Source organism: Amycolatopsis sp. NPDC050768 (genome assembly GCF_040654155.1).
Lineage (GTDB): Bacteria > Actinomycetota > Actinomycetes > Mycobacteriales > Pseudonocardiaceae > Amycolatopsis.
Window position 1 is genome coordinate 337868 of sequence record NZ_JBFAHL010000004.1, and the last position, 57538, is coordinate 395405.

Annotated in this window: 51 protein-coding genes (2 of these 51 cut by a window edge); 14 read left to right on the forward strand and 37 right to left on the reverse strand. The window is 72.2% G+C overall.

The window, feature by feature from the left end:
* The 14 genes from AB0H62_RS14730 to AB0H62_RS14795 form a co-directional block, all read right to left on the reverse strand.
* A protein-coding gene (locus tag AB0H62_RS14730) for an FtsQ-type POTRA domain-containing protein (protein ID WP_360586403.1) crosses the window boundary here: on the reverse strand, positions 1-297 show its start. Its footprint begins 573 nt before the window's first position; the window shows 297 of its 870 coding nt (coding positions 1-297); its start codon is at positions 295-297; its stop codon lies beyond the left edge, outside the window.
* The gene (gene murC, locus AB0H62_RS14735; RefSeq protein WP_360586405.1) at positions 294-1703 is read right to left on the reverse strand and encodes a UDP-N-acetylmuramate--L-alanine ligase; all 1410 of its coding nucleotides are present in this window, start codon (positions 1701-1703) and stop codon (positions 294-296) included. Before murC ends, AB0H62_RS14730 begins: the two co-directional genes overlap by 4 nt.
* The gene (murG, locus tag AB0H62_RS14740; RefSeq protein ID WP_360586407.1) at positions 1696-2820 is read right to left on the reverse strand and encodes an undecaprenyldiphospho-muramoylpentapeptide beta-N-acetylglucosaminyltransferase; all 1125 of its coding nucleotides are present in this window, start codon (positions 2818-2820) and stop codon (positions 1696-1698) included. Before murG ends, murC begins: the two co-directional genes overlap by 8 nt.
* Complete coding sequence (gene ftsW / locus AB0H62_RS14745) at positions 2817-4322, reverse strand: putative lipid II flippase FtsW (protein WP_220242232.1); 1506 nt, start codon at positions 4320-4322, stop codon at positions 2817-2819. The genes murG and ftsW overlap by 4 nt, the downstream gene beginning before the upstream one ends.
* On the reverse strand, positions 4309-5730 hold the full coding sequence (murD, locus tag AB0H62_RS14750; RefSeq protein WP_360586409.1) for a UDP-N-acetylmuramoyl-L-alanine--D-glutamate ligase: 1422 nt from the start codon (positions 5728-5730) through the stop codon (positions 4309-4311). Before murD ends, ftsW begins: the two co-directional genes overlap by 14 nt.
* Positions 5731-5733: 3 nt before the next feature.
* Positions 5734-6816 carry a phospho-N-acetylmuramoyl-pentapeptide-transferase gene (gene mraY, locus AB0H62_RS14755; protein ID WP_220242233.1) on the reverse strand — a complete coding sequence of 361 codons (1083 nt, stop codon included), beginning with the start codon at positions 6814-6816 and terminating at the stop codon, positions 5734-5736.
* Entirely contained in the window at positions 6813-8348 is a 1536-nt protein-coding gene (gene murF, locus AB0H62_RS14760) for a UDP-N-acetylmuramoyl-tripeptide--D-alanyl-D-alanine ligase (RefSeq protein ID WP_360586411.1), read from the reverse strand. Before murF ends, mraY begins: the two co-directional genes overlap by 4 nt.
* Positions 8345-9889, reverse strand: coding sequence for a UDP-N-acetylmuramoyl-L-alanyl-D-glutamate--2,6-diaminopimelate ligase (locus AB0H62_RS14765; protein ID WP_220247876.1), 1545 nt, complete (start codon positions 9887-9889; stop codon positions 8345-8347). The genes murF and AB0H62_RS14765 overlap by 4 nt, the downstream gene beginning before the upstream one ends.
* 324 nt (positions 9890-10213) lie before the next feature.
* Positions 10214-12133: a penicillin-binding protein 2 gene (locus tag AB0H62_RS14770; protein ID WP_220242235.1), complete on the reverse strand. Its 1920-nt coding sequence runs from the start codon at positions 12131-12133 to the stop codon at positions 10214-10216.
* Complete coding sequence (locus tag AB0H62_RS14775; RefSeq protein ID WP_220242236.1) at positions 12133-12849, reverse strand: hypothetical protein; 717 nt, start codon at positions 12847-12849, stop codon at positions 12133-12135. The genes AB0H62_RS14770 and AB0H62_RS14775 overlap by 1 nt, the downstream gene beginning before the upstream one ends.
* Positions 12846-13802: a 16S rRNA (cytosine(1402)-N(4))-methyltransferase RsmH gene (rsmH, locus tag AB0H62_RS14780; protein WP_220242237.1), complete on the reverse strand. Its 957-nt coding sequence runs from the start codon at positions 13800-13802 to the stop codon at positions 12846-12848. The genes AB0H62_RS14775 and rsmH overlap by 4 nt, the downstream gene beginning before the upstream one ends.
* Before the next feature lie 215 nt (positions 13803-14017).
* Positions 14018-14449, reverse strand: a complete 432-nt coding sequence (gene mraZ, locus AB0H62_RS14785) for a division/cell wall cluster transcriptional repressor MraZ (protein ID WP_220242238.1) — start codon at positions 14447-14449, stop codon at positions 14018-14020.
* Positions 14450-15031: 582 nt separating this feature from the next.
* Positions 15032-16135 carry a lysylphosphatidylglycerol synthase transmembrane domain-containing protein gene (locus AB0H62_RS14790; protein WP_220242239.1) on the reverse strand — a complete coding sequence of 368 codons (1104 nt, stop codon included), beginning with the start codon at positions 16133-16135 and terminating at the stop codon, positions 15032-15034.
* Between the two features lie 98 nt (positions 16136-16233).
* Entirely contained in the window at positions 16234-17019 is a 786-nt protein-coding gene (locus AB0H62_RS14795; protein ID WP_220242240.1) for a hypothetical protein, read from the reverse strand.
* 120 nt (positions 17020-17139) lie between these two features.
* Between AB0H62_RS14795 and AB0H62_RS14800 the strand changes: the two genes are divergently transcribed.
* Positions 17140-17592, forward strand: coding sequence for an Lrp/AsnC family transcriptional regulator (locus AB0H62_RS14800; RefSeq protein ID WP_220242241.1), 453 nt, complete (start codon positions 17140-17142; stop codon positions 17590-17592).
* Between the two features lie 12 nt (positions 17593-17604).
* Here AB0H62_RS14800 and AB0H62_RS14805 read toward each other — a convergent pair whose 3' ends face one another.
* The 4 genes from AB0H62_RS14805 to AB0H62_RS14820 are packed head-to-tail and all read right to left on the reverse strand — an operon-like array spanning position 17605 to position 19839.
* Positions 17605-18324 (reverse strand): ESX secretion-associated protein EspG, encoded by a 720-nt coding sequence (locus tag AB0H62_RS14805; RefSeq protein WP_360586414.1) that lies wholly within the window; start codon positions 18322-18324, stop codon positions 17605-17607.
* The gene (locus AB0H62_RS14810) at positions 18321-18887 is read right to left on the reverse strand and encodes a PPE domain-containing protein (protein WP_220242243.1); all 567 of its coding nucleotides are present in this window, start codon (positions 18885-18887) and stop codon (positions 18321-18323) included. Before AB0H62_RS14810 ends, AB0H62_RS14805 begins: the two co-directional genes overlap by 4 nt.
* Before the next feature lie 33 nt (positions 18888-18920).
* Positions 18921-19466, reverse strand: a complete 546-nt coding sequence (locus AB0H62_RS14815; RefSeq protein ID WP_220242244.1) for a DUF3558 family protein — start codon at positions 19464-19466, stop codon at positions 18921-18923.
* Positions 19459-19839 (reverse strand): hypothetical protein, encoded by a 381-nt coding sequence (locus AB0H62_RS14820; RefSeq protein WP_255638197.1) that lies wholly within the window; start codon positions 19837-19839, stop codon positions 19459-19461. Before AB0H62_RS14820 ends, AB0H62_RS14815 begins: the two co-directional genes overlap by 8 nt.
* A gap of 389 nt (positions 19840-20228) precedes the next feature.
* On the opposite strand from AB0H62_RS14820, the gene AB0H62_RS14825 reads away from it, so the two are divergent.
* The 3 genes from AB0H62_RS14825 to AB0H62_RS14835 are packed head-to-tail and all read left to right on the forward strand — an operon-like array spanning position 20229 to position 25060.
* Complete coding sequence (locus AB0H62_RS14825) at positions 20229-21188, forward strand: MoxR family ATPase (RefSeq protein ID WP_255638198.1); 960 nt, start codon at positions 20229-20231, stop codon at positions 21186-21188.
* A gap of 33 nt (positions 21189-21221) precedes the next feature.
* Positions 21222-22493, forward strand: coding sequence for a DUF58 domain-containing protein (locus AB0H62_RS14830; protein ID WP_220242246.1), 1272 nt, complete (start codon positions 21222-21224; stop codon positions 22491-22493).
* The gene (locus AB0H62_RS14835; RefSeq protein WP_220242247.1) at positions 22490-25060 is read left to right on the forward strand and encodes a DUF3488 and transglutaminase-like domain-containing protein; all 2571 of its coding nucleotides are present in this window, start codon (positions 22490-22492) and stop codon (positions 25058-25060) included. Before AB0H62_RS14830 ends, AB0H62_RS14835 begins: the two co-directional genes overlap by 4 nt.
* A 254-nt stretch (positions 25061-25314) precedes the next feature.
* On the opposite strand, the gene AB0H62_RS14840 is transcribed toward AB0H62_RS14835, so the two are convergent.
* The 3 genes from AB0H62_RS14840 to AB0H62_RS14850 all read right to left on the reverse strand — a co-directional run bounded on the left by AB0H62_RS14840 (position 25315) and on the right by AB0H62_RS14850 (position 28025).
* On the reverse strand, positions 25315-25722 hold the full coding sequence (locus tag AB0H62_RS14840) for a DUF3040 domain-containing protein (protein WP_220242248.1): 408 nt from the start codon (positions 25720-25722) through the stop codon (positions 25315-25317).
* Positions 25723-25966: 244 nt separating this feature from the next.
* Positions 25967-27184, reverse strand: coding sequence for a DNA polymerase IV (locus AB0H62_RS14845; RefSeq protein ID WP_360586654.1), 1218 nt, complete (start codon positions 27182-27184; stop codon positions 25967-25969).
* A 103-nt stretch (positions 27185-27287) separates the two neighbouring features.
* Positions 27288-28025, reverse strand: coding sequence for a methyltransferase domain-containing protein (locus tag AB0H62_RS14850; RefSeq protein WP_220242249.1), 738 nt, complete (start codon positions 28023-28025; stop codon positions 27288-27290).
* Between the two features lie 117 nt (positions 28026-28142).
* Between AB0H62_RS14850 and AB0H62_RS14855 the strand changes: the two genes are divergently transcribed.
* The 4 genes from AB0H62_RS14855 (at position 28143) to AB0H62_RS14870 (ending at position 32066) form a co-directional block, all read left to right on the forward strand.
* Complete coding sequence (locus AB0H62_RS14855) at positions 28143-29015, forward strand: ParA family protein (protein ID WP_220242250.1); 873 nt, start codon at positions 28143-28145, stop codon at positions 29013-29015.
* A 3-nt stretch (positions 29016-29018) separates the two neighbouring features.
* Positions 29019-29822: a DNA-formamidopyrimidine glycosylase family protein gene (locus AB0H62_RS14860; protein WP_360586418.1), complete on the forward strand. Its 804-nt coding sequence runs from the start codon at positions 29019-29021 to the stop codon at positions 29820-29822.
* 551 nt (positions 29823-30373) lie between these two features.
* Entirely contained in the window at positions 30374-30940 is a 567-nt protein-coding gene (locus AB0H62_RS14865) for a GNAT family protein (protein ID WP_354869891.1), read from the forward strand.
* A gap of 94 nt (positions 30941-31034) precedes the next feature.
* Positions 31035-32066: a quinone-dependent dihydroorotate dehydrogenase gene (locus AB0H62_RS14870; protein ID WP_360586420.1), complete on the forward strand. Its 1032-nt coding sequence runs from the start codon at positions 31035-31037 to the stop codon at positions 32064-32066.
* On the opposite strand, the gene atzF is transcribed toward AB0H62_RS14870, so the two are convergent.
* From atzF to AB0H62_RS14915, 9 genes are all read right to left on the reverse strand, one after another.
* Positions 32035-33780, reverse strand: coding sequence for an allophanate hydrolase (gene atzF, locus AB0H62_RS14875; protein ID WP_360586422.1), 1746 nt, complete (start codon positions 33778-33780; stop codon positions 32035-32037). The genes AB0H62_RS14870 and atzF overlap by 32 nt on opposite strands.
* 347 nt (positions 33781-34127) lie before the next feature.
* On the reverse strand, positions 34128-35111 hold the full coding sequence (locus tag AB0H62_RS14880) for a hypothetical protein (protein ID WP_220242262.1): 984 nt from the start codon (positions 35109-35111) through the stop codon (positions 34128-34130).
* Between the two features lie 35 nt (positions 35112-35146).
* Positions 35147-35992 carry a PspA/IM30 family protein gene (locus AB0H62_RS14885; RefSeq protein WP_220242263.1) on the reverse strand — a complete coding sequence of 282 codons (846 nt, stop codon included), beginning with the start codon at positions 35990-35992 and terminating at the stop codon, positions 35147-35149.
* Positions 35993-36231: 239 nt separating this feature from the next.
* Positions 36232-36702, reverse strand: a complete 471-nt coding sequence (locus tag AB0H62_RS14890; protein ID WP_220242264.1) for a helix-turn-helix transcriptional regulator — start codon at positions 36700-36702, stop codon at positions 36232-36234.
* A 99-nt stretch (positions 36703-36801) separates the two neighbouring features.
* Positions 36802-37278: a CinA family protein gene (locus AB0H62_RS14895; protein ID WP_360586425.1), complete on the reverse strand. Its 477-nt coding sequence runs from the start codon at positions 37276-37278 to the stop codon at positions 36802-36804.
* Complete coding sequence (gene pgsA / locus AB0H62_RS14900) at positions 37278-37874, reverse strand: CDP-diacylglycerol--glycerol-3-phosphate 3-phosphatidyltransferase (protein WP_220246901.1); 597 nt, start codon at positions 37872-37874, stop codon at positions 37278-37280. The genes AB0H62_RS14895 and pgsA overlap by 1 nt, the downstream gene beginning before the upstream one ends.
* A gap of 110 nt (positions 37875-37984) precedes the next feature.
* Positions 37985-39433: a 30S ribosomal protein S12 methylthiotransferase RimO gene (gene rimO / locus AB0H62_RS14905; RefSeq protein ID WP_220242266.1), complete on the reverse strand. Its 1449-nt coding sequence runs from the start codon at positions 39431-39433 to the stop codon at positions 37985-37987.
* 118 nt (positions 39434-39551) lie between these two features.
* The gene (locus AB0H62_RS14910) at positions 39552-42206 is read right to left on the reverse strand and encodes an AAA family ATPase (RefSeq protein ID WP_360586428.1); all 2655 of its coding nucleotides are present in this window, start codon (positions 42204-42206) and stop codon (positions 39552-39554) included.
* A gap of 620 nt (positions 42207-42826) precedes the next feature.
* Entirely contained in the window at positions 42827-44875 is a 2049-nt protein-coding gene (locus AB0H62_RS14915) for an acyltransferase family protein (protein ID WP_360586430.1), read from the reverse strand.
* A 167-nt stretch (positions 44876-45042) separates the two neighbouring features.
* Between AB0H62_RS14915 and AB0H62_RS14920 the strand changes: the two genes are divergently transcribed.
* Both AB0H62_RS14920 and AB0H62_RS14925 read left to right on the forward strand, forming a co-directional pair.
* Entirely contained in the window at positions 45043-45567 is a 525-nt protein-coding gene (locus AB0H62_RS14920; RefSeq protein WP_220242269.1) for an amino-acid N-acetyltransferase, read from the forward strand.
* Between the two features lie 184 nt (positions 45568-45751).
* Positions 45752-46378 (forward strand): nitroreductase family protein, encoded by a 627-nt coding sequence (locus AB0H62_RS14925; RefSeq protein ID WP_360586432.1) that lies wholly within the window; start codon positions 45752-45754, stop codon positions 46376-46378.
* Here AB0H62_RS14925 and AB0H62_RS14930 read toward each other — a convergent pair whose 3' ends face one another.
* From AB0H62_RS14930 to AB0H62_RS14940, 3 genes are all read right to left on the reverse strand, one after another.
* Complete coding sequence (locus AB0H62_RS14930) at positions 46379-46822, reverse strand: hypothetical protein (protein ID WP_220242271.1); 444 nt, start codon at positions 46820-46822, stop codon at positions 46379-46381.
* A gap of 44 nt (positions 46823-46866) precedes the next feature.
* Complete coding sequence (locus AB0H62_RS14935) at positions 46867-49401, reverse strand: DNA translocase FtsK (protein ID WP_360586435.1); 2535 nt, start codon at positions 49399-49401, stop codon at positions 46867-46869.
* Between the two features lie 101 nt (positions 49402-49502).
* Positions 49503-49844 (reverse strand): DUF732 domain-containing protein, encoded by a 342-nt coding sequence (locus AB0H62_RS14940; RefSeq protein WP_360586437.1) that lies wholly within the window; start codon positions 49842-49844, stop codon positions 49503-49505.
* 100 nt (positions 49845-49944) lie between these two features.
* Between AB0H62_RS14940 and AB0H62_RS14945 the strand changes: the two genes are divergently transcribed.
* The 3 genes from AB0H62_RS14945 to AB0H62_RS14955 are packed head-to-tail and all read left to right on the forward strand — an operon-like array spanning position 49945 to position 52421.
* Positions 49945-50784: a lysophospholipid acyltransferase family protein gene (locus AB0H62_RS14945; RefSeq protein ID WP_360586439.1), complete on the forward strand. Its 840-nt coding sequence runs from the start codon at positions 49945-49947 to the stop codon at positions 50782-50784.
* A gap of 29 nt (positions 50785-50813) precedes the next feature.
* Positions 50814-51434: an NAD(P)H:quinone oxidoreductase gene (gene wrbA, locus AB0H62_RS14950; protein WP_220242275.1), complete on the forward strand. Its 621-nt coding sequence runs from the start codon at positions 50814-50816 to the stop codon at positions 51432-51434.
* Between the two features lie 42 nt (positions 51435-51476).
* Positions 51477-52421, forward strand: coding sequence for an EamA family transporter (locus tag AB0H62_RS14955; protein WP_220242276.1), 945 nt, complete (start codon positions 51477-51479; stop codon positions 52419-52421).
* Here the strand turns inward: AB0H62_RS14955 and AB0H62_RS14960 are convergent.
* Positions 52418-53158 (reverse strand): SDR family oxidoreductase, encoded by a 741-nt coding sequence (locus tag AB0H62_RS14960; protein ID WP_360586441.1) that lies wholly within the window; start codon positions 53156-53158, stop codon positions 52418-52420. The two genes, AB0H62_RS14955 and AB0H62_RS14960, sit on opposite strands and share 4 nt — an antisense overlap.
* Before the next feature lie 96 nt (positions 53159-53254).
* Here AB0H62_RS14960 and AB0H62_RS14965 point away from each other — a divergent pair, with 96 nt between their 5' ends.
* Entirely contained in the window at positions 53255-53827 is a 573-nt protein-coding gene (locus AB0H62_RS14965) for a TetR/AcrR family transcriptional regulator (protein ID WP_220242278.1), read from the forward strand.
* Here the strand turns inward: AB0H62_RS14965 and AB0H62_RS14970 are convergent.
* The 3 genes from AB0H62_RS14970 to dapA all read right to left on the reverse strand — a co-directional run.
* Positions 53824-55392, reverse strand: a complete 1569-nt coding sequence (locus AB0H62_RS14970; protein ID WP_360586444.1) for a substrate-binding domain-containing protein — start codon at positions 55390-55392, stop codon at positions 53824-53826. The two genes, AB0H62_RS14965 and AB0H62_RS14970, sit on opposite strands and share 4 nt — an antisense overlap.
* 360 nt (positions 55393-55752) lie before the next feature.
* Positions 55753-57450 carry a ribonuclease J gene (locus AB0H62_RS14975; protein ID WP_220242280.1) on the reverse strand — a complete coding sequence of 566 codons (1698 nt, stop codon included), beginning with the start codon at positions 57448-57450 and terminating at the stop codon, positions 55753-55755.
* Positions 57447-57538, reverse strand: the 3' portion of a protein-coding gene (dapA, locus tag AB0H62_RS14980) for a 4-hydroxy-tetrahydrodipicolinate synthase (RefSeq protein ID WP_220242281.1). 922 nt of this gene lie beyond the right edge of the window; 92 of the gene's 1014 nt are visible here — the last part of the coding sequence; its start codon lies beyond the right edge, outside the window; it ends in the stop codon at positions 57447-57449. The genes AB0H62_RS14975 and dapA overlap by 4 nt, the downstream gene beginning before the upstream one ends.

Consider the following 57538-nt stretch of genomic DNA (forward strand, 5'->3'; position numbering starts at 1 on the left):
CACGTCCTTCACCCCGAGCATGGAGCTGAAGAACAGCAGGTATCCCAGACCCACGAGCGTGACGACCAGAAGCAGCGCGACCCAGCGGCGCCGGATCTCCTTCTTCCGCATCGGACGCGCGCGCAGGCTCTCCGCCCGAGTCGCCCGGCCCGAGCGCGGGGCCGCCGAGCGGCTCGAACGGGTACGGCGGCGCTCCTCTTCGGAACGCCGCCCCCGCCGGGCCCTGGCCAGGGCAGCGCGATCCCGCTCGTCCTCTTCGGACGAGGGCGGGTTGCGGCGCTCCCTGGTCGACGTCATGCGCCCGCGGTCCTCCGATCGAGCTCGGCCAGGATCTCCGGGCCCAGCTGCGTCACGTCACCCGCGCCCATGGTCACCACGAGGTCACCCGGCTTCACGAGGTCGGCCACGAGCTTCGCCGCGAGGTCGAACGCGGGCTGGTAGTGCACCGGGCTCGTCACGCGGTCGGCGATCAGCGCACCCGTCACGCCCGGCACCGGCTCTTCGCGAGCGCCGTACACATCGAGCACCACGGCCTCGTCGGCCAGCGACAGCGCCTCGGCGAACTCCGCCGCGAACGTCTGCGTGCGCGAGTACAGGTGCGGCTGGAACGCCACGAGCACCCGGCCGAGCCCGGCCGCCGTGCGCACGGCCTTGAGCTGCGCGGCCACCTCGGTCGGGTGGTGGGCGTAGTCGTCGTACACGCGGACATCGCCGGAGCGGCCCTTGAACTCGAAGCGGCGGCGGACCCCGCCGAACGCGGCGAGCCCCTCGGCCAGGCCGGCCACCGGCGCGCCCAGCTCGAGCCCGGCCAGCAGGGCCGCGACCGCGTTGAGCGCCATGTGCTCGCCCGGCACCGCCACGCGCAGGTCGAGCTCCTCGCCGTCGAGGGAAAGCCGCACCTGACCGCCGTCCGGGGCGGGCTTGTAGTCGAGCACGCGTACGTCGCCCGCGCCGATGGCGGTGCGGCCGTAGCGGCGCACGCGCACGCCCTCGGCCGCGGCCTCGTCGCCCAGCTTCGCGGCGCCCGGGTCGTCGGCGCACACCACGAGCAGCCCACCCGGCTGCAGGCGGCCGACGAACTCGGTGAACACCTTCACGTAAGCCTCGGCCGTGCCGTGGTGGTCGAGGTGGTCGGGCTCGACGTTGGTGACCACCGCGACCGACGGCGAGTACGTCAGGAACGAGCCGTCGCTCTCGTCGGCCTCCGCGATGAAGAGCCCGCCCTCGCCGTGGTGCGCGTTGGCACCCGACTCGTTGAGGTCGCCGCCGATCGCGAACGACGGGTCGAGCCGGCAGTGCTGCAGCGCCACAGTGAGCATCGACGTGGTCGACGTCTTGCCGTGCGTACCGGCGATGCAGGCCACGCGGTGGCCCTCCATCAACCCCGCGAGCGCCTGCGCACGGTGCAGCACAGGGATGTTGCGCGCACGGGCCGCGGCCAGCTCCGGGTTGGACTCCTTGATCGCCGTGGACACCACGACGGCCGACGGGGCTTCGGCGAGCGCGTCGAGGTTCTCCGCGCGCTGGCCCACGAACAGCTCGGCGCCCTGGGCGCGCAGCGACAGCACCGCGCGCGACTCCTTGGCGTCCGAACCGGACACGGCCGCCCCGCGGGCGAGCAGAATCCGCGCGATGCCGGACATGCCGGCCCCGCCGATGCCGATCAGGTGCGCGCGGCGCAGTTCTTCGGGCAGCTCAGGCACCTGCGGCCTCCAGCACGATCTTGGCGAGCGTCTCGTCGGCCTCGCGGTGTCCCATCCCCACGGCGGCCTCGCTCATCGTCGCGACGCGCGCGGCGTCGGTGATCAGCGGCACGACCAGCTCGGCCACCTTGGCCGGGGTGAGCTCCCCGTCGGGCACCAGGAAAGCGGCGCCCGCGTCGACGGCGGGCTGCGCGTTCACGGCCTGCTCGCCGTTGCCGTGCGGCAGCGGCACGAACACCGCCGGCAGCCCGACGGCGGACACCTCGGCCGCGGTCATCGCGCCCGAGCGGCACAGCACCACGTCGGCCGCGGCGTAGGCGAGGTCCATGCGCTCCAGGTAGGGCACCGGCACATACGCCGGCTTGCCCGGGAACTCCTGCACCACCAGGGTGTTCTTCGGGCCGTGGGCGTGGAGCACGCCGACGCCGGCCTCGGCCAGCTCCTTCGCGGCACCGGACACGGCGCTGTTGATCGACTGCGCGCCCTGCGAGCCGCCGAACACCAGCAGCGTCGGAGCGTCCGGGTCGAGGTCGAAGAACTTGCGGGCCTCGGCGCGCAGCGCGGCGCGGTCGAGGGACGTGATGGACCGGCGCAGCGGGATCCCGACGACCTCGGCCTTCGGCAGCGGCGTGCCCGGCACGGCGACGGCGACGCGCGCGGCGAAGCGGGCGCCCACCTTGTTGGCCAGGCCCGGCGACTTGTTGGCCTCGTGCACCACGATCGGCGTGCGGCCCCGCGCGGCGAGGTACGCGGGCAGCGCGACGTAGCCGCCGAAGCCCACCACGACGTCGGCGCCGACGCGCTCCAGCACGTCGCGGGTCCGGCGCACGGAGTCGCGGACCTTCAGCGGGAGCCGCAGCAGCTCCGGGGTCGGCTTGCGCGGCATCGGCACCGGCGGGATGAGCTCCAGCGGGTAGCCGCGAGCAGGCACCAGCTTGTTCTCCAGGCCGCGCGCCGTGCCCAGCGCGATCACCTTCGCGTCGGGGCGCAGCCGCATGACGGCGTCGGCCAAGGCGAGGGCGGGTTCGATGTGTCCTGCGGTGCCACCTCCGGCGACGACCACCACGGGCACCTTGCCCGAGGGGGATCGCTCGGCTCCCTTGACGGGGTTACTCACCAATGACCTCTCCGGTTCGCGGTACCCCTGGCACCGCGGTTCGCTGTTGTCCGCGCCGCGTTCGTCCGTGCGGCAGTGCTGCGCCGCGTCGGCTGGCGGACCGACCTGCGGCGCTCCTGCGCCGGTGCGGGCCGGGCCGCGCGTGGCGCCGGCCGGGCCGCCTTGGCCCCCGAACCGGTCCCCCGCCCGGCCAGTCCCTTGCGGGTGGTCGTGGGCGGGCGGTACGGGTCGGGCGCGGGCAGCCTCAGCAGGCGTCCGAATTTACCCGGGCCCTGCGAACGCAGCGCGGCCACCGCCTCCGGTTCGTGCCGGGCGGCGTTGGCCAGCACGCCCATGATGAGCATCGTGATGAGCAGCGAGGTGCCGCCGTAGGAGATCAACGGCAGCGTGACGCCCGTGACGGGCAGCAGGCCGACGACGTAGCCGATGTTGATGGCGGCCTGCGCGACCAGGAACATCGTGAGCGTCCCCGCGACGATCCGGATCCACGGGTCGATGTTGCGCGTCGCGATCCGCAGCCCGACCACCGCGACCAGCGAGTACAGGGCGAGCACCACGGCGCAGCCGACGAAGCCGAGCTCTTCGCCCACGAGCGCGAAGATGAAGTCGTTCTGCACGTTGGGCAGGTAGCCCCAGTTGGAGGCGCCCTGGCCGAGGCCCTTGCCGAACAGGCCGCCGTCGGCGAGCGCGAGCTTCGCCTGGTTGGCCTGGTAACCGGCGGAGCTGAGGTCGGTGTCCGGCGAGAGGAACGACAGCACGCGGTCGAGCCGGTACGGCGCGATGATCGCCAGCACCAGCACGCCGGCCAGACCACCGGCCATGATCACGCCGAAGAGCCGTTTGGGTGCGCCGGCGAACCACAGCAGAGCCAGCAGCACCACGGCGAGGGTGACCGTGCCGCCGAGGTCGGGTTGCAGCATGACCAGGGCGAACATCACGAGTGCGACCGGGACGACCGGCACGAGCAAGTGGCGCCACTGGTGGATCACGTTGTACTTGATCACCAGGATGTGCGCGCCCCAGAACGCCAGCGCGACCTTCGCTGCCTCCACCGGCTGGAACGTGAACACGCCGAGCTTGAACCAACCCTGCGAGCCGTTCACGGTGGACCCCAGCGGCGTGAGCACCAGCATCAGCAAGCCGAGGCAGATCACCACCATGGTCGCCGACATCCGGCGGACGCGCTCGAGCTTGATCCGCAGACCGACCCAGAACACCACGGTGCCGATCGCCACGAACATCAGCTGGCGGTAGAACAGCGAGTACACGCTGCTGCCGGTGGTCGGGTCGTAGGAGGCGACCGACGACGCCGACAGCACCATCACGATGCCGATCACGGTGAGCACCCCGGTGAGGGCGAGCACGAGGTGGAACGACGCCAGCGGCCGCGAGAGCCAGGCCGTGAGCGCGGTCCGGAAGGCCACGAACGGGCTTACCTTGCGCTCGCGCCGGTTCGGCCGCTCGGGCCGGTCCTGGGTCCGCTTCTCGTCAACTACCGTCATTCGCCGCCCCCGCCGCACCGCCCGCGAGGACACGCACCGCCGCGATGAACGCGTCGCCGCGCTCGCCGTAGTTGCGGAACATGTCCAACGAGGCGGCGGCGGGCGCGAGCAGCACCACGTCACCAGGGTGAGCCATCGCGCTGGCCGCATCCACCGCCGCAGTCATGGGTTCATCGTCACCCGGACGGAGGCGGTTCACCGGGACATCCGGCGCGTGTCGCGCAACAGCGGCTGCGATCACGGGTGAATCCACGCCGAGTAGCACAACTCCGCGCAGCCTGCCGGCGATCGAGGCCACGAGTTCGTCGACCGCGGCGCCCTTGAGCTGGCCCCCGGCGATCCACACGATGCTCTCGTGGGCCCGCAGCGAGCCGCTCGCGGCGTGCGGGTTGGTGGCCTTCGAGTCGTTCACGTAGCGCACGCCGCCGATTTCGGCGACCTCCTGCGCGCGGTGCGGCGCCGGCTGGTACTCGCGCAGCCCCTTGAGCACGGCCTCGGTCGACACGCCGTGGGCGCGCGCGAGGGCGGCGGCGGCCAGCGCGTTGGCGACATTGTGCGGCCCAGCCGGGCGCACGTCGGCGATGGTCGCCAGCTCTTCCGCGCTCGTGGCGGGATCGGCGACGAACGCGCGGTCCACCAGCAGGTCCTCGACCAGGCCCAGCTCACCCGCGTGCGGCGTGTCCAGGCGGAACCCGACACGGCGGGCGCTCGCGGGCGCGTGTTCCTCGGCAAGGCGGACGGACCACTCGTCGTCGGCGTTGTGCACGACCACGCGCGAGCGCTCGTGGGCCCGCCCCTTCACAGCGCCGTACTCCTCCATCGAGCCGTGCCAGTCGATGTGGTCCTCGGCGAGGTTGAGCACCACCGACGCGTCGGGCGCGACTGTCGAGGACCAATGCAGCTGGAAGCTGGACAGCTCCACGGCGAGCACGGCGTGGCCGGCCCGCACGGCGTCGAGCACCGCGTAGCCGACGTTCCCGCAGGCCACGGCGTCGACGCCACCCGCACGCAGCATCGATTCGAGCATGCCGACGGTGGTGGTCTTGCCGTTCGTGCCGGTGATCACCAGCCACGACGGCGGCCGCTCGCGCAGCTGCCCGACGCGCCAGGCCAGCTCGACGTCGCCGATCACCTCGACACCGGCGGCGGCCGCGGCGGCCAGCAGCGGCGACGTGGGCCGCCAGCCCGGGCTCGCCACCACGAGCACGGTGCCCGGCGGAGGAGCGCTGAGGCCCGGCACCAGCTCGGCGCCGAGGCCCGCCAGCTCTTCGAGCCGCTCGGCGTTGCCGTCGGTGACCGTCACGTGGGCGCCCAGCTCCCGCAGGACCGGCACCACCGACTTCCCGGTGACACCGGCGCCGGCCACGAGCACGTTCTTGCCTTCGAGCAGGAGTTCCCTGTCGGTCACGACCTAGCTCCCGACACCGAGCTGTTCGCTGTAGAACAACCCCAGGCCGAACATGCAGCAGATGGCCGACAGCAGCCAGAAGCGGATGATCACCGTGGTTTCCGCCCACCCGGCGAGCTCGAAGTGGTGGTGGAAGGGCGCCATCCGGAAGAGCCTTCGCCGCGTTGTGCGGAACACCGCGATCTGGGTGACCACCGAGATCATCTCGACCATGAACAGGCCGCCGATCACGATGGCGAGCAGCTCCGTGCGGGTGGTCATCGACAGGCCGGCGACGAGACCGCCGAGCGCCAGCGAACCGGTGTCGCCCATGAAGATCTTGGCCGGCGCGGCGTTCCACCACAGGAAGCCGACGCACGCGCCGGTCGCCGCGGCGGCGACCACCGCGAGGTCCAATGGGTCGCGCACGTCGTAACAGGCGGTCGTGGGCCCGTCGGCGCAGGAGAGGCGCGCCTGCCAGAAGGAGATGATCACGTAGGTCGCCAGCACCATCGCCGCGGCGCCGCCGGCCAGGCCGTCGAGGCCGTCGGTGAAGTTCACCGCGTTCGACCAGCCGGAGATGACCACGTAGCAGAAGATCACGAACACGATCCACGGGAACGTGATCAGCGCCAGGTCGCGCACGTAGGAGAGGCTCTGCGACGCGGGCGTCAGGCCGTGCTCGTCGGCGAACTGCAGCGACAGCACCGCGAACAGGATCGTGACCACGAGCTGGCCGACCAGCTTCGCGGTCTTGTTCAGGCCGAGGTTGCGCTGCTTGCGGATCTTGATGAAGTCGTCGAGGAACCCGACGATGCCGAGTCCCACGGCCAGCATGAGCACCAGCAGGCCGGACGCCGAGGGCGCCGAGCTGTGGGAGTTGCCGAGCCAGCTGATCAGGTGTGCGACGAAGTAGCCGACGACCATCGCGATGATGATCGCGACGCCACCCATCGTCGGGGTGCCGCGCTTCGACTTGTGGCCCTGGGGCCCTTCTTCGCGGATCTCTTGCCCGAAGCCCTGCCGGGAGAAGACCCGGATCAGGTAGGGCGTGAGCAGGATGGAGACCAGCAGACCCGCCGCGGCCGCGATCAGGATGTTGATCACGCGTGACCACCGTTCGAGCGTTCAGAGGAGGGGGACGGGGAGGGAGGAAGCGACTGCGAGCTCTGTCCGGAGGGGGCGAGCAACGCCTCGGCCACGTGCCACAGGCCGGCGGCGTTGGAGGCCTTGACCAGCACCACGTCTCCGGGACGGAGCTGATCATGTAGCAGGGCCACGGCGGCGTCGCCATCGGGTACCTGCACCGACTCCTCGTTCCAGGAGCCCTCCTGCGAAGCGCCCTGGTGCATCGGCGCGGCCTCGTCGCCGACGACGACGAGCTTGTCGATGTTGAGGCGCACCACGAGGCGGCCGATGGAGTCGTGCTCGGTCACGGAGTCGGCGCCGAGCTCGCCCATCACGCCGAGCACGGCCCACGCGCGGCGGCCGGTCCGGCGCATCGACGCAAGGGCCTTCAGCGCGGCTCGCACTGATTCGGGATTGGCGTTGTACGCGTCGTTGAGGACGGTGACGCCGTCGGCGCGCGTGGTCACGGCCATGCGGTGGGCCGAGCGGCGCTCGAGGGCGGACAGCCGCTGCGCGACCTCGGCCGGCGTCGCGCCGAGCTCCAGCGCTATCGCGGCGGCCGAGAGCGCGTTGCCGACGTGGTGCTCGCCGTGCAGCGGAAGCGTCACCGGCGCTTCGCCGTCCGGGGTGATCAGCCGGAACGACGCGCGGGCCTCGGCGTCAAGCGTGATGTCGGCGGCGCGGACCTGCGCGGACGAGGTCTCGCCGACCCCGACCACTCGGGCGCTCGTGCGGCCGGCCATGGCGGCGACCAGCGGGTCGTCGAGGTTCAGCACGGCGACACCGCCCGCGTCGGCGCTGGGGAGCGCCTCGACGAGCTCGCCCTTGGCCTTCGCGATGGCTTCGCGCGAGCCGAACTCACCGACGTGCGCGCTGCCGACGTTGAGCACGGCCCCGATGCGCGGCGGCGTGATCGAGGCGGCCTCGGCGATGTGGCCCGGTCCGCGCGCGGACATCTCCAGCACCAGGTACTTGGTGTCGTGGTCGGCGCGCAGCGCGGTCCACGGGTGGCCCAGCTCGCTGTTGAACGACCCGGGCGGCGCGACCGTGGGGCCCATCGGCTCCAGCAGCTGCGCGATCACGTCCTTCGTCGAGGTCTTGCCCGACGAGCCGGTCAGCGCCACGACCGTGAGGCCTTCGGCGGCGAGCCGGCCGACGACATGGCTGGCCAGCTTGGCAAGCGCGGCCAGCACGGCGGCGCCGGACCCGTCGGTGTCGCCGGCCAGCGCGACCGAACCCTCGTGAGCCTGCCCCTCGGGCAGCGGCGGCACCACGATCGCGGGCGCGTCGACCTCGCGGCCGGCCAGCACCGCGACGGCACCGGCCGCCACGGCCTTCGCGGCGAAGTCGTGCCCGTCCACGCGCTCGCCGGGCAGGGCGACGAACAGGCCGCCGGGCCCGACCTTGCGCGTGTCGAACTCGACACTCCCTGTGACGGTCAACGAGCCGTCGGCTCCGTGCAGCCGGCCGCCGACGACGTCGGCGATCTCGGCCATGCTGAGCTCGATCACGCACTCACCTCGAGATGCTTGCGAATGGCGGCCTCGAGTTCGTCGCGGTCGGAGAACGGGTGCACGACACCCTGGACCTCCTGGCCGGTCTCGTGGCCCTTGCCGGCGATGAAGACGATGTCGCCCGCGCGCGCGAGTGACACGGCGTGGGTAATGGCCTCGCGGCGGTCGCCGATCTCCATGACCTCACCGCCGTGGGACGGCCCGACGCCCCGCGCGCCGGCGAGCATCGCGGCGCGGATCAGGGCCGGGTCCTCGGACCGCGGGTTGTCGTCGGTCACGATCAGCACGTCGCTGCGGCGCACGGCTTCCTCGCCCATCATCGGGCGCTTGGCCGTGTCGCGGTCGCCGCCGCAGCCGAGCACCGTGATGATGCGGCCGTCGGTGCGGGCGCGCAGCGCGTCGAGCCCCTGCGCGACGGCCGCGGGCTTGTGCGCGTAGTCGACGACGGCGGTGAAGTCCTGCCCCAGGTACACGCGCTCCATCCGGCCCGGCACCTCCACGGCGCCGAGGCCCGCGATGATGGCCGCCGGGTCCACGCCGGCGCTGCCCAGGATCGCGGCGGCGAGCACGGCGTTGGCCACGTTGAACGTGCCCGGCAGCGGGATCTTCGCGGCGAGCGTGAGCCCGCCCGGGCCGTGCAGGGTGAAGGTCTGCTCCCCCGCCGCGGTGGGCTCGATGTCGGAGGCGCGCCACGCGGCGTCGACGCCCTGCTCGATCGACACCGTCACCGTCTGCGGGGTGAGCAGCGCCCGGCCCCACGCGGTGTCCACGACCACGACCTCGGTGGTCGAGCGGCCGTCGAACAGCAGCGACTTGGCGGCGAAGTACTCCTCCATGTCGTGGTGGAAGTCGAGGTGGTCCTGCGAGAGGTTCGTGAACGCGCCGACCGCGAAGCGCGTGCCGTTGACGCGGCCCAGCGACAGCGCGTGGCTCGAGACCTCCATCGGCACGTGGGTCACGCCGCGCTCCAGCATCACCGCGAGCAGCGCCTGCAGGTCCGGCGCTTCCGGCGTGGTGAAGCCGCTGACCAGGCGCTCGCCCGCGATGCGCGTCTCGACCGTGCCGATCAGGCCCGTGGTCAGGCCCGCGGCGCGCAGCCCGGAGTCGACGAGGTAGGAGGTGGTGGTCTTGCCCGACGTGCCGGTGACCCCCAGCACCGACAGGTGCAGCGACGGCTCCCCGTAGATCCACGCGGCCATCTCGCCGAGCGCGGCGCGCGGGTCCGGGTGCACGAGGACCGGGATGCCGGCGTCGCGCAGCGCGGGGCGCTCGGCGCCCTCGGCGTCGGTGAGCACCGCGGCCGCGCCGGCGGCCACGGCCTGGTCGCTGAAGTCGGCGCCGTGGGCGCGTGCGCCGGGCAGGCCGGCGAACAGGTCGCCCGGTAGCACGTGCTGCGCACGCAGCGTGGTCCCGGTGACGGTGAGGTCGGCGGCCTCGGGGCGCTCGGCGATCAGCCGGGCGCCCGCGCGGGCGAGCAGGGTGGCCAGCGGCACCGGGTCGATCCGGGCCGGGCGGGGCGGGGCGGCGACCGCCTTCACCGGGCTTTCCGGCAGCGACGAGGCAGCCGGCCCGCTCTGGGGCTTGGACGAGGACACGGACACGTCCGAGAGGTTACCGAGAGCGCGATCGGGTGACCCAAGGCGGTACGGCGAACGCGCCGGCGCGCACCGCGTGTGCTATGCGGCGCGCGCAACGTCGTTGCGGGGCAAGCGTTTCCGGTGACTGCCACCAGCCGATGTGGACTATCGCGGGCGGAAACACGCGGCAAGGGCCGCCTCGCAGCGAGCTGACGTCGTCGAGGCGGCCCTTGGCCGAGTGTCGCGAAGGCGTTCCGATCGTGTCCCGGGAACGTCGCGGGCGCGTCACGGGATGATGAGCGGGACCTCCGGCGACGGACCGTCGGACAGCGGGATCTGGTAGCGCTGCGTCAGGTACGAGGCGATGGAGTGGAACAGCGGCCCCGCCGAGTGCCCGGCCGGCAGCGTGGTGTCAGGCGCGTCGAGACGGATGCCGACGACGAACCTCGGGTGGTCGGCGGGCAGGATCCCGGCGAAGGTGATGTTGGCCAGGCTCTGGCTGTAGGCCTTCGTGCGCGGGTCGACCTGCTGGCCGGTGCCCGTCTTACCCGAGATCTGGTAGCCCTCCAGCGCGGCCGACGGCGCGGTGCCCGCGTTGGGGCTCTTGGCGTTCTGCACCACCGCGCGCAGCATGTCGCGCACCGTCGTCGCGGTCTGCGGGCTGACGACCTGCACCGGCTTCGGCGCCGGCTCGGGTACGACCGTGCCGTCCGGGTTCTTCTTCGCCTTCACGATCCGCGGCGGCACGCGCAGGCCGTTGTTGGCGATCGTCTGGTACATCCCGGCCATCTGGACCACGGTCATCGACAGGCCCTGGCCGATCGGCAGGTTGCCGAACGTACTGGCCGACCACTGGCTGCGCGGCGGCACGTAACCCGGGCTCTCACCGGGCAGCCCGAGGCCGGTGCGCTGGCCGATGCCGAACTTCTTCAGCAGGTCCGAGTAGCGGTCCGGGCCGATCTTCTGCGCCAGCTCCAGCGTGCCGACGTTGGAGGACTTGGCGAAGATGCCCGTGGTGGTGAAGTTCTGCGTGCCGTGCACCCAGGCGTCGTGCACCGTGCGGTCGGCGATCTTGATCTCGCCGGGCACCGCGATCGTCGACTGCGGCGTGGCGATGCCGTCGTCGATGGCCGCGGTGGCCGTGACGATCTTGTTCACCGAGCCCGGTTCGTAGGGTGTGGTCACCGCGCGGTCGTTGAGCAGTTCGTCCTGGAAGGTCGACTGGTCGTTCGGGTTGAACGTCTTGTCGTCGGCCAGCGCGTAGATCTCGCCGGTCTTCGAGTCCATGATCACGGCCTGGCCGCCCTTGGCGTGCGACTGCGCGACGTAGTCGCTCAGCTGCCGCTGCAGCTCGTACTGCAGGTCCGAGTCGATGGTGAGCTCGAGGTCCGAACCGGGGATCGCGGCCTGCAGCACGTGCTCGGAGCCCGGCAGGTACAGGTTGTCGTTGCCGTTCTGGGTGTTCACGATCTCGCGGCCCGGTGTGCCCGCCAGGTCGTTGTCGCGCGACTGCTCCAGCCCGACCACGCCGTGGAGGTTGTGTTTGGACACGTCGGCGTCCTCCATGCGCCAGTTGGCGAGGCCGACGATGTTCGACGCGAGCGTGTCGCCCGGGTACTCGCGCATGGCGCGGTTCTCCACGCCGATCCACGCGAACTGCTTCACGATGTCGGTGGCCACGGACGGCTCGACGTTGTCCACGAGGTAGGTGAACGACTGCGGCTTGTGCAGCTTCGTCAGCAGTTCCTGCTCGGTGGTCAGGTTCGGCACCTTCGCCGCGATGTACTTGGCCGCGCGGGTGACCTCGGTTTCGAAGTTGACCCCCTTCGCGGGGTTCTTCTTCGCGTAATCGTCCATCGTCTTGTGCAGCACGCGCAGGTTCACCGACAGCGTGCGGGTTTCCACGCTGAAGGCGAGCTTGTTGCCATTGCGGTCCACAATGGACCCGCGCTGCGCGGGGATGTCGATGGTGAGGCTGCGCTGCCGCTCGGCCGCGGCCGAGAGCGTGGGCGCCTCGAACCACTGCACCTGCACGAGCTTCACGCCCGCGACGACCATGAGCGCCACCAGCAGGATGCGCACCGCCGAGAAGCGGCTGCGCTGCCCGCCGTTGCCACGCTTGGCCACCGCGCGGCGCGTGCCCGCGGCGTAGGTGCGCCGGGCGCTGCCCGCGGCACGCGCCCGGCTCGCCCCCGAAGCCACCATCACTGCCCCGCCGACGGCAGGTCGCCCTCGATACCGCCCTCTTGCTGACCGGAGGCGGGCTGCCCGGAGGTGCCCTGCTGCGGCGGCGTCTCGGCCGTCGAGCCGGCGGCGGGCTGGGCCTTCGTCGGCTCGCCGACGACGGTGGTCTTGCCGTCCGGCCCCACGACGATGCGGGCCGGGTCGCCGCCAGGCACCATGCCCAGCTGCTTCGCGGCCGGCGCCAGCGACGCGGGCGACTGCGCCTTCGCGACGTCGCGCTCGAGCCGGTCTTTGGCCTCGGCCAGGCCGGCGTTGGTCGTGCGCAGCTGTTCGAGGCGGTATGAGTCGGCGATGGCCTGCGTGGTCAGCCACAGCGTCGAGGCGACGCCGACGGCCAGCAGCCCCATCATGACCAGCACGAACGAGGCGCGCGAACGCGGCCAGCGCAGCAGCAGCCGCTTCGGCTTGACCTCGACCTCGGTGCGTTCGACCCGGGGCTGGGGCTTCTTCGGCTCCCGCTGCTGCAGCAGGTCGGCCCGCTGCGCGCGGCGCGCGTAGGCCCGCTCCGCGGCCGTGGTGCGGCCGCGCGAGGACCGGCGCGGAGTGGTTTCCGGCTGCGCCGTGGTGGTGCGACCGGTGGTGGTCTGCGGTTCCTGCTCGACCGTGGTCCCCGCTTGCGCGCTCCGGCGCGTCGCCGGCGCGCCGGAGCGGCGGCGGGACTTCGTGGGTGCGGTCATCGCGGCTCTCCGATCCTCTGTGCTGCCCGCAGCCGCACGGAGGCGGCCCTCGGGTTGTGCTCGATCTCGCCTTCGCCTGCCTTCTCGGCTCCTCGGGTAAGGAGTTTCAGCTCGGGGCCGTGCCCGGGCAGTTCGACCGGGAGCCCCTCCGGGGTCCGCGACTTCGCGAGCTCCGCGAACGCCTGCTTCACCAGGCGGTCTTCGAGCGACTGGTAGGACTCCACGACGATGCGGCCGTCCATCGCGAGCACCGAGAGCGCGGCCGGCATCGCCCGCCGCAGCACTTCGAGCTCGCCGTTGACTTCGATCCGCAACGCCTGGAACGTGCGCTTGGCCGGGTGCCCGCCGGTGCGGCGGCTCGCGGCCGGCACGGCGTCGTAAAGCAGCTCGACGAGCCGCGCGCTGCGCGTGAACGGCTCCTTCTCCCGCTCGGCGACGACCGCCCGCACGATCCGTTGTGCGAAGCGCTCTTCGCCGTAGTCGCGCAGGATCCGGATCAGCTCGCCGGGCGCGTAGGTGTTGAGCACGTCGGCGGCGGTGAACCCGGTGGTCGGGTCCATCCGCATGTCCAGCGGGGAGTCCTTCGAGTACGCGAAGCCGCGCTCGGCGCGGTCCAGCTGCATCGAGGACACCCCGAGGTCGAAGAGGATGCCGTCCACACGGGACAGTCCCAGACCCTCGACGGCTTCGGGGAGCCCGTCGTAGACGGTGTGGACGAGGTCGACGCGGTCACCGTGCCGCGCGAGCCGCTCGGCCGAGCGCTCGAGCGCGGCGGGGTCGCGGTCCAGCGCGACGAGCCTCAGGCGGGGGAAAGCCGCCAGGAGCGCGTCGGAGTGGCCGCCGAGGCCGACGGTCGCGTCGACCAGCACCGCGTCGCGGTCGGCGAAGGCGGGGGTGAACAGTTCGACGATGCGGTCCAGCAGCACCGGAACGTGCTCGTGCTCGGTCGCCATGCCCCTCCCCCTTTCGCGCTCCGTACTCCCGGGGAAGATGCGGCGGATGCCGTCAGGTCCCTGCCCGCCCGCGGTCCGACCTGGCACCGGGGAAGGTGCGCCAGGGCCAAAGAGCGGACAGAGGCCTCACGGCATCCGCGGGGACGTTTTCCGGTTCCACGGCCTCGGCGGACCCGCGTCCCCCGACGACGCAGGTGCTCCGGTGTCCGTGTCCCCTAGAAGACGCCCGGTAGAACTTCCTCTCGAGCCTTCGCGTAGCTGTCCTCGTGTTCGTCCAGGTAGCCCTGCCACGCCTGGGCGTCCCAGATCTCCAGCCTGGTGATCGCACCGATCACCACGCACTCCTTGTTCAGCCCGGCGTAGCGCCGGAGCTCGGACGCGATGGTGATGCGCCCCTGCCCGTCCGGGCGTTGTTCGTCCGTTCCGGCGAACAGGTAGCGCTGGTAGGCCCGAACCGCCTCGTTCGTGAACGGGGCGTCGGCGACCTTCCGTGCCATCTGCTCGAACTCGGCGCGGGGGAAGACGAAGAGGCAGTGGTCCTGCCCCTTGGTGACCATCAGCCCGCCGGCCAACTCGTCGCGGAACTTCGCGGGCAGCGCGAGCCGCCCTTTGTCGTCCAGCTTCGGGGTGTGGGTGCCGAGGAACACCGGCCTCCACCTCCCTACCGGCTCCGGCTGGCGAACCACCCGACTCCGGCCCCGGGGCTCCCTTCTGCCCCACTGGTCACCACCGTACCCCACTTTTCACCACAGTCAACGCGACCTGCCTCGCGTTAACTCCGTCGTGTCACGCGTTTACGCAGGTCAGCGCTGTGGGGCCTGGTGGGGGGTGGGTGGGGGGCCGTGGTCAAGATCCCCCGCGCCGGGGTCTCGGAGCAACCCGGACCGGGTGCCGACGTCCGCAGAACGGCAGCGTGAAGACCAGGGATCCCCTGGGTGGGGCCCGGTGGGGAACCCGGGTGGGGCCCGGTGGGGCCGCGGGTGGGGAACGGTGGCGACGCGTGTGGGGTGTGGTGGGGAGACCGGTGGGACCGCCGGTGGAGCGGCGTGGCGAATCCGGGAACCCCTGGTCACCGAGCACTCCCGGGTCACCACGCACTCCGAGTCGCCGAGTGCTCCAGGCCACCAGGCACTCCGAGTCGCCGGCACTCCAGCCACCAGGCGCTGGTCGTCGCCGAGCGCTCGTGGTCACCGACACTCCGGGCCACCAGGCTCGGACGTGCGGGCGGATCAGGCCGGGGGCAGGGCGGCGGCCGCGGTCGGCTCGTGGCCGTGGGCCGGCGTCGTGTGCGGTTGCAGGGCGTAGACCACCCAGCCGACGAGCGACAGGCCCGCCCAGCTGATCGCGCGGTAGATGAGCACGGTCGCGGCGGCCGGTGCGGCGGGGACGCCCGCGGCCACCAGCACGCCGAGCAAACCGGCTTCGGCGAGGCCGGCGCCGCCGGGGAGGATCTGGAGGGCGATGCTGGCCTGGACGACCAGGAAGCCCACGGCGAGGACGTCCCAGCGGATGTGCGTGCCGGTGCCCTCGGCGCTGGCGATGAGGGCGAAGAAGTCGAATCCCCAGCTGGCGAGCGCGAGGACCAGCAGGATGCTCCAGCGGGCCCCGCCCGGGCGCAGGCGCGCGACGCGTTCCGACAGCTGGAGCGCGGCGGCGTCGGCTTTCTCGAGCCAGGTCTTGCGGCAGGTGGCGCACGTGCCCGGGGTGCGGCCGAAGACCCGCAGCAGTGAGGTGAGCCCGCGGCGCAGGACTGTCGGGTGTGTCAGCAGCGCCCACACCCCCGCGGAACCCGCCGCGACCACGATGGCCGCGGGCACGGCCAGGCGCAGCGGCACCCGGCCGGCCCAGGCGAGGCCGAGCCAGCCGAGGACGATGAGCAGCACGGTGGTGATCACGCCGGCGAGCAGGACCGCCCAGGCCGACAGCGCGCTGTCGACGCCGCGGCGGCGCAGCTGGTTGATCGCGTAGGCGAGCGAGCCGGCTCCACCGACCACGGGGACCGTGGTGGAGACGGCGTTCTGAGCGAAGGTGATGCCCTGCACGGCCGAGGCCGGCACGTGCGCTCCCCCGACGAGCAGCAGCTGGCGGTGCAGTTCGCCGTACACGGCCAGCGCCGTGAGCCCGGCGAGCCCGGCGGCCGCGACCCAGCCCCACTGCACGTGGTCGAGCTGCGAGAACTCCGTGGCCAGCTCCGGAACGCGCCACACGAGGTACCCAAGCGCGGCGGCCACGACGGCCCAGTGGAGCACGGGCCGCCAGGGCAGGCGGCGCCGCACCCGGGTGCGGTGCTCGACCGCTCCGGACTCCGTGTCCGCCATCTCGAGACTCGTCACGCCGGCCTCCTCCCACGCTGCTCTCGCTGGCGACAACCCCAGTGTGCGGCCGAGCATTCCGCCCACCACGGCGTGAAGTATCACGCCGCGAACTACCGTCAGCGGGCTTGACCGGCACCGATCGGCTGCCGCACGACCGGCAACCGGCCGACGAGGTGGTCGGCCGCGAACAGCCCGGCCCCCGCCAGAGCGAACGCCGCCACCGGTCCGAGCGGCACCACGCACCACGCCGTGACCACGGCGAACACCAGCGTCCCCGGCAGTGAGCGCAAGGCGGAGCGCACCAGGGTTTCCGCGGCGGCGAAGCCGGACCCGTGGTGAGTGGTCGGGGTGAGGATCGCCAGCACGACCGGCGTGCAGGCGAGCACGCCGGCCAGGTGCGGGCCCAGCAGGCTGGACAGGACGGCCAGCGCCGTCACGACGGCCGCCGCGGCGCCGACGCGCACGGGCAGCTCCCAGCGCGGGGCCGGCGCGATGGTGTCGACCCGGGGCGCCGGCGGCCAGGTCACCAGCCCGATGAGCACGACCGCGCCGGTCACCGCCGCCGCGAGCCACGGCGACCGCACTTCGGCTACCAGCGACAACGCCCCGGCGGCGACGGCGAGCGCCACCGTGACCGCGACGGCCGGGCGCGGCACCCTGCGGGCGACCCGGCCGTAGCCGAGGCAGAAGGCTGCCACCACCAGCTGGCCGGCGATCATCCCGCGCGCCGCGTCGGCCACGGCGGCGGTGCCGTCGCGCGCGAGGAGAACGAGGAGGAACGGGAAGGTGGTCGTCGGGAAGCCCGCGAGCCGCCCGCCGAGCCGCGGGCCGTAGCGGCGCTGGACGACGGTCACGAGCAGGACGCTGAACACGGGCAGAACGGGCGGCAGCAGGACTTCCATGCCCTGAACGTTTCCAGGAAGTCCGCCGAAGATGGCTCGGAAATCACGGCCCATCCCGCGTCGGTGCCGAGCTTTCCTCGGCACTTGCCGGATTGCGCCGAGTTCTACACACTCATTCGCGTGGACGCCATCGACCGCTCGCTCGTCCGGCTCCTCGAAGAGGACGCCCGCCGCAGCTACAACGAGCTCAGCGCCCAGGTGCGCCTGTCCGCCAACACCGTCGCGGACCGGGTCCGCCGCCTCCGCGCCGCCGGCGTCATCCGCGGCTTCCGGGCCGACCTCGACCCCGCCGCACTGGGCCGCGGCCTGACCATGGTGAGCGACATACGCCTGCGCGAAGACGTCGACCGCACCCACTTCGAACGCGAGCTGCATCGCGTCCCGCAGGTCGTGTCGGGCGCCCGCATGACCGGCGAGTACGACTACCAGCTCCGCCTCGCCTGCCTGGACCCCGCGGAGTTCGAAACGGTCGTCGACCGCCTCAAACGCGACCACGGCGTGCGCGAATTGCGCAGCCGCCTGGTGCTCCACGAGCTCGACGTGAGCGCGACCGGCCTGCTCGACCTCGCCTGAGCTGCCGGCGGCTCAGCCGAACAGCGCCAGCACCCGCTCGACCAAGCGCGGCCCGTCGACCGGTGCGACGTTCACCCAGTCCTGCCCACCCCGCCCGCTCGACACGCCGGCGGAGTACGCGCCCACGTCGGTGTCGAACCAGGTCAGCCCGCCGCAGCGCTCGATCCGCCCGCCGCTGCCCCGCCTGTAGACGCCGAACTGCCCCGCCGCGAACACCGGCCGCGCCTGGATCGCGGCGACCTCCTCGGTCTGGCGCGCCGTCGAAGCCGAGGTCGCGGAAGACGTCGAATCCCACCCCGAAGCCGGCAGGCTCACGCCGAACCCGGGCCCGGCGGACAGCGCCGGCAGCACCTCGACGAGCGCCGACACGAGCTCCCCCTCACGGATCCCGCTGAGCCCGATCGTCCGTTCCGGCTGCACCGCCAGCACTCCGCTGCGTCCGCGCACGGCGGTCACGGCGCGGAACGGCGTGTCGGCCGTCATGTCCACCAGGGCTTCGCACGCGACGTAGCGCGAACCGCTGTCCAGCAGCCGCAGCCGGTTCTCCAGCTCGGGCGCGAGCTGCCCGTCGAAGAGGCCGCGGTCGGTCAGGCCGCGGTAGACCTCGGCGCGCACGGCCGCGCGCTCGGCCTCCGTCGCGCCGACGCCGGGCACCGCCAGGGGCACCGGCACGTGGCCGAGCCCGAGGTCGTGCCACACCACGTCGAAGGCCGACGCGGAGAGCCGGATCAAGCCGGCCCCGAGCCCAGCGCCGGGGTGTCCGGGAACGCGATGCCCGGCACCAGCCCGTGCAACGCCGTATCGCGGGTGCGCACGACGTCGATCGCCTTCTGCCGCGCCGCTTCGGCTTCCGCGCGGCGCGCGTCCATCGCGAAGGACAACCCGGCGAGCTCCAGGACGTTGCCGCTCGCGGCGGCCGAGCGGATCATCGCCGCCGGGTCGAATTCGACGGGCGGCGGCATCTCGGCCCGCGCCCGCGCCGCGACGTCGGCCTGCCCTGCCACCGAGTCACCGACCACAGTGGACACGGCGGCGGACTCCCCGAGCCAGCCGGCCGCCCGCGCGAGCACCGCGCGCATCGCGTCGCCCGCCTCGCCTTCCCACGTCTCCTGGCTGCCCGCCGACAACGCGGCCAGTGACGCGGTCGAGTCCTCGAACCTGCGCGCCAGCTCGGTCCAGCGCGCCCCGGCCTGGCCGGCCGCGACGGGGTCGTTGCCGTGCTCGACTTGCGCCGCCAGCGCTTCGTGACTGAAGGACTCGTAACGGGCCGTCGGCTCGGGCACGGCTGCGGACACGGCACACCTTCCGGTTGACGGGTTCGGGAAAGCTCAGGGCAGCTTCGGCTCGACCAGCCCGGCGACGGTCGTCGCGCGGGAGCACGCCAGCGTGGTGTCGGAGAAGCTCGCGTTGCTCACGTCCACCTGCACGCTCGCGGAGTCGCCGACGCCGAGCAGCACGGCGCACGTGCCGGCGGCGGCCTTCTTGTCCGCTACCTGCAGTGCCTGGTGCGCGCCGACCTTCTTCTTGGTGCGGGTGCCGTGGGAGACGTCGAGGTTGGCGAGCCCGGCGCTCTCGTCGAGCGTGACCGTGACGCCGAACGTCGAGGGCACGGTCCAGTCGCACGCGCGCGCCTCGCCGATCGTCTTCGGCTTGCCCAGCTCGGTGAGCCCCGCGCTCGAGCGGTCGCTCGGCGAGAGCAGCGCGCACGGGTCCAGGTCTGCCAGCGTCGCGTGGGCCGCGCTCGACGGCGCGGGTTCCGGGCCGCCGTCGGCCGCGACCGCCTTCGGGGTCACCGGGCGGCCGCACGCGGCGAGCACGACGAGGGCCGGGACGACCGGCACGAGCAGCAGGAGCTTGCGCACGGGCTCAGCCACCGGCGCAGTCCACGCCGTCGGCCGCCGCGTCGTCCTCGCGCTGGTACTTTTTCAACGCGCTCGCGATGCGTTCCTTGAGGTTCTCGATCTGCTTGCCGAACGCGATCAGCTGCGCGACCGCCGACCCGTCTCGGCCGAAGCCGTACTGCGCCATGAATGTGCCGACCTCACCGGCGTACCCGCTGCCGAGCGGCACCGACCGACCCAGGACGTTGGCTTCGCGGACCATCTCGCCCACCACGTCCTGCAGCTCGCCGAGCTTCGTGTAGGTGGCCGTCGCCAGCTCCGGCGCCACCGCGAACCGGCCGGAGCCGGATCCCGAACTCGTCAGGCCCGGAACGTCGGGCAGCGGTGCGGCCCCCACCTCGCTCATGAGCGGTTACGCCTCTCCGTAGTCGAGCGACCTCGGATTCGGAGCATACGTGAGAGCAGTCCGTCAGCGGGAGCACCCGAAAATGCGGCTCCGTACACCCGAACGGTGGACGGAGGGCATTACCGGAGAGTCATCGGCGGCCGTTCGCGGGGTTCCGGCGCCGAGTTCGCCCGAGTTTGACACACTGGATGGAAGGCTGATCGCTGCGTGGACAGCGAGCGACCCGGCGGAGCCGGTGGAAGCCGCACAGCCATGCGCCACCAGGAGGACGAGTGACGTCGAGAATCCAGTCCGCCACCGCTGCCGGACCGCAGGGCGGCGGGGCCGGGCAGCCGCCCTACCCCTCGGCGGATGCCCCGAACGGGCGAGGCAACGGGTACGCCCCGAGAGTGTCCCTCGACGAGCTGCACGACACGGCCCGCCGGATCGCCGCCAACGTCGAACGCGTACTGGTCGGCAAGCCCGACGTCATCCGGATCGCGCTGGTGACCCTCCTCGCCGAGGGTCACCTGCTCGTGGAGGACGTACCGGGTGTCGGCAAGACCTCGCTGGCCAAGGCGCTCGCGCGGTCGATCGACTGCACCGTGAGCCGCGTGCAGTTCACCCCCGACCTGCTGCCGAGCGACGTCACCGGCGTGTCGATCTACAACCGCCAGACCGGCGAGTTCGAGTTCCGGCCGGGCCCGGTGTTCGCGAACATCGTGGTGGGCGACGAGATCAACCGCGCCTCGCCGAAGACGCAGTCGGCGCTGCTCGAGTGCATGGAAGAGCACCAGGTCACGGTCGACACGAGCACGTACCTGCTCGGCGCGCCGTTCATGGTGATCGCCACGCAGAACCCGATCGAGATGGAGGGCACCTACGCCCTGCCCGAGGCCCAGCGCGACCGCTTCACCGCGCGGGTGTCGATCGGCTACCCCGACCAGCAGGCCGAGCTGGCCATGGTCGACGAGCACGCGGGCCACAACCCGCTGGCCGAGCTGTCGGCGGTGTCCGACGGCGCGACCGTGCAGCGGCTCATCGAGACCGTGCGCGCGGTGCACATGGCGCCCGAGGTCCGCCGCTACGCCGTGGACCTGGTCTCCGCGACGCGGCAGGTGCCGGAGATCCGGCTGGGCGCCTCGCCGCGCGCGACGCTGCACCTGGTCCGCGCCGCTCGGGCGCAGGCGGCGCTGTCGGGCCGCGAGTACGTGGTGCCGGACGACCTGCACACGGTCGCCGTGCCCGTGCTGGCGCACCGGCTCGTGCTCACCACCGAGGCGCACGCCGCCCGCCGCTCGGCGACCGACGTGGTCCGCGCTGTGCTGCACCGCGTCCCCGTCCCCCAGGGCTCCACCGGCACCCGCTGACCGGCGATCCCCTTACCCGAATCCGAGAACCGCATGCTGCGTGCACTGTCCGGCCTCACCACCCGTGGCCGCTGCCTTCTGGCCGCGGGGATCGCCGCGGCCGTGTGCTCGCTGGTGCTCAACGAGCGTGATTTGCTGCGCGTCGCTGTCTTCGTAGTGGCGCTGCCGCTGCTGGTCGCGGCGTTCATCTCGGCGACCCGGCTGAGGCTCGGCGCCACGCGGGCGCTGCGGCCGGAGCGCGTGGCCGTCGGCGCGAGCGGCGAGGTGCACCTCGAGCTGTGGCGCAGCGGCCGGCTCCCGGGCGGCGAGGTCCTGCTCGAGGACGGCGTGCCGTACGCGCTGGGCTCGAAGCCGCGGTTCGTGGTCGAGCGGCTGCCGCACGACCGCCGGGTGCTGCTGCGCTACCCGCTGCAGCCGTTGCTGCGCGGTATCCAGCAGGTGGGGCCCTTGCGCGCGACGATCACCGACCCGTTCGGGTTGTGCGAGTTCGAACGCGAGCTGATCGGGCATTCGCGGCTCGTGGTGGTGCCCCGCGTCGTCGGTCTGTGGGGGCTGCCCGGCGGCGCCGGGGTCGGCGCGGGCGACGACGGCACCGTGCGCCTGCACGCCGGGCAGGGTGAGCCCGACGTGATCGTGCGCCACTACCGCACCGGCGACGACATGCGGAAGGTCCACTGGCGCTCCACCGCCCGCCGTGACGAGGTCATGGTGCGCGTGGAGGAACGGCCGTGGCGGGGCGGCACGACCGTGCTGGTCGACCACCGCGCCGCCGCCCACCACGGCACGGGTCCCACGGCCAGTCTCGAGTGGGCGGTGTCGTTCGCGGCTTCGGTCGCGCTGCACCTGCGCCGTTCCGGCCACCGCGTCCGTCTGGTCACCGAACACGGCATCACGCTCGCCGACACCCCGGGTGAAGGCGGCGAAGGCTACGACAACGTGGTGCTCGACGCGCTGGCCGGGCTGCAGCCCGCGCACCAGCGCGACGTGACGCTCGGGCACGACCCGGCCGAAGGACAGGAGCTCATCGCGGTGCTCGGCACGGTCAGCGCGGAGTCGGTGCACGAGCTGGCCCGCTACCGCCCACGCGGAGTGCGCAGCCTCGCGGTGCTGCTGGACACGCCGAGCTGGGCCGGGTCCGGCTCGTCCGACCACCAGGCCGCGGCCACGAACGACGCCGCCGAGCTGCTGCGCGCGAACGGCTGGGGCGTCGTGATCGCCGGCCCGCAGACGCAGATGCCGCAGGCGTGGGCCGAGCTGTGCCGCACGGGTGCCCACCGCGGCGCCCTGATCGGCGGTGCGCGATGACCACGACGGCACCCCGTCCGCCCGTTTCCCAGGCTCCCCCGCCGATCCCGCACACGCCGACCCGGCAGCCGGCCGCGCAACCGCCGGTGTGGTCGAGCGGGATCCTGCCGCCGGTCGCCGCGGGCATCGCGACGCTGTGCGCGGCCACGTCGCTCACCGGCGTCGTCTCCGGGTGGGCGTGGTTCGGTTACCTGTTCGTGGCGGTCATCCTGATCGCGTCGACCGGCCTGGCGCTGCGCTCGCTGCGCGCGCCGACCGTGCTGGTCGGTCTCGGCCAGCTCGTGGTGCTGCTGTTCCTGGTCACGGGCGCGTTCACCACGCAGGGCATCCTCAAGATCATCCCGGGGCCGACGGCGTTCGGCGAGCTGCAGGCGACGCTCGCGGCGTCGGCCGAGCAGATCCGCACCGGGCTGCCCCCGGTCGAGGGCACGCAGCCGATCCTCTGCCTGGTGACGATCGCGATCGGGCTGGTCGCGGTGCTCGTCGACACGCTCGCGGTGGCCGCCGCGGCACCGGCGGCGACTGGTCTGGTCCTCCTGTGCGTGTACGCGGTGCCGGCGGCGCTGTCCGACGAAATGCTGCCGTGGTGGACGTTCCTGCTCGGCGCGGCCGCGTTCGCGTGCCTGCTCGCCCTCGACGGCAACCACCGGCACCGGCGCTGGCGCAACCGTGAGGCGCCGGGTTCGGGCGGGCGCGCGCGAGCGTTGCAGGCGCCCGTGGCCGTGGTGAGCGCGGCCGTCGTGCTCGGTCTGCTCGGCGGCGGGATCACGTGGGTGGGCACCGTCGGGAAGATCCCCTTCGGCGCCGGCTCGGGCGCGGGCGGCGACGGCAGTGGCGGGTTCGGCGTCGCGCCGTTCACGCAGCTGCGCGGCCTGCTCGACCAGGGTCAGAACGCCGAGCTGTTCCAAGTCCGCGGCCTCGGCAACGACCGGCGGTACCTCCGGGCGTTCACGCTCGACACGTACACGCCCAACCAGGGCTGGGGCCTGCGCGGCGGCGGCCAGGCGCAGACGGGTGTGCTCGCCAACAGCACCCTGCCCGCGGCGCCCGGCGACGACGGCACCGGCGTGTCGCGGCAGATCCAGATCCAGCCCACGCAGTGGGTGGACAACTGGCTGCCCGTCTACGGTGCGCCGCGCGCGCTGCGCGGGCTTTCGCCGCAGTGGCTGTACGACCGGGTCAGTGGCGCCGTCTTCACCACGAAGAGCGAGTCCGCGCCGACCTACACCGAGGTCGCGTCGCTGAAGGAACCGACGGCCGCCGAGCTGCGCTCCACCGATCCGAAGTCCGACGAGGTGCCGGCGTTCTACTCGCAGATCGGCCGAGTGGACCCACGGGTCGTCGCGAAGACCAACCAGCTCATCGCGGGCAAGACCGACAACTTCGACAAGGCCACCGCGCTGTGGCAGTTCTTCAGCGCGCAGAACGGTTTCGTGTACGACACGAAGACCGCGGACGCCACTGACGCGGACGCACTGGCCGACTTCATCCTGAACGGCAAGCGCGGCTACTGCGAGCAGTACGCGTCGGCGATGGCCGTGATGCTGCGCGTCGCCCACATCCCCGCGCGGGTGGCCATCGGCTTCACGCCGGGCGTGCCCAAGGGCGACTACCAGTCGATCAGCTCGCAGGACGCGCACGCGTGGGTCGAGGCGTACTTCGGCGACAAGGGCTGGGTCAGCTTCGACCCGACGCCGCTCGCCGACGGCCGCGGCATCGTCCCGTCGTACCTGCAGCAGAACAACCAGAACTCCCAGCAGCCCGACGCCACCGACGATCTGCCCACCGCGCCGCGCTCCAACTCCCCGGCCACGCAGTCGCCCCTCGACAAGGGCCAGAACGAGGCCACCCCGACCACCACGGCCACGGCCGAATCGAACGACGGCTGGCTCGCGATCCTCGCCGCCGTGCTCGCCGTCCTGGGCGCCGCGGCGGTGGTCACGGCGTACGTCCTGCGGCGGCGGCCGCCCGCTCCGGGTACCGCGACTCCGGGCCTGCCGCCCGGCGCCGTCCCGGATGGCGACGTCCTGGTCCACGCCCCGGCTCCCGCGGCCGCGCGCACCAGCCAGGTCGCCCTGTGGCTGCCCCTGGCGGGTGGCGTGCTCCTCGTTGCCGCGCTGGGTTTCCTGGCCGGTCTCGTGGCTTGGTGGTTCGCCGTGATCGTCGTGCTGCTCCTGGTCGGCTTCGGCGGCCCGGCGGCCCTGCGCGACTTCACCCGCCGCCGCCACCTCCAGGCGATCGTCACCCACGCCCCCGGCTCCGCCGACGCGGCGTGGCGCGAGCTCAAGGCCGAGTGCGCCGACCGAGGCCTCCCGCTGGCCGACAGCGACACCGTCCGCGTGGCCGGCCAGAAGATCGCCGAGCGCCACCACCTCGACGACTCCGGCCGCGACAGCCTGCGCACGGTGATCGGCGCCGTCGAGCGCACTTGGTACAGCGGCGCGACCACGGCGGACCCGGAACTGGCCCCGGCCTTCGACAGCCTCCGCCACAGCCTGCGTACGACGGCTCCCCTGTCCTGGCGGGGGCGCCTCTTCCCGAAGTCGATCCTGCGGCGCCACTCCTGACCTGACGCGGTTCCCGGCCCCGGCTCGTCGACCCCTGACGACCGGGGCCGGCGCTTGTCCTGGGTCAGCCGGGAGGGGTACGACGATCCGGCCCAGCACGCGTAGCCCGGGCCCGAAGAGTCACCCGCTGGTACACGATCGAACAGGCCTCGGACAACGCCCGGACCGTGGCTTCGACTGGACCCGCGCACACGAGAATCCGCGCTCCACCCCAGCCGGGTGAAGCGCGGATCCCACGACGTCGCCGAAGGGAGCTACTGCTCCTCGAAGCGCTGGCGGAAGCGCTCTTCCATGCGTTGCGTGAACGAGCTCTTGCCGCCCGATCCCTTGCCGCCGCCACCGCCGCGGCCGGAGTCTTTGCCGCCTCCGCCGCTGTCGCCGTGACGTAACGACGTGACCGCCAACATGACCCCGAAGAACATCACGAGGAACCCCAGCACGCTGATCAACGGGATGTCGGCGACCCGCAGCACGGGCACCACCACGCCGAGCACCAGGAGCGCTACCCCTACCACGAACAGCGCGATCCCTTGGATGCGCCGTCGACGGGCGGGGCGGCGCAACCGGGTGCCACGCACCGTGGATGCGAACTTGGGGTCCTCGGCATAGAGCTCGCGCTCGATCTGATCGAGCAGCCGCTGCTCATGCTCGGAGAGTGGCATCTTTCCTCCTCCGGCACAGCTGTCGCGGGCGCCGGGCCGCGCAACGTTCTGGACCCAACTGCCGGCCCCAGGCGGGGCGGCACTGTCCAGGATACGAGCCCCACGCGCGTCCGACTACCCGATCCCGCATCCAGAAGGGATCGAATTGGGGGAAATCACGACTGACGTGGGTTGACACTGGGTCACGACGGCCCGGTGACGGTACAACGGGCGACACAATAGACGACACAATCGGCCACGCGTTTCACGTCTCGCGGGGCGTCAGCAACGACGCCGGGCGCACCGCGGCCGACCCGAACTTCGACCTCGCCACGTCGGCGGCCACTTCCGCATCGCGCCAGCGCGGCTCGGCGGAGGCGAACTGGAGCTGCTCGCCGCCCTCGCCCGTGTCGAGGCCCTCCACGCGCACGCCGATCAGGCGCACGGCACCCGTGGGGGCGTGCTCGGCCAGCAGCTCGACCGCCGTCCGGTGGATGTCGCGCGCGACATCCGTGGCCGCGTACAGCGTGCGCGCCCGAGTGATCGTGGTGAAGTCGGCGAAGCGGACCTTGATCGACACCGTGCGCCCGCGCAGCCCGCGCGCCCGCAGCGTCGCGCCGACCCGTTCGGACAGCCTCAGCAGCTCCAGCCCGAGCTCGTCGCGGCTGTGCAGGTCGACGTCGAACGTCCGCTCCGCCCCGATCGACTTCTCCGCCGCCTCGGGGACCACGGCGCGGTCGTCGTGCCCGTTGGCGAGCGCCCACAGGTGCTCCCCCATCGCGTTGCCCAGCGACCGCCGCAGCCGCGCGGGCGGGGCGGCGGCGACGTCGGCGATCGTGTGCAGCGCCTGCCCCCGCAGCTGCTCCTCGGTGCGCTTCCCCACGCCCCACAGCGCCGAGACCGGCAACGGGTGCAGGAACGCCAGCGTCTCGGCCGCCGGCACCACGACCATCCCGTCGGGCTTCGCCATCCCCGACGCGAGCTTCGCGACGAACTTGACCTTCGCGACGCCGACCGAGCACGTGATCCCGTGCTCGGCATGCACCCGCGAACGGATCCGCGCGCCCAGCCGCGCGGGCGTGGCCCCCAACCGCCGCAACGCCCCGCTCACGTCCAGGAACGCCTCGTCGAGGCTCAGTGGCTCCACGAGCGGCGTCAGCTCGCGGAAGATGTCCATCACCTGCCGCGAGACCTCGCCGTAGAGCCCCGACGTGGGCGTGATGCAGATCAGGTGCGGGCACAGCCGTTTCGCCGTGGAAAACGGCATCGCCGACTGCACGCCGTACTTGCGCGCCGGGTAGTTGGCCGCGGCCACCACCGACCGCGGCCCGCCGCCGGACACCACGACGGGTTTGTCCACCAGCTCAGGCCGGGTCCTCAGTTCGCACGACACGAAGAACGCGTCCATGTCCACGTGCAGGATCCCGCAGCCGGTGTCGTCCGGCAGCGTCTCGGCACCCGTGGTGACGCGGTAGCGGGCCATGCCGCTGGGCAGTTCGGCGTTTCTGCTCCCCACGGGAACCGACGCTACCGGGGACCCCCGACAATTCCGGGAACGCCCTGCTCAGCGCCGGAAGATCGCAGGTTCAGACCTGCGCGGGCCGTGCCATCGCGTGCAGCCGCCCGGCCACGTCGCGCAACGCCGGCACCGCGGCCGCCGCCAGTTCGAACTCCGCCAGCTCGTCCTCGCGCACCTCGCCGGGCACGACGTCGGCGATCACGCGGTCGCCCTGCAGCAGCGTCACCTCGAGGCCCGCCGCCACCAGCAGGTCGGTCAGGCCGGCGCTGTCGAAGCGGCGCAGCACGGTGTCGCGCCCGCCGGGCACCACACCGTCGGTGCCGTCGAGCAGCCGCTGGGCCTCGGCGATCCGGCCGGCCAGCGCGCGGTGCAGCACGGCCGCGTTGCGGTTGGCCACGAGCACGGACAGCGCCCCGCCGGGTGCGACGGCCGCGGCCAGCGCGGCGAGCGCCACCGCCGGGTCGTCGACGACCTCGAGCAGGCCGTGGGCGAGAACGAGATCGGCCGAACCGGCCTCGACGTGGGCGCCGAGGGCGTCGGAGTCGTCCGCGATCACCGTGATCCGGTGCGAGACGCCCTCCTCCTCGGCGCGCCGACGCAGCGTCGCCAGCGCGTTGGGATTGGGCTCGACCACGGTCACGAGGCAGCCCGCCGACGCGAACGGCACCGCCCAGCCGCCACTGCCGCCGCCGACGTCGACGACGGAGGGCTGCTCCACGCCGCGGGCGCGGGCAGCCCGCAGCTCCGCCTCGAGCGCCCGGCGAACGGCGCCCGAACCCCGGGCCGCCACGGTGTCCGTCTTCATAGTCGGACAGGGTAGTGCCCGCCCGCCGGTCACCCGCCGTCACCCGGGCCTGCCCGGAAGAGGTGTTCGGCACCTTCCTCGCGACCCGCCCCGCCCGCGGCCCGTAGGCTGTGCCGAGTGCACACGGTCGCCGTTCTCAGCCTCAAGGGTGGCGTCGGTAAAACGACGGTAGCGCTCGGTATCGCGTCGGCCGCTCTGCGTAGGGGCACCCGCACGCTCGTGGCCGACCTCGACCCGCAGGGCAACGCCACCACCTCGCTCGACCCGCCCTACACCGACGCGACGCTCGCCGACGTCCTCGAGACCCCCGCGCGGGCGGTCCTCGAACGCGCGATCGCGCCCAGCGTGTGGAGCGACGAGGTCGACGTGCTGGTCGGCACCGAGGAGCTGGAGCTGCTCAACGAGCCTGACTCCGACGGCCGGCGCCTGGAGAACCTGTCGCGCGCGCTCGACGAGCTGCACCAGAACCCGCTGCGCGAAGAGCCGTACGAGCTCGTGGTCATCGACTGCCCGCCGTCACTCGGCCGGCTGACGAAGTCCGCCCTCGTGGCGGCCGACAGCGCACTGATCGTCACCGAGCCCACGATGTACGCCGTGGCGGGCGCCCAGCGCGCGCTGGAGGCCATCGAGCGCATCCGCGAGGAGAGCAACCCGGGTCTGCGCCCGATCGGTGTCCTGGTCAACAAGCTGCGCGTGCGCTCCTACGAGCACCAGTTCCGCGTCGCCGAGCTGCGTGAGAACTTCGGCTCACTGGTGATGCCCACGGCGATCCCCGACCGGCTGGCCGTGCAGCAGGCGCAGGGCGCGTGCAGCCCGATCCACGAGTGGCACTCCCCCGGCGCCCAGGAGATCGCGCTGACGTTCAACATGGTGCTGGCCAAGATCCTGCGGTCCAACCGCGCCGGGCGTCACCGCGTGCGCGGCGACGAGGGCGAGGCCCTCGAGACCACCGCCGAGCCGTCGGCGACCGTGCCCGACGCCGCGGGCTGAGCCGTGCCCGAGGGCGACACCGTCTTCCTGGCCGGCAAGCTGCTCGACAAGGCGCTGGCCGGGAAGACGCTGGTACGCGGGGAGTTCCGCCATCCCGCACTGGCCACTGTGGACCTTTCGGGCCGTGTCGTGCTCGGCGTCGGGACGGTCGGCAAGCACCTGCTCACGCGCTTCTCCGGCGACCTCACGCTCCACAGCCACCTGCGCATGGACGGCAGCTGGGACATCTACCCCGCCGGCGGCCGCTGGCGCACCCCGGCCCACCACGCGCGCGTGATCCTCGCGACCGCCGACGTGCAGGCGATCGGCTTCCGCGTCCACGACTTGAAACTCGTGCCCACGACGGCGGAACACGACCTGGTCGCGCACCTCGGTCCCGACCTGCTCGATCCACAGTGGAGCGACGAGCACGCGGAGCAAGCCGCAGCCGCATTGGCCGCGCAGCCGGACCGCGAGCTGGGTGACGCACTGCTCGACCAGCGCGCGATGGCCGGCGTCGGCAACCTGTACAAAGTCGAGATCTGCCACCTGCTCAAGGTGTCACCGTGGACGCCGGTGTCCGAAGTGGACACCAGGGAGGTCGTGGCGCTGGCCCGGAAGCTGCTGCTGGCCAACGCGTGGCGCCACGAGCAGGTGACCACCGGCGACCTCGGCCGCGGCCGGCGCAATTGGGTCTACGAGCGCACGCGCCAGGGCTGTTTCCGCTGCGGCGGCCGGGTCGAGGTCCACGACCAGGGCGAAGGCGTCCACCGGCGGCCCACGTGGTTCTGCCCGCGCTGTCAGCCCGGTCCGCGCCCGGTGGACTGAACCGACGGACCGGACAAGGCCGCGAAACCGACCGCTGCCGCCGGCGCTTGTCCACCGGCCCCTGCCCGCCGGCCGCTGTTCGCGGCTGGCGAACGGATTCGGACATCCCAGGCAGGCAACCGTGAGTTCGCCCAAATGATGTTGCCGGGCACCGGCATTCGCGGTTAGCGTGGTCTTACACGAGAGAGGAGGTGGTCCTAAGTTGTATTCTCACAGGACTCGTGAGGTGGCTGTCCGCTAGCGGATGGCACGCGTAGGGACTTTGAGCAGCGATACAACCTGAGCCACCTTCGGCTCATCGCCTGCTTCGCGTGTTTGCCTGATAGCGAATACCAGGCAGTCACCGGGCTCCCGGGGCTTTCGAGCACCGGTCCGGCTTGGACTCGGACGTTTGACGGCGTCCGAGAGGCACCCCGGGAGCACCCCTTCATATACGAGATCTCGCCACCGGGCCCCGCTGGGCGACCGTCCGGCGATCGATCCCCGTTCTTCGCCGATCGATCGGCACGGGCGCATACCCCGAACGGCCGTATGTGGCTAGCCTGAACGGCATGCTCAGGCCCGACTACCCGATCACGACGGAACGGTTGCTCCTGCGCCCGTTCAAGCTCGAGGACCTCGACGCGCTGAACTCCTTCCAGTCCCGGGCCGACGTCGCCCGCTACCTCTACTGGGGACCGCGCAGCCGGGCCGAATCCGCCGCCGCCCTCGCGAAGCGCGTGCACAGCTCCTCGCTGACCCAGGAGGGCCAGTTCCTCGCCGTCGCGGTCGAACTCGCCGAGACCGGCCAGCTGATCGGCGACCTGAACCTCGAGTACCTCAGCTCCGAGCACCGCCAGGGCGAGATCGGGTTCGTCTTCCACCCCGACCACCACGGCCGCGGCCTCGCGCTGGAGGCCACGAAAGAGCTGCTGCGCCTCGGGTTCGAGGACCTGGGCCTGCACCGCGTCGTGGGGCGTTGCGACGGCCGCAACAGCGCGTCGAGCGCCCTGATGGAACGCCTCGGGATGCGCAAGGAAGCGCACCTGAAGGAGAACGAGATCGTCAAGGGCGAGTGGACCGACGAACTGGTCTACGCCATGCTCGAAGACGAGTGGAAGGAAGGCGCCACCGGCTGACCGGTGTCGAGGCCGGCGGGTCCGACGGCGACCGGCGCCACAGGCGGGCCGGGTTCCAGGCGCCGCTCCGGAGCCGATGAGGCAGCATGGGCGAGTGCTCTTCGAGAAGATCGCCCGCCCCGGGCTGTACCGGCTGGCCTACCACGATCCCGAGCTGGTGCACGAGCGCACCGTGCGGCTGCTGAGCCGTGTGGGGCCCGCGCTCGGGCCGCTCGGGCGCGTCTACGGCACCGACGACCCGGTGACCGTGCTGGGGCTGCGGTTCCCGAACCGCGTGGGGCTGGCCGCGGGCATGGACAAGAACGGGCGCGCGCTCACGGCGTGGCCGGCGCTGGGGTTCGGGTTCGTCGAGGTCGGCACCGTCACTCGGCACGCGCAGCCGGGAAACCCAAAGCCGCGGCTGTTCAGCCTCCCCGAGAGCGACGCCGTGATCAACCGGATGGGCTTCAACAACGACGGCGCCGAAGCCCTGGCCCGCCGGCTCGCCGCGCAGGGCAAGCCCCGCGTGCCGCTGGGGATCAGCATCGGCAAGTCCAAGGCGACCCCGCTCGACGAGGCCGTGGCCGACTACCGCTTCTCGCTGCGCGTGCTGCACCCCTACGCCGACTACTTCGCGATCAACGTCAGCTCGCCCAACACCCCGGGGCTGCGCGCGTTGCAGGACAAGGCCGCGCTGGGCGAGCTGCTCGCCGAGCTGCGCAAGACGTCCGCCGAGCTGGGCGGGGACACGCCGCTGCTGGTGAAGGTCGCGCCGGACCTCACGGACGAGGCGCTCGCGGAGCTGCTCGAGGTGTGCCTCGGCCACGGCGTCGCGGGGCTCATCGCCACCAACACCACGCTCTCGCGCGACGGCCTCGCCCCGGCCGAAGCGCACCTCGCCACCGAAGCCGGCGGCCTGTCCGGCCGCCCGCTCACGGCGCGCTCGCTCGAAGTCGTCCGCTTCGTCCACGAGCGCACCGAAGGCAAGCTGCCGATCATCGGCGTCGGCGGCATCCTCGGCCCCGACGACGCGAGCCGACTGCTCGACGCCGGCGCCAGCCTCGTGCAGCTCTACACCGGCTTCGCACTGCACGGACCGGCGCTGGTGCGCCGCGTCAGCCGGGGGATCGCAGGCCGGCCGTGCTGACGAACCGCAGGTAGCCGCGCCACGATTCGTACCGGTCGAGGTTCGGCGCGCCACCTGTGGCGGCCGGTGGGCACAGCACCGCGAGCGGCGTACTGCCGTCCTCCAGCTCCACGTGCCCGAGCACGAACGGCTCCGGCAGCGCCGCCGCGAACCGGCCGAAGCCCGCCGGCGAAAGCCGCCAGAGTTCGCCGTCGAGCGCGCCGCTGCCGGGGATCACGCCGGGCTGCGGCGGTTCGGTGTCGAGCAGCACCATGCGGTACCGCTCGGCGGTCTGGACCGGCGTCACGAACCGCGCGCCCCGCAGTTCGCCGTGCAGCGGCTGGCCGCGCAGGTGGGCGCCGAACACGACCAGGTCGACCCCTTCTGCCGGGTACGGCTCGCTCGCCTGCTCCCCGGTGAGCACCGCGGCGAGGTCGAGCGCGATCTGGTCCTCGAACGCCCGCACAGCGATCGTGACGCCGAACGGTCGCTGGTCCCCCGGCGCGACCGGCACGGTCACGGCGGCGAGGTCGAGGACGTTCACGAACGCGCTGTACGTCCCCAGCCGCGCGCTCACGCCGAGCGGATCTGCCAGTGCCTCGCCGAGGTCCGGGTGGTCGGGCACGGTGGGCAGCAGCAGCGCGTCGCACTCGCCGAGCGCATCGCGGGCCGCCGCGCGCAACCGGGCGACCTGGCCGTGGGCGTCGGCGAGCTCGTGGGCGAGGTGGGTGCCCGCCGCGGCGACGAGTCCGGCGACCGTCGGATCGACGCCTTCCGGTTTCCCGGCCAGCACGTCTCCGGCCGACGCGAAGCGCTCGGCCACCAGCGCGCTGCCGGAGAGCAGCTCTCCGGCTTCGAAGAACACGCCGAGATCGATCGGCTCGATCACCGCGCCGGACGCCTCCAGCGACGCCACGGCCACGCCGAAAGCGCGCCTCGCCGGTCCGGACAACGCGGCGAGCCCGGCGACGTCGGGGATCGCGACCCGCGGCCGCTCCCCCGCGCCGAGGCGGACGTCGGCGGGCCACTCGCGCACGGACGCGTCCTGGCCGTCCGGGCCGGTCAGCGCGGCGAGCGCGCGCTGGCCGAGCTTGAGGGTGCTCGCGAACACCGAAACGCAGTCGAACGACGGCGACGCCGGGAAAACCCCGGTCCTCGGCACGAGCCCGAGGGTCGGTTTGAGGCCGACGACGGCGTTCAGCGCCGCGGGAACCCGGCCGGAGCCGGCGGTGTCAGTACCGAGCGCGAGGTCGGCGATTCCGAGCGCGACGGCCACGGCAGAACCGCTGCTGGACCCACCCGCGACCTTCTGGGGGTCGCCGGCCGAAGCCACCGCGCCGTACGGGCTGCGCGTGCCGGCCAGCCCGGAGGCGAATTGATCGAGGTTCGTCTTGCCCAGCACCACGGCACCCGCGCCGGTGAGCCGCGTGACCGCCGTGGCGCTGGTCACGGGCACCCGAGAAAAACCCGGGCACCCCGCGGTGGTGGGCAGCCCGGCGACGTCGATGAGGTCCGTGACCGCGACGACGGTCCCGGCCAGCGGGAGGTCCTCCCCGGCGCGGACGCGCTCGTCGACGGCCTTCGCGTCGACCAGCACCTCTTCCAGCGTGCGGAGGCTGATCCACAGCTCGGGGCGGTCGACTTGCGCGAGGCGTTCGAACGCGGCCACCACCCTCTGGTGCGAGCTGGGCGGGGGGACGGGCACGGGTTCCGGTTCGGGCGGGAGCGTGGTCACGGAGGGTCCTTTCCTCGACGGAACGGATGAGTCCACTGTGTACGACCGGCGCCGCGGAACCTCAGGCCACGGCGCTGATCCTGGCGGGTGCCACCACTGACTTCATGAGAAAAACGTTAAACCGCACGCGTTTCCGTAACCAGCTGTTTCGGATTACGCCATTGTTTCGGTATTCGGGGACACTCACCCACCGTCGGCGCGGGGTGACGAGGACTAGGCCGACCGGAAACCCAAACTGCGCCATCCGGCTCGTTCCGGTGCCGCACACAGCACTCGGTCACCGCACAGGAATCCGTACACGCGGGAAAAATCACCCGCGGAAAATCCGCCGAACCGCGTGGCGGCCCCTAGGACAGGTCCCGCAACGCCAACGCGAGCCCCGCGAGGTGGTCGGTCGCGTCGGTCAACGCCTGCTTGGACGTGCCCATGCCGTCGCTGCTGGCCGCGACCGCGCGTCCCGCCGCCGCGACCAGGCTGCCGAAGCCTTCGATGCCGTCGTCCAGCTGCTCGCGCAGCTTCGCCACGGCCGCGTCCAGCGCGCCGCGCTCACGTTCGGGGGCGGAGTTGCGGCCGCGTTCGATGGCCTGGATGCGGGCGGCCAGACCACGCAGGGCGCGGGCCGCTTCCTGGGCCGTGGCACGGGCGTCGGCCACGGAGACCTCGGGGACGGCCGTGGTGCCCAGCGAGGTGGGCACGGACAGCTGCCGCAGCAGCTCGCCGAGGGAGGCTTCGGACTCCGCCAGCCGTTCCATCGGTTCGCGGGCGGCCGAGGCGGCCGGGGGCAGCGGCGGCGGGGCCGCGCTGCTCGCCGCGGGGAGTTCGAGTTTCTTCAGCTGGCGGAGCTTCAGGCCGGTCCGCACGCTGAACGTGCCGAACACGACCGTGCCGAAGCCCGCGAGCACGGTCTGGGCCACGTCGGTGCCGCCGGCGCCCATCAGGCCGGTGCCGGCGAGCACGGTCAGGACGCCGAGCAGGATCGTGATGAGCAGCCACAACGTGAGCACCCTGGAGGTGCGGGTGATGCGCCGCTGGTGCTTGGCCGCGGGTTCGTTCCACCGCTGCCACTTCGCTCGCGCCTCGGCGACGGCCGGGACCTGGCCGGCCACCTGCGCGAACGCGGTGGGCACGGCGGTCCGGCGCACCACGGGCGGCGCGGGACGTTTCGGCGAGGACGGCCTCGCGGCGGGCTTCCCGCCGGCCTCATCGGCCGGCGGGAAGTACCGCTGCAGCTTCTCCTGGGCACGCTGGGCGTACTCCGGCAGCTTCTCGATGTGCTTCTCGAGCTTGGCGTTGAACTCGTTGAAGTCCCGCCGTCTGCCGCTGCCGGCCATGCCCCACCCCCGGGAGTCGTCCTCGAGCCCGGCGATCAGGCCGGGTTCTTGCCCTGCTCGGCCTGCACGCGGGCCTGGACCTCACGCTGGATGTCCGCGCTGGCGGCTGTGCCGGCCGACTTCGCGGCGCCGCCACCGTCGGTGACCTGCGCGACCGAGTCACCACGCATCGACGCGCGGATCTGCTCCAGGCGCGAGTGGCCCGCCATCTGCGTGGCGGACTCCTGCACCTCGAGCATGCGGCCCTGCACCGAGTTCTGCGCCAGCTCAGCCGAGCCCAGCGCGGTGGTGTAGCGCTTCTCGATCTTGTCGCGAACCTCTTCCAGCGACGGCGTGTTGCCCGGCGCGGCCAGCTGGCTCATCTGGTTCAGCGACGCGGAGACCTGCTCCTGCATCTTCGCCTGCTCCAGCTGCGAGAGCAGCTTGGTGCGCTCGGCCAGCTTCTGCTGCAGCATCGTGGCGTTGCGCTCCACGGCCTTCTTGGCCTGGCCCGCGGCCTGCAGCGACTGGTCGTGCAGCGTCTTGAGGTCCTCGATGCTCTGCTCGGCCGTGACGAGCTGCGCGGCGAAGCTCTCCGCCGCCGTCTCGAAATCGGTCGCCTTCTGCTCGTCGCCCTTGCCGCGGGCCTCGTCGGCGAGCACCAGGGCCTGCCGGGTCGACGCCTGCAGCTTCTCGACCTCGCCGAGCTGCCGGTTGAGCTTCATCTCCAGCTGACGCTGGTTGCCGATCACGGAGGCGGCCTGCTGCGTCAGCGCCTGGTGGTTGCGCTGTGCCTCCTCGATGGCCTGCTGGATCTGCACCTTCGGGTCGGCGTGCTCGTCGATTTTCGACGAGAACGACGCCATGAGGTACTTCCAGAACTTCACGAACGGGTTGGCCATCTCCTCCGCCTGCCTTCTTGCGTCCCACGGGCCCTGTGTGTCTCGAGGTGGGGCGTCGCTCCCCTAGTTCACAACGTCCCGACCCCGGCGTTGGGTTCCATCGTGTCAGGTCAGCCCCTGCCGTTCCAGGCGACCCCGGGGGAATTCAGGGACGACCCTGATCGATTCTGTGGATACGCGTACGGCCCCGGGGTCACAACCCGGGGCCGTACGCGTACGAAGCGTTTCTCTGCGCGTTCCTAAGCGGCGATCGTGGACGCGAGCTTCGGCGCGCCGATCGTGGTCCGCAGCTGGGTGTTCATCCGCGGCGCGGGCGAAAGCCGCAGGTCGGAGAGGTCGTCGCCGACCAGCTCGGAGACCAGGCGGCCGCCTTCGAACCCGCTCGCGGACGCGGTGGCTTCCCGCTCCGCCGGCACGGTCTCCCTCGCGGCACCGTCGACCACGCGCTCGTCGACCGGAGCCACCTCCACCGACTCGAGGGCCGTCACGTCGGCCGCGACCTTGTGGAGCAACTCGCCGAGCGGAAGGTCCAGGGCGTCGCAGATGGAAGCCAGCAGCTCGCTGGAGGCCTCCTTCTGACCACGCTCGACCTCGGACAGGTAGCCGAGGCTCACCCTGGCGGCGCGGGAGATGTCACGCAGCGTCCGACGCTGGTTGGTGCGGGCATGACGGAGCCGATCACCGATCGCCTCACGCAACAGCACGGTCATCACGCGCCTCCTTCCCGAACTGGTGCCTCCTACGTTACCCAGAGCGGTGCCCCGAGCGCAGGACTTGACACGTGCGTCCGCCAAGGGCGAACGCCCCATTCAGTGTAGATGTTCCCCGAGCAGGGAAAACGCCGAACGCACCGACGCGGTCCTGATCATGTCCCGGTCACCGGTCTCCACCAGGGTACGGACGATCCGGGTCGACGGCCCGCTGAGACCGATGTGCACGGTGCCCGGAGGCACCCCGTCCTGGGCGGTCGGGCCCGCGACGCCGGTCAGCCCCAGGCCCCAGGTGGCACCGCACCGCTCGCGCGCGCCGTCGGCGAGCTGCGCCGCCACCTCGGGGTGCACGGCGCCGTGCTCGGCCAGCAACTTCTCGTCGACGCCCGCCAGCGCGACTTTCAGCTCCGTGGCGTAGACGACGAGCCCGCCGCGCAGCACCACGCTCGCGCCCGGGATGCGGGCGACGGTGGCGCACACCAGCCCGGCGGTCAGTGACTCGGCCGTGGCCACGGTCTCCCCGCGCCGGGTCAGGACGGCCACCAGCTGCGCGGCCGCCTCGTCGAGCTCCGCCATCAAGCGCCCGTCGCCCGGCGGCCCGCCGCGCGCAGGCGGATCGCGCGGATCAGGTAGTCGACGCCGGTGACCACGGTCAGCAGAACGGCGAGCCCCATCAGCACCCAGCGCACCGGGTCCGCGCCGGCCGGCAGCGGCAGCAGGTATACGACGATCGCCAGGATCTGCGTCATCGTCTTGGCCTTGCCGCCGCGGCTCGCCGGAATCACACCGTGACGAATCACCCAGAAGCGCAGAAGTGTGACGCCTATCTCCCTGACCGCGATCACGATCGTGACCCACCACGGCAGCTCGCCGAGCACGCTGAGCCCGACGAGGGCGGCGCCGATGAGCGCCTTGTCCGCGATGGGGTCGGCGATCTTGCCGAAGTCGGTGATCAGGCCGTACTTGCGGGCGACCCACCCGTCGACCTGGTCGGTGGCCGAGGCGATGACGAACAAGCCCGTGGCGATCGCGCGCCACGTGGTGTCCACGCCGTCGCCGGCGAAGAGCGCGAGGACGAACAGCGGCACCAGCATCAGCCGCGAGAGCGTGAGCAGGTTCGCGACGTTCAGCGTCGGGACGGGCGTCGGTTCGGGTACGGCAGGCTCGGGCATGCGGGCGGCCCCCGTTTCAGCAGGCACCTCGTGGGTCTGGGGGGCCGCTCCCTGGGACGACGCCTGCGCGGCGCGGGTCATGCCCTCGCCGGCGTCGCTGGGTGCGGCACTCACCGGTCCGCGTCCGGCACCGGGCGGACGATCAGGTCGACCCCGGCGGAGTCGACGACCTCGCAGCGCACCAGATCGCCCACCTCGACGGCGGCGCGGTCCGGGTCTTCGAGGATCACGCACTCACCGTCGACCTCGGGCGCCTGGTGGGCGGCACGGCCGACGGCGTCTTCGCCGTCCTCGGCCTCCTGCTCCACCAGCACGTCCACGAACGTGCCGATGCGATCCTCGGCCCGCTGGGCGGTGAGCTCTTCGACCAGCGCCGAGATCCGGGTGACGCGCTCGGTGACCACGGCGGGGTCGAGCTTGCCGTCGAAGGTCTCGGCCTCCGTGCCGTCCTCGTCGGAGTAGCCGAACACACCGACGGCGTCGAGGCGCGCGCCGGTGAGGAAGCGTTCGAGTTCCGCGAGGTCGTCCTCGGTCTCGCCGGGGAAGCCGACGATCACGTTGGTGCGGATCCCGGCCTCCGGCGCGTACTCGCGGATCTGCTCGGTGAGCGCGAGGAACGAGTCGGTGGACCCGAACCGGCGCATCCGGCGCAGCACCTGCTCGCTCGAGTGCTGGAAGGACAGGTCGAAGTAGTCGGCGACGCCCGGCGTGGTCGCGATGGCCTTCACCAGCTGCGGGCGCGTCTCGGCCGGCTGCAGGTAGGACACGCGCACGCGGTCGATGCCCTCGACCTCGGCCAGGCGCGGCAGCAGCAGCTCGAGGGCGCGCGTGCCGTCCCGGCCGAAGTCCTTGCCGTAGGAGGTGGAGTTCTCGCTGACGAGGAACAGCTCCTTCACGCCGTTCTCGGCGAGCCACTGCGCCTCGGCGACGATCTCCTCCGGCTGGCGCGAGACGAACGAGCCGCGGAACGACGGGATGGCGCAGAACGAGCAGCGCCGGTCGCAGCCCGACGCGATCTTCAGCGCGGCCACGGGCGAATCGTCGAGCCGGGTGCGCAGCACGCGCGGGCCCCAGCCGTGCTGGGCGTGCCCGGGGACCTCCACGGCCTCCGCGGCCGCGGGCCGCTGCACCGGGCTGATCGGCAGCAGCTTGCGCCGGTCCGACGGCGTGTGCGACGCGACCGTGCGGCCGGCCACGACGTCGTCGAGGCGGTCGGACAGCTCGGCGTAGTGGTCGAACCCGAGCACGGCGTCGGCCTCGGGCAGGCTTTCGGCCAGCTCCGTGCCGTAGCGCTCCGCCATGCACCCGACGGCCACGACCTTGCGGCCGGTGTCGGACGCGGCGAGCAGCGTGTCGACCGAGTCCTTCTTCGCCGACTCCACGAAGCCGCACGTGTTCACCACGACCACGTCGGAGTCCTCGGGGTCCGCCGCCAGCTCCCAGCCCCCGGCCGCGAGCCGTCCGGCCAGCTCCTCGGAGTCGACCTCGTTGCGGGCGCAGCCCAGGGTCACGAGGGAGACACGACGACTGCGGGCTGGCTCAGTGGTGGGAGAAGGCACGACGTTGAGGGTAGCCGCCGCACCCGCGCCGGTCGGCGACGGCGTCACCCAGTGCGGTGGCCCGGCCCCGCCGGTGGGCGGGCTTTCCCGCTCCCCCACCGGCGGGGCGCGCCGAAGGTCACCCTTGCGGGGGCAGATCCGCCGGTGTCAGGAGCGTCAGTTCGGCGTCGTCGACGGACTCGAGGTCGACGTCCGGGCCGGCGAGGCGCAGCGCCTGCGCGGCGATCGCCTGCTCCAGCAAGCCGCGGGCCGAGCGGCCGTTGGCGAAGCCGCTGCCGCGGTCGATCCCGGCCATGACCGCGGGCAGCGCCGCGGTGAGGTCGGGGGCGAGCCGGTAGCCGCGCTGGGTGGTCATCGCCGTGAAGATCGCGGCCAGCTGCTCGTCGGAGTAGTCCGCGAACTCGACGGTGCCGCCGAAGCGCGAGCGCAGGCCGGCGTTGGCGTCGAGGAAGCGGTCCATGTCGGCGGGGTAGCCGGCGGCGATGACGATCAGGTCGTCGCGGTGGTCCTCCATCTGGACCAGCAGCTCGGCGATGGCTTCCTGGCCGTAGTCGGCGTGGCCGCCGCCGTAGGTCTGCACGAGGGCGTAGGCCTCGTCGATGAACAGCACGCCGCCGAGCGCGCGTTCGCACACCTCGCGGGTCTTGGGCGCGGTCTGGCCGAGGTACTCCCCGACCAGGTCCGGCCGCGCGACCTCGACCAGGTGCCCGGACGTCAGCAGCCCCAGCTCCCGGTACAGCCGCCCCATGAGCCGGGCGACGGTCGTCTTCGCCGTGCCCGGGTTGCCGGTGAAGACGAGGTGGCGGCTGCTCGCCCCGACGGGCAGGCCGGCCTTGCGCCGCCGCGCGTCCAGCCGCGCGCCGGCGACGAGCGCGCGCACGCGTTGCTTGACCGCGTCGAGGCCGATCATGCCGTCGAGCTCGGCGAGCAGGTCGTCGAGACCACGGCGTGGTCCGGCGTCGTCCGTGACCGCGACGCCGGACTCCCCGGCGCCCGGCAGATCGGCGGCGACCAAAGTGGACAGTGCCGACGCCGGGGTGTCCGGCTGCGCCGCGAGCCGGGCCGACTGCTTGCCGATCGTCGACTCCAGCACGCCGCGCGCGGAGCGGCCGTTGGCGAAGCCGCGCCCACGCGGGATGCGGCGCATGGCCTCGGGCAGTTCCGCGAGGAGGTCGTCGGAGAGCTCGTAACCCTGGCCTCGCGCGAGGACGCGGTAGATCCCGGCGAGCTCGTCGGCGGTGTAGTCGGGGAACTCGATCCGGGTGGCGAACCGCGAGCGCAGACCCGGGTTCGTCTCCAGAAAGCCGTCCATCTCCTTCGGGTAACCGGCGGCGAAGACGACGAGGTCGTCGCGGTGGTTCTCCATCTGGAGCAGGATCTCGGTGACGGCTTCGCGGCCGTAGTCGTCGTCCTTGTCCAGCGCGAGGCTGTAGGCCTCGTCGATGAAGAGCACACCGCCCGACGCGCGTTCGCACACGGCGCGAGTCTTCTTCGACGTCTCGCCGACGTACTCGCCGACCAGGTCCGGCCGCGCGACCTCGACGACGTGGCCCTTCGGCAGCGTCCCCAGCGCCTGGTAGATCTTGCCGAGCAGCCGCGCGACGGTCGTCTTGGCCGTGCCGGGGTTTCCGGTGAGCACCAGGTGTCGGCTGCGGCTGGCCACGGGCAGGCCCGCGTCACGGCGCCGGGCGTCGATCTGGGCCTCGGCGACCAGCGCGCGCACGCGCTGCTTCACCGAGTCGAGGCCGATCATCGTGTCCAGCTCGGCCAGCAGCTCCTCGATCGGCTGCCCGCTCCGCTGCTCGGCCGCGGCGACGAGCGGCGCGAGGTGCTGCTGCGTCAGGTGGATCCGGCCGTCCGCCGACGGACCGCTCGCGACGGCTTCCCGCCCGGCGGCGTCCAGCAACGCCTCGACACCGCGGGCGCCGGCGGAGAGGTTCGCCAGCTGCGCCAGCCGGTCGCGGACGTCCGGGGGCAGCACAAAGGAGCGCTCGACCGCGACGACGTCCAGCAGCGCGGCCGCGTGCGCGTGCCGGGTGAACTTCGGCAGCCGGTACTGCAGCACGGCGGAAACCAGGTCCGGTGCCTCGGTGCGCAGCCGCTCGGCCACGCGCTCGGTGCCCGCGAGCACGAGCAGGCGGCAGCTGCCTTGGTCGTGCGCGTAGTCCCGCAACGCGCGCAACACACCGGCCGGATCCTTGTCCAGGAGCGTGTCGAGGTCTTCGACGAGGACCAGCGCCGGGTCGGTGCGCCGCGAGACAAACCCGCGCAGCGCGTCGCCGGCCGAGTCTTCGTCGCCCAGCACCTCGGCCGCGCCGACCGTGACGAAGTCCTCGAACCCGACGTCGGCCGCGCCGAGCTCGTCGCGCACCGACCGCCACAGCCGGCTCTGCCCCGTGTGCGGCTGGCCGACGAGCAGCACCAGCGGGTTCGGCTGCCGGTTGCCGGAAGCGTTGCGCCGTTCCCATTCCTGGTACGCGACGGTCCACTCGGCGTACGCCTGCTCGTACCGCTGCTGCTCTTTCCGGCCCCGCGCGCGGTTGCCGGCGGCGAGCAGGTCGAAGGTCATCGAGCGGGTGTTGCGGGCGAGGTCGTCGAGGAGCCCGCCCTGCTTGCCCTGGGGTCGCTCGGGTTCCGGCGGCGGCGGTTCACCCGAGCCACCCTGGCCGTGTCGCGTGCGGTCGGCCCACGAGACGACCTGCACCACGCGGCGCACGAACTCGGCCGCCGGCTCGTCGCCGGAGACGAACCCGCCGCCGCTCAGGTTTTCCACCCGGACGGGGGTTTCCGCCGGACGCGCCGGCGTCGGCGGCGCGACGGGACCGGCCGGACCGCTTTGCGGCGACGCGGGTTGAGCGGGCACCGGCGCGGACGGGAGCGGCGGTGCCTGTGCCGGCATCGGCGGTGGCGCGGACCGACCCGGCCACGACTGTGCGGGCACCGGCCCGGACTGGGGCGGTGGCGCGGGCGGGAAACCGGTCTGGACCGGCTGAGCGGGTGGCGGTCCGGGCGGCATCGGCCGTGCGTTTTGCCCGCCCGGAGCACCAGGTCCGGCCGGCGCCGCGAACGGTCCCCGCGGACCACCTCGGCCGCCAGGTCCCGGGCCCGGCTGCCCGCCGTTCGGCGGCACCATCCGAGTCCCGGCCCGATACGCCGGATCCGGCGGCACCACCCCGAACTGCCACGCACCACCCGGTCGTGACCACTGCCACGGCTGTCCCGGCACCAGCAGCCACGAAGTGCCGTCCGGTCCGGCCAGCGTCGTCGTCCGGTCCGCCGCAGCCTCGGCCTGGGCGGCCTGGAATGCGTCCCACCCCGCGCGCGTCATCTCCCCCGCTTCCCCCTGTCGATCTCCCGGTGCCGCAGCATACGGGGATCAGGGAACCGGGGCGATCACCACTTCAGAGCGGCCTTCATCTGCTTGTCGGCGATGGGGGCCAGCGTGGTCAGGAAAGTGGCGGTGAGGTGGTTGTCGTCCATGTACACCAGCACGTTGCCGACCACCGGCGGGCAGGTGTCCTTGTCGCAGAAGTAATCCGTGAAGTCGAGGAACGACACGTTGCCCGGCACGCCGCGCGTACTCGTGTACGACGGCGCGGCCGGCTGCACGGCGTCGCGGTCGAGCACGCACACCGGGTTGGTCGGACCCTGCTGCGCGACGCAGGCGGCCATGTTGAACGCGAACCGCGGATTGTCGCGCAAGGCCACCACGGGGATGCCGGCCTTGTCCATCGCCGACCACTGGTTCACGAAGCCCGCCGGGGTCGTCTCGGTGATGCCCGCGTGGGTGTTCACGCTCGCCAGGGTGACCACGGCGTCGGGGTGCATCGCGACGATCTCGTCGGCCGCGGCCTTGTTCCAGTCCATGCAGGCCTGGTCGCCGGGCATCAGGTCGGCGTTACTGGAGAACGGGCAGGCGCCCTTCAGCATCGACGTCACGGCCCAGCCCTCGGTCTGCACCATCGGCAGGAACGCGGCGAGGTACTGCTGCATGTGCGAGTCGCCGACGAGGACCACGCGCTTCTTCGGCGGGCCTTCGGGGTTCTGCGTGCAGACCTTGAGTTCCTCGTTGCGCGGCGACATCGTGCATTTGTCGTCGGTGATGCCCGCCCAGTCTTCGGGCAGTTTCAGCGTCGGCGGCACGATCGAGGGCTCCGCAGAACCGCGGTAGGCGAACCCGGGTGCGTGCGCGGCGGCTCCGGGGTGGTCGGCGTCCGCGAGCGAGATCGTGTAGTTGGCCTGTGCCGAGGTGTACGTGCCCCACACACCGGCCGCGATCAGCACCGGTGCCAGCGCCAGAATGCCGAACCGGTAGGCGCCCCAGCGCTTCACCGTGCCGATCTTCGACAACCGGATCGGGTTCTCGATGAAGTGGTAGGTGAGGATCGAGAGCACGAACGACGCGCCGATCACCACCGCGCCGCCGAGCAGACCGACGGCCGCGCGGTCACGCACGACCAGGTAGAACACCAGCACCGGCCAGTGCCACAGGTACAGCGAGAAGCTCAGGTTGCCGAGGTAGCCCAGAGGCTTCGAGCTGAGCCAGCGGTCGGCGCCGAAGACGGTGTTCGTCTGGCCGGCCACGAGCACGAGCCCGGCCGAGAGCGTCGGCCACAGCGCGATCCAGCCGGGGAACACCGAGTCGACGCGCAGCACGATGCCGCACAGCACCAACCCGGCCACGCCGATCCAGCCGAGCACCACGCGCAGGCCCCGCGGCAGCGTGAACGAGTCGAGGAACATCACCATCAGGCCGCCGAGCGCGAACTCCCACACGCGGGTGAGGCCGTGGAAGTAGGCCAGCGGCTGGTCGACGGCGGTGAGGTACACCGAGTACGCCAGCGAAGCCACGAACAGCGTGATGAGCAGCGTGTTCACGGTGTGGCGCAGCGACAGCCCGAGGCGGCGCACGAGGAAGCCGAGCGCGACGAAGACCAGCGGCCACAGCAGGTAGAACTGGCCCTGGATCGACAGCGACCAGAAGTGCTGGACCAGGCTCGCGCTGTTGTGCTGGGCGAAGTAGTCGACGGAGTCGGCGGCCAGCTGCCAGTTCTCGTAGAACAGCGCGGAGGCGAAGACCTCGCGAATGGTCTGGAACCAGCGGTCCTCGGGCAGCAGCAGCGTGGAGACGACAACCACCGCGAGCAGCACGGTCATCGCCGCCGGGAAGAGCCGCTTGATCATCCGGCCCCACATCGGCCGCAGCTCGATCTTCCCGCGCAGCAGCGCGCGGTAGAGCTGGCCGGTGATCAGGAAGCCCGACACCAGGAAGAACACGTCGACGCCGCCGGAGATCCGGTCGAGCCACACGTGGTAGACCACGACCAGCAGCGAGGCGAGGGCTCGCACGCCCTGCAGCTCGGGCCGGAAACGGCTCTGTGCCGCACTGGGCGCCGGAGGCTTACCGGGTCGTTCAGGCGCGACCACGGTGGTCCCGGACATGCACTTCCTCCCCCAGAGGCCACCTGGGGCGGCCTGATGTTCTGAGCGGCTACTGATCGATCAGGGCGTGCAATAGCTATACGTGAAGGCCGTTCCGCTCACGCATCCGGGGTACCTCGATCGAGCCGTCCGGGGCGCCGGGCGCCGCGATCGATATCTTGGACCGTGTGCCCCTTGACTCCGTCCGACCCACTGTCCGCCGCGCGCGCATAGCCGACGTCCGCAAGATCAAAGCACTGGTCGACGCCGACGCCGGCCGCGTGCTGCTCGAGAAAGACCTGGTCACGCTGTACGAGGCGATCCAGGAGTTCTGGGTGGCGGTGGACGAGGACGGCACCGGCGACGAGGACGTGCTCGGCGCCGCCGCGCTGCACGTGCTGTGGGAGGACATCGCCGAGCTGCGCACGGTCGTGGTCGACAAGGCCGCGCGCGGCCGGGGCATCGGTCACGCGTTGGTGGGCCGGCTCGTGGACGAGGCGCGCGACCTGGGCCTCAAGCGCCTGTTCGTGCTGACGTTCGAGACCGGCTTCTTCCTGCGCCACGGCTTCGTCGAGATCGACGGCACGCCCGTGTCGCACGAGGTCTACGAGGAGATGCGCCACTCGCTCGACCCGGGTGTCGCGGAGTTCCTCGACCTGCCCTACGTCAAGCCGAACACCCTGGGCAACTCGCGCATGCTGCTGGAGTTCTAGACCGGCCCCCAGCCAGGGACGAGGTGCGCCGGCGCGCGGCCTCGTCCGTCCGGAAAGCCGAAAACCTCGGGCCCTTCGCTCACGCTCGGCCGATTGCGGGCGCGCGCCGGCCTCCCCGCGGCCAAGATCGAGTGCGGCCGCCGCGGCGGCCGAGACGATCTTCGCCTCGCGACAGGGAGCCCTGATGGAGTTCGACCACGTCCTGACCACCACGCCGTCGGTGCGGCGCAAGCTGGACCTGCGGCGTCCGGTGGAGAACGAGGTGCTCGCCGAGTGCCTCGAGCTGGCCCTGCACGCGCCCACGCCCGGCAACCAGCAGTCGTGGCGCTGGCTAGTCGTGCGCGACCAGGACGTGAAGAACCGGCTGGGCGAGCTGTTCCGCCGCGTCGGACTGGCGTACCTGGAGCAGTACGCGGACGTCGCCGCCGCCGACCCGGCCATGGCCCGCTCGGTCGCCTCCGGCCGGCACCTGATCGACGTGATCGAGCAGGTCCCGGCGTTCGTGGTGCCGTGCGTCGAAGGCCGCACGACCGGCGCGAACGTGGCCGACGCGGTGCTCTACGGCGGCATCTTCCCCGCCGTGTGGAGCTTCCAGCTGGCCCTGCGCTCACGGGGCCTCGGCTCGACGCTCACCACCTACCACCTGCAGACCGAGGCCGAGGCGGCCGAGATCCTGGGCATTCCCGAGGGCTACACGCAGGCCTGCCTGCTGCCTGTGGCCTACACGACCACGACCGACTTCAAGCCCACCCCGCGCCGCCCGCTGTCGGAGGTCGCCTACCTCGACCACTGGGGAAAGACGCTCGGCTGATCAGCTCACCCGCAGCGTGATCCGCTCGCCCGCGCGGCTCACGTCGACGAGCTCGACGTGAGCCGCCGCGTACGTCAGGTCGTGCGGCCCGCGCCGGCCGGTGTGCAGCTGCGCCGCGGTCTGCTCCCCGCGCCCCGGCTGGCTCAACGACACGGCCACGACCGCGTCACCGGCCCACACGCACGTGACGTTCGCCGGACACCGCGAGTCCTCGACCAGGCGCGTGTACCGCACGGTCAGGTCCTTGGTGCTCAGCTGCGCCTCCTGGCCGACCTTGAGCGTCACGTCCCGGCCGGGCTCCGCCGGCACGGTCCCCACCGCCGCGGCCGGCGGCGGCGCGCCGCCCGCACCGTCGAGCGTGTGCGCGAGCGCCACCGAACTCCCCGCGCCCACCGCGAGTACGGCGACGGTCCCGATGGCCAGAGCGAGCTTGTGCGCGTCCATGTGATCAGGACGGAAGGATCACCGGTCCTGGTTGCACCACCGCGTCAGAAGTCCTCGTCGTCCGAGTCGCCCGGCGAGGCGTCGCCGCCGCGGATCATGAACAGGACGCCCTCCAGCTCTTCCGGCTTGATGAGCACGTCGCGGGCCTTCGAGCCCTCCGAGGGGCCCACCACGCCGCGGCTTTCGAGCAGGTCCATGAGGCGGCCGGCCTTGGCGAAGCCGACGCGGAGCTTGCGCTGGAGCATGGACGTGGAGCCGAACTGCGACGTGACGATGAGCTCGGCGGCCTGGAGCAGCACGTCGAGGTCGTCGCCGATGTCGGGGTCGATCTCCTTCTTCTCGCCGGCCTTCTGAGCCGTGACGCCGTCGGTGTAGTCGGGCTGGGCCTGGTCCTTGGCGAACGAGACGACGGCCGCGATCTCCTCGTCGCCCACGAACGCGCCCTGGATGCGGACCGGTTTGCCGGCGCCCATCGGCAAATACAACGCGTCGCCCATGCCGATGAGCTTCTCGGCGCCCGGCTGGTCGAGGATGACCCGCGAGTCGGTGAGCGACGACGTGGCGAACGCCAGCCGCGAGGGCACGTTGGTCTTGATCAGGCCGGTGACGACGTCGACCGACGGCCGCTGTGTGGCCAGCACCAGGTGGATGCCGGCGGCGCGCGCCTTCTGCGTGATGCGCACGATCGCGTCTTCCACGTCGCGGGGCGCGGTCATCATGAGGTCGGCCAGCTCGTCGACGATCGCCATGATGTACGGGTACGGCCGGTACTCGCGCTCGCTGCCCGGGGGCGCCGTGATCTCGCCGGAGCGGACCTTGCGGTTGTAGTCGTCGATGTGGCGGACCTTGTTGACCTGCATGTCCTGATAGCGCTGCTCCATCTCCTCCACCAGCCAGGCCAGCGCGGCGGCGGCCTTCTTCGGCTGGGTGATGATGGGCGTGATCAGGTGCGGGATGCCCTCGTACGGCGTGAGCTCGACCATCTTCGGGTCGATGAGGATCATGCGGCACTCGTCCGGCGTCGCGCGGGCGAGCAGCGACACCAGCATCGAGTTGACGAAGCTCGACTTACCGGAACCGGTCGAGCCCGCCACTAGCAGGTGGGGCATTTTCGTGAGGTTCGCGGTGACGAAGTGGCCCTCGATGTCCTTGCCGAGCCCGATCACCATCGGGTGGTTGTCCTTGACCGTGGACGGCGCGCGCAGCACGTCGCCCAGGCGCACCATCTCGCGGTCGGAGTTCGGCACCTCGATGCCGACGGCCGACTTGCCGGGGATCGGCGCGAGCAGCCGGACGTTGTCCGTGGCCACGGCGTACGCGATGTTCTTCGTGAGCGCCGTGATCTTCTCGACCTTCACGCCCGGGCCGAGCTCGACCTCGTAGCGCGTGACCGTGGGGCCGCGGGTGAAGCCGGTGACCTGCGCGTCGATGCTGAACTGGTCGAGCACGCCGGTGATCGCCTCGATCATGGCGTCGTTGGCCTTGCTGCGGGATTTCGGCACGTCGCCGAGCTTCAGCAGGTCGGGTGACGGCAGCTGGTAATCGCCCTCGACGGTCCGCGTCATCGCCAGCGGCGGCTCCGGCGCCTTCTTCGGCTTCTTCTCCGGCACCTCTTCGGCGGGCTTCGGCTTGGGCGGGCGCACCGGCATCGGCGGCTCGGCCAGCATCGCGTCGAGGTCGAGCTGCTCGCCCTCGGTGTCGGCGCTGCTCTGGCGGCGACGCGACGGCTTGCGCAGCCGCACGGCCTTCGGGTCGGCCTCGATGGGCTCGTCGGCCTCGGGTTCCGCGTTGTCGCCCTCGAGGTCGGCCAGCTCGTCTTCGTCGAGACCCCACGTGCGAAGGCGGTGCGGGATCTCGCGCACGGGCGTGCCGGTGAACACCAGTACGCCGAACAGCAGCGCCAGGATCAGCAACGGCACTGCGACCCACGTGGTGACGCCCTTGGTCAGCAGCCCGCCGGACAACAGCCCGATGATGCCGCCGGCGTACATGCGGCCGTCGTTGGTTTCGGGCAGCGCCGTGAAGATGTGCAGCATCCCCAGCACGGACAGCACGACCAGCCCCGTGCCGATCACCATCCGCGGCCGGGTCTCGGGGTTCGGCTCCGACCGCATCAACGCGACCGCGACCACCACCAGCACCAGCGGCAACGTCACCGCGCCGGCGCCCAGCACCGTGCGCGTTGCGACCTCCACGGCCGCCCCGATCGGCCCCGCGGCCCGCCACCACACGCCCACGGCCGCGACGATCGCCAGCGCGATCAGCCCCAGCGCCAGCCCGTCACGGCGGTGTTCCGCCTCCAGCTCCCGCGTGCGCCCGACCGTGCGGGCCAGCGAGCCGACGCCCTTGGCCACCAGGTTCCACGTGCCGCGCACCCCGCGCCCGAACGCGCCGGACTTCGCCTTTCCCCGCCGCGGCGGGGGTTTGCGCGCCGCACTCCTCGGCCGTGACCCAGAACTTGAAGAACGCGACCCGGAAGCCCCGGACGAGCGCGGCTTCGCCGGCGTGCGCGAACCACGCGCCGGTGCCTTCCCGCCGCTTCCCGCCGTGCTCCGCTTCCTCGTCGCCGACCCAGACATGCCTCCACGGTAACGGCCCGGGACCGATAGTCACATGCGCCACTCTCAGCGCAGGAGAAACAATCGTCGCGAAGGTCCCGGCCGACCTGGTGGATCTCCGCTCAGCAGAGCGATTCGGCCGCCGCGAGGATCTTCTCGGCCTTCGCCTGGTCGACCGACACATCGGCGCTGATGAAATACCAGGTCACGCTCGCGAGCACGGCCGCGTGGTCCTTGCCCTGCGCGACGTCGTCGCACAGGTCGTGCGCGTGCACGATCGCGGCGCCCATGTTGGTGACGAGGGCCGGGTCGATCGAACCGAGGGCCGCGAGGTAGGCCCGCTCGCGTGGTCCGATCGCGACGGCCCGCGGCGAAGGCTTTGGCGTCGGCACCGGGGCGGGGTCCGGGCCGCCACATGCGGTGAGGAGGACCAGCGCGGTGGGGATCGGGACAAGTTTGCGCACGGCCGCTACAGCGTGGGTGCACGCTGGTTCGTTACGAAGCCGAGGTCACGTGGTCAACCACCCCACCGGGCCGAGATCGGCTTCATGACATGCTCTGCCCATGTTCGCGCTGCAACAGGACGACTTCCCGGCCCCGCGTCGTGCCCCGGCGATCTGGCGGACGATGCTCAACATCGACCGCGGGCTGGTCAACATGGTGGGCCGGCTGACGGTGTCGGGGGCGGTGCCGCGGGAGCTGCGGGGGCGGCCGTTGCTGATGGCGGCGAACCACATCGGCGTGTTCGACGCGTTCGTGCTGATGGCGGCGTGCAAGAGGATCGGCATCAACCCGCGGTTCATGCTGGCCGGGGGCATCCTGGACGCGCCGGTGATCGGGCCGGCGCTGCGCGTGAGCGGGCATCTGCGGGTGGACCGCAAGCACGCGGCGACGGCCATCGGGCAGTTCGCCGAGGCCGTGGAGGAGCTGAAGACCACGCGGGAGCCGATCGTCGTCTACCCGGAGGGGCGGATCAGCCACGACCCCGGGCTGTGGCCGGAACGCGGCAAGACGGGGGCGGCGCGCCTGGCGCTGGCCGCGGATGTCCCGGTGATCCCGATCAGCCAGTGGGGCGCGCACGAGGCCGTGTACTGGGGCACCGAGACCGTGAACGGCCCGGCCGACCTGGTGCCGCTCGCGCGTTCGGGCCTGAGTGCGCCCCTGCGGCGGCCCAGGTTCAAGGTGCACTTCGGGGCGCCGGTGGACCTGGCGGACGTCGAGCCGGAGCGGCCGGGCGCCGGGGTGCGCGCGCACGCGAAGATCATGCAGGCGATCACCGACGGTCTCGTGCCGCTGCGCCGCGACGAGCCCGTGCGGCCGCGGTTCAACGACCCGACGCGGCCGACGGACACCGTGAGCCCCTGGAAGCCGGGACCGCCCACCCCTCGGACAGCACAGTCCTGAACCCGCGCTTTCGCCTAGAGTCGCGGGGCGTGAGCACACGCATCCTCGTCGTCTACTACAGCGCCACCGGCAACACCGCCGCCCTCGCCTCCGCGCTGGCCGAGGGCGCCCGGGAGACCGGTGCCGAAGTCCGGGTCCGGACCGTGCGCGAGACCGCGCCGCCCGAGGCCGTCGCGAGCAACCCGCGCTGGCAGGCGTGGGTGGACTCCGGTCCGCACCACGAGTACGCCACCCTCGCCGACCTCGAGTGGGCCGACGGCATCGCCGTGGGCAGCCCCACCCGCTTCGGCGGTCCCGCGGCCCAGCTGAAGTCCTTTTTGGACAGCACGGGTGGCTTGTGGGCACAGGGAAAGCTGGCCGACAAGGTCGCGACGTCGTTCACCACGGCGTCGACCGCGCACGGCGGCCTCGAGGCGACCGTGCTGGCCACGAACAACATCTTCTACCACTGGGGCGCCATCGTCCTGCCGCTCGGCTACGGCGACCCGCACCTGAAGGAGTCGGGCAACCCCTACGGTGGCTCGTTCGTCTCGCGCAAGTCCGCTGCGCCCGACGACCTGGCGCTCGGCGCGCTGACCCGGCAGGGCAAGCGCCTCGCGACGATCACCACCCACGTCGCCACCGGACTGAAAGCGGACGATAACCGCTAAAACGGTTTCGGTGGTGACGCGAAAGTCGTACTGTCGACGAGCGTGACCACCGAACTGCCCGTCCTCGCGCCACCCCGCGTCGCGCACCGCGGCCGCGGGGTGGCGTTCGTGCTGCTCGCCGCGCTGTTCTTCAGCACGTCGGGCACGCTCGGCAAGCCCGCGATGGCCGCCGGGATGACGCCGGAGCAGGTCGCGACGTTCCGCATCGGCTTCGCTGGCCTCCTTCTTCTCGCCGGCACGGCCGCCATCGCGCCGCGCACGCTCAAGGTCCGCCGCGGCGAGTGGCCGATGCTGCTCGCGTACGGGCTGCTCGGCGTCGCCGGCACGCAGCTCGCGTACTTCATCGCCGCCGACCGCGTGCCCGTGGGCATCGCGATCCTGCTCGAGTTCCTCTCCCCCGTGCTGATCGCGCTGTGGGTGCGCGTGGTCCGCCGCACGCACCTGCCGCGCGCCATGTGGGCGGGCATCGGGCTCGCCATCGCCGGCCTCGCGCTCGTCGGCCAGGTCTGGCAGGGCCTCACCCTCGACGCGATCGGCGTCCTCGCCGGCCTGGGCGCCGCGGTGTGCTCCGCCGGCTACTTCCTCATCGGCGAACGCGCCGTCGCCGACCGCGATCCCCTCGGCTTGGTGACGTGGGGCATGGTCATCGGCGCCGTGATCGTGTCCGTGGTCAGTCCACCGTGGACGATCCCGTGGTCACTGCTGGACCACGCTGTGGAGTTCGGCCCGTGGACGCCCCCGATCTGGCTGCTGCTGACGTTGCTGGTGCTGCTCTCGACCGTGCTGTCCTACCTGCTCGGCATCACGGCGCTGCGCCACCTGCCCGCCTCGGTCGCCAGCGTGCTCGGCCTCCTCGAACCCGTCACGGCGACGGCCTTCGCGTGGGCGCTGCTCGGCGAGGCGCTGGCGTGGCCCCAGGCCCTCGGCGCGGCGATCCTGCTCGGCGGAGCGTATGTGGTGCAACGGTTTTCGAAAGGCGTGACCTAACCCTGCCGGGCGGGCCGGATGGTCAGGTCGCCGATCTCGACGTCGTCCGGCTGCTCGATCGCGAACGCGATGGCCCGCGCCACGGCCTCGGGCGCGATGCCCAGCGCCGCCATGGCTTCCTGGGCCTGCGCCCGCTGCCCGGGATCCTCGACGTAGTCGACGAGCTCCGTGCGGACGTACCCCGGCGAGATGGAGGTCGTCCGCAGCACGCCGTCGGTGGACTCCTGGCGCAGCGCCTCGAGCAGCGTACGCACGGCGTTCTTGGTCCCCGCGTACACGGCCTGCGCCGGCACGATCTTGAGGCCCGACGTCGACACGGTGGTCACGAGGTGCCCGCTGCCCTGCTCGCGGAACACCGGCAGCGCGGCAACGATGCCGTGCAGGACCCCGCGCAGGTTGACGTCGATCATCGCGTCCCAGCTGTCCACGTCGAGATCGCCCACCGGGGCGATCCGCGCGACGCCGGCGTTGGCCACCAGCACGTCGAGCCGGCCGAACCGGTCCACGGCCAGTGCCACCAGCCGCTCGAGATCGGCCCGCTTTGTCACGTCGACGTCCAGCATCTCCGCGCGCCCGCCCGTGGCCCGGATCCGCGCCACGAGCACCGCCAGCCGGTCGGTGCGCCGCGCGCCCAGCACCACGGCCGCACCGCGGGTCGCCAGTTCCAGCGCCGTCGCCTCCCCGATCCCGCTGCTCGCGCCGGTGATGGCGACGACCTTGCCCTCCACTGTGCTCATCTCGACCTCTCCGCCCTAAACTGACAACTGTCCGCTTACGGCTCCCACCGTACCGGACACTTGTCCACTTAGTCGAACGGAAGCGAGGTGACGCCGATGGCGAGCCGTGAGCTGCGGTCCGACGCGGTGGCCAACCGGGACCGCATCGTCGAGGCGGCGCGGGCCGAGCTGAGCAGGTCCAACGGAGCGATCGACGACCTCAAGCTCCACGGGGTCGCGAAGGCCGCGGGCGTGGGCCAGGGCACGCTCTACCGGCACTTCCCCACCCGCGAGCACCTGCTGGCGGAGGTGTACCGCCACGAGCTGACCCAGCTCGTCGAGGCCGTGCCGCCGTTGCTGGCCGAGCACCCGCCGCTGATGGCCCTGACCCACTGGCTGCACCGGCTGGTCGAGTACGCGCGCGTCAAACGCGGGGTCATGGCGGCGATCGAGGCCTCGGCGTGGCACGACCTGTACTCCGGCCAGCACCACCGGCTCGACGAAGCGCTCGGCACGCTGCTCGATCGCGGGAAAGCCGCTGGTCAGGTTCGTGGCGGGGTCGATGCCGCCGACGTCATCCTGCTCTTGGGCGCGTTGTCGCGGATCCCCGAGGCGGAGTGGGAGCCGCGGGCCGGCACCGTCGTCACGGTCATCGTCGACGGTCTCCGTCCGCCGAGAGACCCGGCCTAGCGCGCCACGAGCTGGGCCAGCGCCGCGTAGAACACCTCGCCGATCTTCGCCGGGTCGCGCGTCACGTACGCGCCGCCGCCGGTGATCGCGGTGATGGCGGACAGCTCGGTCCCGTCGGCGTCCTCGCCGATGCCGATCGCGATCACCGGCAGCGGGTGCGCCGGGTCGGCGAGGCGGGTGAGGCCGGCCAGGAACGCGTCGCGGGTGATGCCGGACGTGTCCTCGTTGCGGCCGTCGGTCATCACGATCACGACGTTGAGCACGCCGGGCTGCCAGTCACGGCGGGCGAGGGCGTAGACGTCGAGCACGGAGTCGTAGAGGCCGGTGCCCGCTTTCGGGATGGCGCGCACCGCGGTGAGCCGCGCGACGTCACCTGGCGTGAGGTGCTGCGCGACAGGCGCGAGGGGAAGCACCTCGCGGTAGTCCTTGGTCCCGTCGAGCCTCGTGGCGAACTCCCAGATCCGCACCTGCGTCGAGGGCCGGAACAGGTGCAGCGCCTGCTCGGCGGCGGCCACGGTCACCTGCATCCGGTTCAGGTTCGTGCCCCGCACACGTGCCTCCATCGAGCCCGAGACGTCCAGCAGCACCTCCGCGCGCGCGTCGAGGTTCACGCCCGCCCACTGGGTGAGCAGCACCTTGAGATCGGCGCCCGACGGCACGGGCGCGCTGCGCTGCGCGGCCGCCTGCACGTGCGGGTCGTCCTCGTGCCCGGCCAGGGCCTGCCCGGGCACGCGCAGGCCGGCTCGCCCGAGGGCCGCCGTTGCCGCGCTGCCCAGCATCGCCTGCTGCAACGCGTCGACGGCAGCGCTCTGCGCGCCACCGCCGCCGGTCAGCCGCGCGAACGGGTAGTCCAGCGCGGGCGCACCGGCCGAATACACCGCCACCAGCGGCGAAGCCCCGGAAGCAGCGTTGTGCTGCACCACGGAACTCTCCGAAGCCGGATACGCCGTCGCTCCCCCGCCGTCGCCGACGGTGAACCGCCGCAGCACCGCCGCGAGGGCCCCCGCCGGGTCCGGTGCCGAGCCCACCTCGGCACGCAACCCGACCAGCGCCGAGGTGCCCACCGCGTCGCGAGCCGGGTCCGGGATGGTGAGCACGGCGTCCGGCGCGCCGACGACGTCGGTCCAGGTCAGCGTGCGCCCCGGCCAGCCGAGGCCGCGCGCGGCGCCTTCCGCCACGGCCAGCACCACCGGGGAGCTTGCGACCGACGGTCCCGACTCCGGCACGTCCGTCGCGCCGAGCTGCCGCGCCCGCTGCAACGCGATCGTCGAGTCCGGCACCCAGACCTGCGCCCGCTCCCCGCCGGGCGCAGAAAGCTCCGCCACGGCCTGCGCGGCATCGCGCGGACGGATCTCGTACGATCGGCACCTCGCTGAAAGTCCTTGCGCCACCTGGGAAAGCACCGGGGCGATGTCGGGCGAAGCCGACACCAGGACGTGCCCCCGCGCGCACCGGGTCTCCAGCGCGGCCGCGACCCACACCGCTCCGCCGAGCACGAGCAGCACGCAGACGGCCAGCGGCACCAGCAGCCGGCTTCGTCCCCGTACGCTCGAATGACGCCCCATCGGCGCAACCCTCCTGCTCAAAGCAGATTAACGCCGCCACGGCCCGAAGCTGTAGGACGAACGGTTCAAAGCCGGACTCGTACCTGAGGGGGAGCCAGGACCCGCCTCACGCGGGATGTGCCGGGCCGCCGCACGAGCGACCATGGGACCGACCACGAGAAACGGGGGCAGCCGTGACCACACCGAACAAGTCCGAGCAGCGCCGGGCCCGCAACGCACTCGCCCGCCAGGGCGCCGTCGTCGCCTTCGCACTGCTGATCGCCGCCATCACCCGCTGAAAAACCCGGCCGGCAGCGCTGACAAAACAACCGCCGCCGCTCCCCTGACGAGGAGAGCGGCGGCGGCCGTTGACGCGAGAACTCAGACCGGGATGACTGTCGGGACGATCATCGGCCGGCGCCGGTAGGTGTCGGCGACCCAGCGCCCGACGACCCGGCGCACCGCCTGCGCGATGCGGTGGGTGTCGGTGATGCCCTCGGCCTCCGTGCGCGCCAGCTCCATTTCCACGAGCGGCACCACGGCGTCGAGCGCCTTCGGGTCGTCGGAGAAGCCGCGCCCCGACACCGTCGGGCTGCTGACCGCGCGGCCCGTGCTGGAGTCGACGGCGACGCTGATCGAGATGAACCCGCCCTCGCCGAGCACCAGCCGGTCGGACAGCGTCGACTCGCCGACGTCGCCCACCGAAAGGCCGTCCACGTACACGTGGCCAACCTCGACGCGGCCAGTCCGCGAAGCCTTGCCGTCGACGAGGTCCACGACCACGCCGTCCTCGGCGATCACCACGTTGTCGGGCGACACACCCGTGCGGATGGCCAGCTCGCCGTTGGCGCGCAGGTGCTTCCACTCGCCGTGCACCGGCATCACGTTGCTCGGGCGCACCGCGTTGTACAGGTAGAGCAGCTCGCCGGCCGACGCGTGCCCGGACACGTGGACCTTGGCGTTGCCCTGGTGCACCACGTTGGCGCCGAGCCGGGTCAGGCCGTTGACCACGCCGAACACGGCGGTCTCGTTGCCCGGGATCATCGAGCTGGCGAGCACCACGGTGTCGCCCGCGCGGATCGAGATCTGCCGGTGCTCGCCACGCGCCATGCGCGAGAGCGCCGAGAGCGGCTCGCCCTGCGAACCGGTCGAGACGAACAGGACCTTGCTCTCGGGCAGCGTGCTCGCCTGGTCGAGGTCCACGAGCAGGCCATCCGGTACCTCGAGCAGCTTCAGCTCGGCCGCGATGCCCATGTTGCGGACCATCGAGCGGCCCACGAACGCGACCCGGCGACCGTGCCGCACCGCGGCGTCCAGCACCTGCTGCACGCGGTGCACGTGGCTCGCGAAGCACGCGACGATCACGCGCTGGTCGACCCGCCGGATCACGTCGTCGAGCACCGGGCCGATGTCGCGTTCGGGCATGACGAACCCGGGCACCTCGGCGTTGGTGGAGTCGACGCAGAACAGGTCCACGCCCTCGTCGCCCAGGCGAGAGAACCCCGCGAGGTCGGTGAGGCGCCCGTCGAGCGGCAGCTGGTCGAGCTTGATGTCACCGGTGTGCAGCACGACCCCGGCGGGCGTGCGGATGGCGACCGCGAGCGCGTCGGGGATCGAGTGGTTCACGGCGAAGAACTCGAGGTCGAACGCGCCGACCTTGCGCCGCTCGCCTTCGCGCACCTCGATGAGGTTCGGCCGCTGACGGTGCTCCTTGGCCTTGGCCGCGAGCAGCGCGTTGGTGAAGCGCGAGCCGTAGATCGGCAGGTCGGGCCGCAGCCGCAGCAGGAACGGGACGGCGCCGATGTGGTCCTCGTGCCCGTGGGTGAGCACGAGGCCGTCGATGTCGTCGAGCCGCTCCTCGATCGCGCGGAAGTCGGGCAGGATCAAGTCGACACCGGGCTGGTCGTCCTCGGGGAAGAGCACGCCGCAGTCGACGATCAGGAACCTGCCGTCGTACTCGAAGACGGTCATGTTTCGTCCGACCTCGCCGATGCCGCCCAGCGCGACGACGCGCAAGGCGCCTTCGGGAAGGGCGGGCGGGAGGTTCGTGGGTCCGGGTCCGGGGGGAAGTGAGCTCACCGGGGCAAGGTCCCAACGCTGGTGTGTGAGGTGGGGGCGACGTAGGCCGCCTGGGAATCCGCTTGTGCCACCCGTGCACCATGCCAGT

What these genes read in the sequence shown, in the direction of transcription:
- ftsW (WP_220242232.1), bottom strand. Translation starts at nt 4,322, where the DNA reads ATGACGGTAGTTGACGAGAAGCGGACCCAGGACCGGCCCGAGCGGCCG.
- AB0H62_RS14770 (WP_220242235.1), bottom strand. Translation starts at nt 12,133, where the DNA reads ATGGTGGCTTCGGGGGCGAGCCGGGCGCGTGCCGCGGGCAGCGCCCGG.
- AB0H62_RS14775 (WP_220242236.1), bottom strand. Translation starts at nt 12,849, where the DNA reads ATGACCGCACCCACGAAGTCCCGCCGCCGCTCCGGCGCGCCGGCGACG.
- rsmH (WP_220242237.1), bottom strand. Translation starts at nt 13,802, where the DNA reads ATGGCGACCGAGCACGAGCACGTTCCGGTGCTGCTGGACCGCATCGTC.
- AB0H62_RS14795 (WP_220242240.1), bottom strand. Translation starts at nt 17,019, where the DNA reads ATGGAAGTCCTGCTGCCGCCCGTTCTGCCCGTGTTCAGCGTCCTGCTC.
- AB0H62_RS14820 (WP_255638197.1), bottom strand. Translation starts at nt 19,839, where the DNA reads ATGAGCGAGGTGGGGGCCGCACCGCTGCCCGACGTTCCGGGCCTGACG.
- AB0H62_RS14830 (WP_220242246.1), top strand. Translation starts at nt 21,222, where the DNA reads ATGCTGCGTGCACTGTCCGGCCTCACCACCCGTGGCCGCTGCCTTCTG.
- AB0H62_RS14835 (WP_220242247.1), top strand. Translation starts at nt 22,490, where the DNA reads ATGACCACGACGGCACCCCGTCCGCCCGTTTCCCAGGCTCCCCCGCCG.
- AB0H62_RS14840 (WP_220242248.1), bottom strand. Translation starts at nt 25,722, where the DNA reads ATGCCACTCTCCGAGCATGAGCAGCGGCTGCTCGATCAGATCGAGCGC.
- AB0H62_RS14845 (WP_360586654.1), bottom strand. Translation starts at nt 27,184, where the DNA reads ATGGCCCGCTACCGCGTCACCACGGGTGCCGAGACGCTGCCGGACGAC.
- AB0H62_RS14850 (WP_220242249.1), bottom strand. Translation starts at nt 28,025, where the DNA reads ATGAAGACGGACACCGTGGCGGCCCGGGGTTCGGGCGCCGTTCGCCGG.
- AB0H62_RS14865 (WP_354869891.1), top strand. Translation starts at nt 30,374, where the DNA reads ATGCTCAGGCCCGACTACCCGATCACGACGGAACGGTTGCTCCTGCGC.
- AB0H62_RS14880 (WP_220242262.1), bottom strand. Translation starts at nt 35,111, where the DNA reads ATGGCCGGCAGCGGCAGACGGCGGGACTTCAACGAGTTCAACGCCAAG.
- AB0H62_RS14885 (WP_220242263.1), bottom strand. Translation starts at nt 35,992, where the DNA reads ATGGCCAACCCGTTCGTGAAGTTCTGGAAGTACCTCATGGCGTCGTTC.
- AB0H62_RS14890 (WP_220242264.1), bottom strand. Translation starts at nt 36,702, where the DNA reads ATGACCGTGCTGTTGCGTGAGGCGATCGGTGATCGGCTCCGTCATGCC.
- AB0H62_RS14895 (WP_360586425.1), bottom strand. Translation starts at nt 37,278, where the DNA reads ATGGCGGAGCTCGACGAGGCGGCCGCGCAGCTGGTGGCCGTCCTGACC.
- pgsA (WP_220246901.1), bottom strand. Translation starts at nt 37,874, where the DNA reads ATGCCCGAGCCTGCCGTACCCGAACCGACGCCCGTCCCGACGCTGAAC.
- AB0H62_RS14915 (WP_360586430.1), bottom strand. Translation starts at nt 44,875, where the DNA reads ATGTCCGGGACCACCGTGGTCGCGCCTGAACGACCCGGTAAGCCTCCG.
- AB0H62_RS14925 (WP_360586432.1), top strand. Translation starts at nt 45,752, where the DNA reads ATGGAGTTCGACCACGTCCTGACCACCACGCCGTCGGTGCGGCGCAAG.
- AB0H62_RS14930 (WP_220242271.1), bottom strand. Translation starts at nt 46,822, where the DNA reads ATGGACGCGCACAAGCTCGCTCTGGCCATCGGGACCGTCGCCGTACTC.
- AB0H62_RS14935 (WP_360586435.1), bottom strand. Translation starts at nt 49,401, where the DNA reads ATGTCTGGGTCGGCGACGAGGAAGCGGAGCACGGCGGGAAGCGGCGGG.
- AB0H62_RS14945 (WP_360586439.1), top strand. Translation starts at nt 49,945, where the DNA reads ATGTTCGCGCTGCAACAGGACGACTTCCCGGCCCCGCGTCGTGCCCCG.
- AB0H62_RS14960 (WP_360586441.1), bottom strand. Translation starts at nt 53,158, where the DNA reads ATGAGCACAGTGGAGGGCAAGGTCGTCGCCATCACCGGCGCGAGCAGC.
- AB0H62_RS14965 (WP_220242278.1), top strand. Translation starts at nt 53,255, where the DNA reads ATGGCGAGCCGTGAGCTGCGGTCCGACGCGGTGGCCAACCGGGACCGC.
- AB0H62_RS14970 (WP_360586444.1), bottom strand. Translation starts at nt 55,392, where the DNA reads ATGGGGCGTCATTCGAGCGTACGGGGACGAAGCCGGCTGCTGGTGCCG.